Below are 56,868 nucleotides of genomic sequence, written 5' to 3' on the forward strand. Positions count from 1 at the left end.
CACACATCTGAACCATCTGATTGGCCAGTTTGCCGCAGAGCTTTTTGGTCGCCAGGAGGCGCAACAGTTATTGGATCGAGTTTCACAAGAAATGCCAAAACTGACAGAAGATCTGGTGCCGGGTGTGGTCACACTGACCACACTGCACAAAGTGCTGCAGAACCTGTTGGATGAAAAAGTCCCTATTCGTGATATGCGCACCATTCTTGAAACGTTGGCGGAACATGCCCCGTTACAGAATGATCCGCATGAACTTACCGCAGTGGTGCGTGTGGCGCTTGGACGGGCGATTACTCAGCAGTGGTTCCCGGGTAACGAGGAAGTTCAGGTTATCGGACTTGATACACCGCTTGAGCGTCTGTTGTTGCAGGCGTTACAGGGCGGTGGGGGCCTTGAACCTGGTCTGGCAGACCGGTTGCTGGCACAGACGCAGGAAGCACTGTCGCGTCAGGAAATGTTGGGTGCGCCGCCAGTATTGCTGGTGAATCATGCGCTGCGACCTCTCCTTGCGCGTTTTTTACGCCGCAGTATTCCGCAGTTGGTGGTGTTGTCGAATATGGAGCTTTCCGATAACCGCCATATCCGTATGACCGCGACCATTGGAGGTAAATAATGCGTACATTTCTTTGGCTGTTGCTTTTTCCACTGGCGGCACAGGCCGCCGGGGAAGGGACATGGCAGGCAAGTGGTATGGGGATTACCTTAAATTATCGTGGAGAGTCGGCTTCATCTTCGCCTTTGGTTCCCAGCCAGCCCGTTTCCGGTCTGATGACGCTGGTCGCCTGGCGCTATGAATTAAATGGTCCTACGCCTGCGGGGTTACGTGTGCGCTTATGCTCTCAATCCCGTTGTGTCGAACTGGATGGACAAAGCGGTACCACCAATGGCTTTAATAATGTCCCTGCAATTGAACCAATGTACTTCGTCTGGGAAGTGCCTGGTGGCGGTCGCCTGCTCCCTGCCTTGCAGGTTCAGAGCAATCAGGTGATTGTGAACTACCGTTAATTCCCTTCTTTACGTCGGCCAGCAGGCGAAACTGCTGGCCGCCTCGCAGTTCTGATCAACCATCCCGATTAAAAAGAAACGCTGTTTTATAAAATCAGTGACCTGAGTTATCGGACTCTTTGTGCTATTGCCATTTCGCAAAAACCCCTGGCAGAAACAAAAAGGTTTCCCCTGCGGTTAGCTTTTACTGTGGCCCGGTAATGATACCCAATGTTTACGAAGCACTTTAGGGTAACAACACACAGGGTTATCCGAATCGTAATAAACCTGCCGCGCCGAAACTGGAACAGGGTGCAGCATTGAATTCGACACTGACAGAGGTTAAGGAAATGATTGTTTACCCGGTTAAACACAGTCCATTGTTGCGTCAACCAGAACATTTTATTGCCAGGGATGAATTAAAAACGCTCATTAAAAAGGTGACGCATAACCTGGTCAATATTCATGATGAAACGGGCGAGTTCTTGCTGCGGCTGGATGACGGACGTGTTATTGATACCAAAGGCTGGGCCGGATGGGAGTGGACGCACGGCGTTGGCCTATACGGAATGTATCAGTATTATCAGCAAACTGGCGATGCAACGATGCGCGATATCATCGACGGCTGGTTTGCCGAACGCTTTGCGGAAGGCGCAACAACCAAAAACGTTAACACCATGGCTCCGTTTTTAACGCTGGCATATCGCTATGAAGAAACGCGTAATCCGGCGTACCTGCCGTGGCTCGACAGCTGGGCGGAGTGGGCAATGCATGATATGCCTCGCACCGAGTTTGGCGGTATGCAACACATCACGCTGGCAGAAGAAAATCATCAACAGATGTGGGATGACACGCTGATGATGACGGTGCTGCCGCTGGCGAAAATTGGCAAGTTGCTCAATCGTCCAGCGTATATCGAAGAGGCCACATATCAGTTTCTGCTGCATGTACAAAATCTGATGGATAAGAAAACGGGGCTGTGGTTCCACGGCTGGAGCTATGTGGGGCGGCATAACTTCGCAAACGCCCGTTGGGCGCGTGGTAATAGTTGGCTTACGATGGTGATCCCGGACTTCCTTGAGCTTATCGATTTGCCGGCAAACAGTGCCGTTCACCGTTATCTGGTGCAGGTTCTCAATGCGCAAATTGCAGCTCTGGCGGAATGTCAGGATGAGAGCGGGTTGTGGCACACCTTACTGGACGATCCTCAGTCATATCTGGAAGCCTCCGCAACGGCTGGATTCGCTTACGGTATTCTCAAAGCGGTGCGTAAACGCTATGTCGGGCAGGAATATGCGGGGGTGGCGGAGAAAGCTATCAGAGGTATTGTGCAACACATTTCCCCTGAAGGGGAGTTGCTACAAACCTCGTTTGGCACCGGCATGGGGCACGATCTCGATTTCTACCACAACATCCCACTCACCTCTATGCCTTACGGGCAGGCAATGGCAATGCTGTGCCTTACCGAATACTTGCGTAAGTACTATTAATCGTGTCGTTCGCTGACGCCGTGCTGACCGGGCCTGGTTGTTCTGCGGCATCGGGTTGCCCGCTGTTGTCCTGCGGCGCAAACAGATGGTCCATGATTTGACGCATGACTGGCGCGGCGGTAACCCCGTCGCTGCCGCCGTTTTCCAGAATCAATGCGATGGCGACTTTTGGATTCTTATACGGCGCAAATGCGGTATAGAACACATGGTCACGCAGTCGTATGGGGATCATCTTCGCATTGTAAGTCTGGTTTTCTTTCAGACTAAAGACCTGTGATGTCCCACTTTTGGCTGCGATGCCATAAGGTGCCGTATGGAAAAATTTATACCCGGTACCGTTTGGTGCATTCGCCATGCCGAACATCGCCTGACGCACCAGTCCCCAATAGGGTGATGAAGCAGAAGCAATTTGTGTGGGTGCCTCCGGTGCCTGATAGTGAGTGATTGATTTGCCGCTTTCTTCATCCTGTAGCAGGTGAGGGGCAATAACTTTCCCGTTGTTAATCAGTGCGACCATCGCTTTTACCATCTGAATTGGCGTGGCAATCCAGTAGCCCTGGCCGATGCCGACCGAAATGGTATCTCCCTGGTACCAGGCTTTTTTATGCACCCGTTGTTTCCAGTCGCGGCTTGGCAGCAGGCCGTTGTACTCTTCATCAAGATCGATGCCGGTCGGTTTGCCGTAGCCAAACTGGCTAAGCATGCTGCTAATGCGGTCAATTCCCATCATATACGCCACCTGATAAAAGAACGTGTCGGCAGACTCTTCAATCGCTTTGGTGACATCCAGCATACCGTGGCCGGTTTTCTTCCAGTCCCGGTAATGTCGCTCGGTGCCGGGGAGCGTCCAGGTGGGCGCGCCGAAGAAGCTGGTCTGCGGCGTGATCACGCCGTCCAGTAACGCTGACATCGCCATGTACGGTTTTACCGTTGAGGCAGGAGGATATAACCCCTGGGTGACGCGGTTAATTAATGGCAGGTCTTTATCCTGCAACAGCGTGTTGTAATCCTGGTAGCTGATGCCTTTGACAAACGGGTTCGGATCGTAGCTGGGGTTTGAGACCATTGCCAGCACGGAGCCATCATGGGGATCTTCCACCAACACCGCGGCGCGTTGGCCCACCAGCAGGCTTTCAATGTATTCCTGCAAGTGTAAATCCAGCGTCAGATGGATATCTTTGCCGGCGACAGGGGGAACGTCTTTAATCAAACGTACAATACGCCCGTGATTATCAACTTCCACTTCCTGATAACCCGTTTTGCCGTGCAGATCATTCTCGTAGTAGTGCTCAATGCCCTGTTTACCGATGTTGTGATCGGCGGCGTAGTTCTCTGCCAGTCCTTTTTTATCCAGTGCTTTCAGATCGCTATCGTTGATTTTTGATACGTAGCCAAGTACATGTGCCAGTGCCGCCCCATAAGGATACTGGCGATCTTCGTAGCTATTGATGGTCACGCCGCTGAAATGGAACTGGTTCACAGAAAAACGGGCAATTTCTACATCGGTCAGCGCATTTTTAAGTACTACCGGCCGATAGCGGCTACTGGCCTTCAGTTCATGGCGAAACTGGTCAATATCATCTGGCGTGAGGTCAACAATCGGCGTGAGTTGTTTCAGCAGGGCGTCCATATCGCTGATTTTATAAGGCGTAACAGAAATGTCGTACCAGGTGACATTTCGTACCAGCGGGATACCGTTGCGATCATAAATGATACCGCGCGTTGGGGCGACGGGCAGCATTTTGATGTCGTTTGCATCCGATCGGGTGGTGTAATACTGGTGTTGACGGATTTGTAAGTTGTAGAGGTTATAAATCAGGATGCCAAAACAGATGACGACCAGGCCAAAGGCCACCATTACACGCCGCTGGAAAAGTTTTTCTTCCGCCTCAAAATCTCTGAATGTCATTGACCCGTACCCGATTAATTCGCCGCCTAATGATACGGAGGCGTAAACGGGATGACAGGCAAAAAATGTTCCATCCCTCTACGGAAATGTGTCATTCCTTGTGAGTTGTTACAAATTACAGTGAACGTAGTCGTGCCGGATAAGGCGTTTATGCCGCCATCCGGCAAGGTGCGCCTGACCGCCTGATGGCGCTTCGCTTATCAGGCCTACGAGGGAGGTCATTCGGGAAAATAAAAAAGCCCGCGACATAGCGCAGGCTTTCACATCACTCGAGGTGATTACATGCGTTCTACGGTTTCGATACCCAGCGTATCCAGACCCAGCTTCAGGGTTTTCGCCGTCAGCTGTGCCAGTTTCAGGCGGCTGTTACGAATTTCTTCGTTTTCAGCGCTGAGGATCGGGCAGTGTTCGTAGAAGCCAGAGAACAGGCCGGCAACGTCGTACAGATAAGCGCACATCACGTGCGGTGTACCTTCACGTGCTACAACGGTCAGCGTTTCTTCAAACTGTAGCAGGCGGGCGGCCAACTGAGCTTCGCGATCTTCGTTAATAATCACCTGCGCATTTGCCAGCGCGCTTTCGTCGATATCCGCTTTACGGAATACGGACAGTACGCGGGTATAAGCATACTGCATGTACGGCGCGGTATTGCCTTCGAACGCCAGCATGTTGTCCCAGTCGAAGATATAGTCGGTGGTACGGTTTTTCGACAGATCCGCATATTTCACCGCGCCGATACCAACGGCATTCGCCAGTTTTTCCAGCTCATCAGCAGGCATGTCCGGGTTCTTCTCGGCCACCAGACGACGTGCGCGCTCCAGCGCTTCATCCAGCAGATCGGCCAGTTTTACCGTGCCGCCCGCACGCGTTTTGAACGGCTTACCGTCTTTACCCAGCATCATGCCGAACATATGGTGTTCCAGCGGTACGGAGTCCGGCACATAACCGGCTTTACGCACGATGGTCCAGGCCTGCATTAAATGCTGATGCTGACGGGAGTCGATGTAATAGAGGACGCGGTCGGCGTGCAGCGTTTCGTAACGATACTTCGCACAGGCGATATCGGTCGTGGTGTAGAGATAGCCGCCATCTTTCTTCTGAATGATAACGCCCATCGGTTCGCCTTCCTTGTTCTTATACTCATCAAGGAATACGACGGTAGCGCCTTCGCTTTCAACAGCCAGACCTTTCGCTTTGAGATCGGCCACAATGCCCGGCAGCATCGGGTTGTACAGGCTTTCGCCCATCACGTCGTCACGGGTCAGAGTCACGTTCAGACGGTCATAGGTTAACTGGTTCTGCGACATAGTGATGTCGACCAGTTTGCGCCACATCTCGCGGAAATATTCGTCGCCGCCCTGCAGTTTCACCACATAGCTACGGGCGCGCTCGGCGAAGGCTTCATCTTCGTCGTAATGTTTTTTCGCATCACGGTAGAAACCTTCCAGATCGGCCAGCGCCATCTCACCGGCATTTTCCTGCTGCTGTTTTTCCAGCCATGCGATGAGCATACCGAACTGAGTGCCCCAGTCGCCGACGTGGTTAGCGCGGATAACATTGTGACCAAGGAACTCCAGCGTACGTACCGCAGCGTCGCCGATGATGGTGGAGCGCAGGTGACCCACGTGCATTTCTTTCGCGACGTTAGGTGCGGAGTAGTCAACTACAACGGTTTGTTTAGCCGGTTGGGTAACGCCCAGACGATCGGAGGTCAGCGCCTGCTGAACATGCTGCGCCAGAAATGCCGGATCGAGAAAAATGTTAATAAAGCCCGGGCCCGCAATTTCAACTTTGCTGGCGATCCCGTTGAGATCCAGATGAGTCAGCACCTGCTCAGCCAGTTGTCGCGGCGCCATACCCAGTTTTTTCGCGACAGCCATCATGCCGTTAGCCTGATAGTCGCCGAACTGTACTTTTGCTGACTGACGAACCTGCGGTTCGCAATCTGCAGGCGCGCCTGCAGCAATCATGGCCTGACTGACTTTTTCTGAGAGAAGAGCCTGAATATTCACCGGAATACCTTACATTTATGAAGCGGCTTAAAATTGACCGCACCAGTTTAAGAATTAAGGGCGGGAGTATACTGCAAATGCCCGTTGCCGTCAGCATTGCGAGTACCGCCAGCAGCCTGAAATATAAACATTGTTATTACGTATAATTATTCATATCGCGCTTAAGAAAATCAGCAGTTGGTTGGGGCTGCGCAACAGGGTAAATTAGCCGCTTTGAACATGGATATGAGCTTTCATTATGGCGAACTGGCAAACAGTTGCAGAACTGCATGATATTTCCGCAGATTTACCGCATTTCATTCAGGCGTTAACGGATCTTTCCACTCGCCTTGGGCTGGATGTCTCATCGCTTGAAGCCGATCACATTTCTCTGCGCTGTCATCAAAATACCACCGCAGAGCGCTGGCGTCGGGGATTTGAACAGTGTGGCGAACTGTTGTCAGAAAATATCATTAATGGCCGACCGATTTGCCTGTTCAAGCTTGATGAACCCGTTTGTGTGCAACACTGGCAATTTACCATCGTAGAGCTGCCATGGCCGGGCGAAAAACGCTATCCACATGAAGGCTGGGAGCATGTTGAAATAGTTCTGCCGGGTGACGTGGAGACGTTGAATGCGCGAGCGCTGGCGCTGCTTTCTGATGAAGGATTGAGTCAGCCGGGGATTTTCGTGAAAACCAGCTCGCCAAAAGGAGAGCGTGAGCGTTTACCGAATCCGACACTGGCGGTCAGTGATGGCAGCGTCACCCTCAAATTTCATCCGTGGTCAATTGAAGCGATTGTCGCAAGCGAGCAACAGGAGTAAATATGACATTGCTGGAAATCTGCTGTTACAGCATGGAGTGCGCGCGCACGGCGCAGCAAAACGGCGCGGATCGTATTGAACTGTGCTCGGCGCCCAAAGAAGGAGGCTTAACGCCGTCGCTGGGGGTGTTGCGCTCTGTACGCCAGCATGTCTCTATTCCCGTTAATCCCATTATCCGTCCGCGTGGGGGCGATTTTTGTTACACCGACGGTGAATTTGCCGCGATGCTTGATGATATCGCGATGGTCAGAGATTTAGGTTTTTCAGGGCTGGTGACCGGCATTCTCGATGTGGACGGGAATGTCGATATACCACGTATGGAAAAAATAATGGTTGCTGCGGGCCCGCTAAATGTCACGTTTCATCGGGCCTTCGATATGTGCGCCAACCCATTAAATGCGCTGAATAAATTGTCCGATTTAGGCGTCGCCAGAGTACTAACTTCCGGGCAAAAATCAGATGCAGCGCAAGGTTTAACAAAAATAATGGAACTTATTGAGCAGGTGGATGCTCCAATCATTATGGCCGGAGCGGGGGTTCGCGCCGCGAATTTATCCCTGTTCCTCAACGCTGGAGTGCAGGAAGTCCACAGTTCTGCCGGAGTATGGCTGGCTTCACCCATGCGGTATCGCAATTCGGGGTTGTCGATGTCTTCGGATACGCAGGCGGATGAATATTCCCGCTATGCGGTTGACGGGGCGGCGGTTGCTGAAATGAAGGCAATCATTGCGCACCACCAGGCCAGCTGATTTTTACCGTTGCATCATGTCGCCCAATATGATGCTTGCTCGTACCAGGCCCCTGCCAATTCAACAGGGGCCTTTTTTTCTCCTTCATATTTCAAGCCGCAGCAGCGTTGGCCGCCTTGCTGCAACTTGAACTATTTTGGAGAAACGGTGCTCCGGCAATCCATTACGGTTTACGTGCAATCAATACCGCACGCAGTGGGGCGGGGTAGCCTTCCACCGTCTTGCTGTGGTCGTTCGGGTCAAGGAAGTCGGCCAGCGATTCGGTTATCATCCATTCGGTGCGACGTTGTTCTTCGGTAGTGGTCACACACACGTCGGCGATACGAACATCGACAAATCCGCATTTTTCCAGCCAGTTTTTAAGCGCCAGTACGGATGGAATAAAGTAGACGTTACGCATTTGCGCGTAGCGATCGCCTGGTACCAGAACGGTATTTTCATCACCTTCGACCACCAGCGTTTCCAGCACCAGCTCTCCGTCTTTTACCAGTTGATCTTTCAACTGCCAGAGATGTTCCAGCGGTGAGCGGCGGTGATAAAGCACGCCCATAGAGAATACGGTATCAAAGGCGTTGAGCGCCGGGAGCTGCTCAATACCCAGCGGCAGCAGATGCGCGCGCTGATCGTTACCCAGCAGTTTACGTACCGCTTCAAACTGACACAGGAACAGCTGCGTAGGATCAATGCCAACCGCCAGATGCGCCCCCGCGCCAATCATGCGCCACATGTGATATCCGCTGCCGCAGCCAACATCAAGAATGGTACGTCCGGTGAGGTCAGACAAATGCGGCAGAACGCGATCCCACTTCCAGTCGGAACGCCATTCGGTATCAATATTGACGCCGTACAGCGAATATGGACCTTTGCGCCACGGCATGAGATGACGCATCAGCGTATCAATCCGTTTGATCTGCCCTTCGCTGAGCGGCTCCTCGCTTTCGGCAGTCACGCTATGCAGTAAATCCAGACGATGTGGCGTCAGTTCCGGCAGAAACTCCACGGCATTCGACCACTGCTTAAACAAGCCGTGTTGATCGCGCTGCCAGGTCGCGATTTGCGCTGGCAGCGTTTCCAGCCAATGGGAAAGATGATTTTTGGCAATCAGCTGATAAAAGTTACCAAAGTCGATCATGCGCTAGCCTCAGCTTTCAATGCCACCAGAGAACCAAAGTTGAAGCACTGGAACCATAATTCGCTGTGCTCAAAACCTGCCTGGTGCAGACGTGCTTTGTGCGTTTCAACAGAGTCAGTTAGCATCACATTTTCCAGCATGCTGCGCTTCTGGCTGATTTCCAGTTCGCTGTAGCCATTGGCGCGTTTGAAGTCGTGGTGCATGTTGAACAGCAGCTCGCCAACTTTGGTATCTTCGAAGCTGAACTTCTCTGACAGCACCAACGCGCCGCCGGGGTTTAACCCCTGATAAATCTTATCCAACAACGCCTGGCGCTCAGGTGGCTCAAGGAATTGCAGGGTAAAATTCAGCACCACCATCGAGGCATTTTCGATAGTAATGTTGCGAATATCGCCTTCGACAACCTCAACCGGAGTCGGTGCTTTATAAGCGTCAATATGACGACGGCAGCGTTCAACCATAGCCGGAGAGTTATCGACGGCAATAATTTTGCAATTCTCATGATGGATATTGCGACGTACCGAGAGCGTCGCCGCGCCCAGAGAACAGCCCAGATCGTAGACCTGCGTGTTGGGTTGCACGAAACGTTCGGCCAGCATGCCAATCATCGAAATGATATTGGAATAACCAGGAACGGAACGCTGGATCATATCCGGGAAGACTTCAGCTACCCGTTCATCAAAGGTCCAGTCACCCAGACTGGCGATAGGCGCAGAAAAAAGCGTGTCGCGGTGAGACATAACGTAAAAATCCGGGAAAAATAAAGTGGCGTATTGTGCGCTAATGCAGGGAGAAAACCAACTCCCAGGGCATATACCAAAGATTCGCCAGCACCATTAGCAACAGTGAACACCAGGTGGCGCTCATGCCGGAACGGCGCCAGCGGAAAAGACGGTGGTGGAATCCGTAATAATGCATCAGTCGCCCGGCAATCAACATCAGCCCGCAAAGATGCACCATCCACGTTTCTGCGCCGTTCATTTCCATAAATAACAGCAGCACTAATGCAACGGGAATATATTCCACCGCATTACCGTGAATGCGGATAGCGCTTTGCAGCTCACTAAAGCCGCCATCACCATAGGCAACGCGATATTGCATGCGCAGGCGAACGACGTCAAAGGAGAACTTTATTAACAATAACGCACCCAGGACGGCATAAAGCGCGCTTACCATACAAACTCCCTTTTAAAATGGCTGCTGGCATTGACTATGATAGGTGGCATTTTCAGAAAAGAGAAGATTGCTGTGGAATCGACGGTGCTGATCCGATCTCTGGCAGGGTACTACGTAAATCTGCCCATAGCGTGTCTACCAGCTCAGGAGCCTGTGCGATATCCGGCGTGTGCAAAAACAGGTATGGCGTGCTGGTCTGTTGCCAGAGTGGTAACTTTGCCAGCCAGGCGGTGAAAAATGCCCGGTTCTGAGCCATATCATCGCTACCGATAAAACGGACCATCGGGTGGGTTGCTGTCACCACCGCATGCACCGGGACCTTAGGTTTCTTACGTTGAGCATCGCGTATCGCTTCCGTGTGTGGGATCGCGGCATGGACCGGACGGCTGTCTAAAATGACCCGATTAATTCCGCGTTCATGCAGACCCCGATTGAGCCGGATCTCTGATTCACCTTTCGCAAAGAAATCCGGATGACGAACCTCGACACCGTAGGTAAACGTTTTAGGGAGAGCATCGAGGAATTGCCACAGGGCAGGGAGGTCACGCGGGCCGAACGTGGCAGGTAGCTGCAACCAGTATTGTCCGATACGGGCATCCAGTGGCGACATGCGCGCGAAAAATTCCTGTACCAGGTCATCACAATTACGCAGCGCAGCCTGATGTGAAATGGTGGCCGGAAACTTAAAACAAAATCGAAACGCATCGGTGGTCTGTGCCTGCCAGCGCGCAACAATCTCGGCTTTTGGCAGGGCGTACAGCGTGGTGTTGCCTTCCACACAGTTAAAGTGGCGGGCATATTCTTCCAGACTGGTGATCCCCAGACGCACCCACTTTGGGTGCGACCACTGGGGTAAGCCGATATAGATCATAACGCTTGCAGGATCTCGTCCACGCGACGGACACGGGCAATACGTGGGAAAATATGCGTCATGCTGCCCTTATGCTGGTCGGTGCTGGCGGCACTGCAGGCGTCTTCAGCAACGATCAGGCTAAAACCCAACTCCCAGGCGTTACGCGCGGTGGATTCGACGCCGATATTGGTGGAGATCCCGCAAAGGACGATGGTGTCGATACCACGACGGCGCAATTGCAGTTCCAGGTCAGTACCGTAGAATGCTCCCCACTGGCGCTTGGTGACCTCCAGGTCTGTCGCACTCTTTCCCAGCGCTTGCGGGTATTCCCACCAGTTGTCGGGTAATGCTTTGGCTGGCGCTTGGGCATCAACCGGTTGTTTTAGCGCGTCGGCATAATCCGCAGACCAGCCGACGCGAACCATCACCACTGGTGAACCGTTAGTACGGAATTTTTCCGCCAGTTGTGCCGCGCGGGCGACGACGTCGTTTGCCGAATGAGGCCCACCCGCGAAAGGCAGGATCCCTTCCTGTAGATCGATGACGACAAGAGCGGTTGTTTTTGCGTTCAGTTCCAGCATGGTGACTCCAGTAAAAAAAGATTTCCGTTACACCTTAATCGCGAATCTGTGTGAAAGGGGTGACAATTTTTGTTATTTTTTGTGAGATTACGCAATACCCGCTTAGGAAACACGCGTACAGTCAGTACCGGACTGAGAGTCTATCCCAGTAGGCTCTTATCGTGCGGCAGAATTTCCAGTATAATAGCCGCCTTTTTTCATTCAGTTGTGACATTCAGCTAAAGCTGCGACTTCGTCATCTGCCGGGCAGATGACAATCCGCCTGCGGCAAAGTTAAGGGATATCTCATGCGTACAGAATATTGCGGACAGCTACGTCTGTCCCACGAGGGGCAGCAGGTGACTCTGTGTGGTTGGGTCAACCGTCGTCGTGATCTTGGTAGCCTGATCTTTATCGATATGCGCGACCGCGAAGGTATCGTGCAGGTATTTTTCGATCCGGACCGTGCGGACGCGTTAAAGCTGGCCTCCGAACTGCGTAATGAGTTCTGCATTCAGGTAACGGGCACCGTGCGTGCGCGTGACGCGAAAAACGTCAACGCTGATATGGCGACTGGCGAAATTGAAGTGCTGGCCTCCGATCTGGTCATTATCAACCGTTCAGATTCACTGCCGCTCGACTCTAACCACGTAAATACTGAAGAAGCTCGTCTGAAGTACCGCTACCTCGATCTGCGTCGCCCTGAAATGGCGCAGCGCCTGAAAACGCGTGCCAAAATTACCAGCCTGGTGCGTCGTTTCATGGACGACCATGGCTTCCTCGACATCGAAACGCCGATGCTGACGAAAGCGACGCCAGAAGGTGCGCGTGACTACCTGGTACCGTCTCGCGTACATAAAGGTAAATTCTACGCGCTGCCACAGTCTCCTCAGTTGTTCAAACAGCTGCTGATGATGTCTGGCTTCGACCGCTACTACCAGATTGTAAAATGCTTCCGTGACGAAGACTTACGTGCTGACCGCCAGCCTGAATTTACTCAGATCGATGTTGAGACCTCCTTCATGACCGCACCGCAAGTGCGTGAAGTGATGGAAGCGCTGGTGCGTAATCTGTGGCTGGAAGTAAAAGGTGTGGATCTGGGTGATTTCCCGATCATGACCTTTGCCGAAGCTGAGCGTCGTTACGGTTCCGATAAGCCGGATCTGCGTAACCCGATGGAGCTGGTGGACGTTGCTGATTTGCTGAAATCTGTTGAATTCGCCGTGTTCTCTGGTCCGGCTAACGATGCGAAAGGGCGTGTAGCGGCTCTGCGCGTACCTGGCGGCGCTGCACTTAGCCGTAAGCAGATCGACGATTACGGTAACTTCATTAAGATCTACGGCGCGAAAGGTTTGGCATACATTAAAGTCACCGAGCGTGCGAAAGGTCTGGAAGGGGTAACCAGCCCGGTGGCCAAGTTCCTGAATGCTGAAATCATTGAAGCCATTCTGGAACGTACTGGCGCGCAAGACGGTGATATGATCTTCTTCGGCGCCGACAACAAGAAAGTGGTTGCCGACGCGATGGGGGCTCTGCGCCTGAAACTGGGTAAAGACCTGAACCTGACCGACGAATCCAAATGGGCGCCGTTGTGGGTTATCGACTTCCCAATGTTTGAAGACGATGGTGAAGGCGGTCTGACCGCGATGCACCACCCGTTCACCTCGCCGAAAGACATGACGGCATCTGAGCTGAAAGCTGCGCCGGAAGATGCGGTTGCCAATGCGTACGATATGGTTATCAACGGCTACGAAGTAGGCGGCGGTTCTGTACGTATCCATAACGGTGATATGCAGCAGACCGTATTCGGTATTCTGGGTATCAACGAACAAGAGCAGCGCGAGAAATTCGGCTTCCTGTTGGATGCGTTAAAATACGGTACACCGCCGCACGCGGGCCTGGCGTTTGGTCTGGATCGTCTGACCATGCTGCTGACCGGTACTGATAACATCCGTGACGTTATTGCTTTCCCGAAAACGACGGCTGCCGCGTGTCTGATGACCGAAGCGCCGAGCCTGGCCAATGAAGCTGCGCTGGCGGAACTGAGCATTCAGGTTGTTAAGAAGGCCGAGAATAACTGATATGGCATATAAACAGCCTGTCTCGGTGTTAGTCGTGATTTATGCAAAGGACACCGGGAGAGTGCTGATGTTACAGCGACGCGACGATCCTGATTTTTGGCAGTCGGTCACCGGCAGCCTTGAAGAAGGTGAAACCGCGTCGCAAGCCGCCCTGCGCGAAGTAAAGGAAGAGGTCGCCATTGATGTTGCGCGTGAGCAACTGACCTTAATTGACTGCCAGCGCACGGTGGAGTTTGAGATTTTTAGTCATTTACGTCATCGCTATGCGCCAGGAATTGTACGTAATACGGAGTCCTGGTTTTGCCTGGCACTGCCCACTGAACGAGAGATCGTGTTCACCGAACATTTGACCTACCGTTGGGTTAATGCGCATGAGGCGGCACAGTTAACCAAGTCGTGGAGTAACCGGCAGGCGATTGAAGAGTTTGTAATTAACGTCGCCTGAGAAGGCGCGCTTTTTGGAGAGATTATTTATGGCAGGTCATAGTAAATGGGCCAACACCAGACATCGTAAAGCAGCGCAGGATGCTAAGCGCGGTAAGATCTTCACCAAAATCATTCGTGAGCTGGTGACGGCGGCTAAATTGGGTGGTGGCGATCCGGATGCTAACCCGCGTCTGCGCGCAGCGGTTGATAAAGCGCTGGCAAACAACATGACACGTGACACTCTGAACCGTGCAATCGCGCGCGGTGTGGGTGGTGATGAAGATTCCAACATGGAAACCATCATCTATGAAGGTTACGGTCCTGGCGGTACAGCCGTTATGATTGAATGTCTGTCTGACAACCGTAACCGTACCGTTGCGGAAGTGCGCCACGCATTCACTAAAACAGGCGGCAACCTCGGTACCGACGGTTCTGTCGCATACCTGTTCAGCAAGAAAGGCGTGATCTCCTTTGAACAAGGCGACGAAGACGCCATCATGGAAGCGGCACTGGAAGCCGGTGCTGAAGACGTTGTAACCTTCGACGACGGCGCGATTGACGTTTACACCGCGTGGGAAGAGATGGGTAAAGTTCGTGATGCACTGGAAGCGGCAGGTCTGAAAGCGGACGCGGCTGAAGTTTCTATGATCCCATCCACCAAAGCGGATATGGATGCAGAAACAGCGCCGAAACTGATGCGTCTGATCGATATGCTGGAAGATTGCGATGACGTGCAGGAAGTTTACCACAACGGCGAAATCTCCGATGAGGTTGCAGCTACGTTAGAATGATGTGGTTAAGCCATAAAATAACAGGAGATGCGTGATGTCTATCATTCTCGGCATTGATCCGGGGTCGCGCATTACCGGTTATGGCGTAATCCGTCAGGTCGGCAGACAGTTGACCTATCTCGGCAGTGGTTGTATTCGCACCAAAGTTGACGATCTCCCGTCACGCCTGAAATTGATATACGCGGGGGTGACGGAAATCATCACCCAGTTCCAGCCGGATTATTTTGCCATCGAGCAGGTCTTTATGGCGAAAAACGCCGATTCGGCGCTTAAGCTGGGGCAGGCGCGCGGCGTGGCGATTGTTGCTGCGACCAATCAGGATCTTCCGGTGTTTGAGTATGCTGCCCGACAGGTTAAACAAACTGTCGTCGGTATCGGCAGCGCGGAAAAAAGCCAGGTACAACACATGGTGCGTACGCTGCTCAAACTCCCGGCTAACCCTCAGGCGGATGCTGCGGATGCGCTGGCGATTGCCATTACCCACTGCCATGTCAGCCAGAACGCCATGCAAATGAGTGAGTCGAGGTTGAATCTAGCGCGCGGTAGGTTACGTTAGTGACAAATGAGGCTGGATATCTATCCAGCCTTTTTTTATGATAGCGCATTACCTTTTAGCCCTTAACGCAGGAGCGTCATGTGATAGGCAGACTCAGAGGCATCATTCTTGAAAAACAACCCCCACTGGTCCTTCTGGAAACGGGCGGGGTAGGCTATGAAGTGCATATGCCGATGACCTGTTTCTACGAGCTGCCGGAAGCCGGGCAGGAAGCGATCATCTTCACGCATTTTGTGGTGCGCGAAGACGCACAGCTGCTGTATGGCTTTAACAATAAGCAAGAGCGCACGCTGTTTAAAGAGCTAATTAAAACCAACGGTGTGGGGCCGAAGCTGGCGCTGGCGATCCTCTCCGGTATGTCTGCGCAGCAGTTTGTCAATGCCGTTGAGCGCGAAGAGCTTGGCGCACTGGTGAAATTACCGGGCATCGGTAAGAAAACGGCAGAGCGATTGATCGTCGAAATGAAAGACCGTTTTAAAGGACTGCATGGCGATCTCTTTACCCCGGCGGCAGATCTGGTCCTGACCTCGCCGGCAAGTCCGGCAACGGACGATGCCGAGCAGGAAGCGGTTGCTGCGCTGGTGGCGTTGGGCTATAAACCACAGGAAGCCAGCCGCATGGTGAGCAAAATTGCCCGCCCTGATGCCAGCAGTGAAACCCTGATTCGTGAAGCGCTTCGCGCGGCGCTGTGAGGTAGAGGATGATTGAAGCAGACCGTCTGATTTCGGCTGTCAGCACGACCCCTGAAGATCTGGTGGATCGTGCGATCCGCCCTAAATTGCTGGAAGAGTACATTGGTCAGCCGCAGGTGCGTTCGCAAATGGAGATTTTTATCCAGGCGGCGAAGCTGCGCGGTGACGCGCTCGACCATCTGCTGATTTTCGGTCCTCCGGGTCTCGGTAAAACCACGCTTGCCAATATTGTTGCCAATGAAATGGGCGTTAATCTGCGTACTACGTCCGGTCCGGTACTGGAAAAAGCAGGCGACCTGGCGGCAATGCTCACCAACCTTGAACCACACGATGTGTTGTTTATCGATGAAATCCATCGTCTGTCACCGGTGGTGGAAGAAGTGTTGTATCCGGCAATGGAAGACTATCAGCTGGATATCATGATTGGCGAAGGCCCGGCTGCGCGTTCAATTAAAATCGATCTGCCGCCGTTTACGCTAATCGGCGCAACAACCCGCGCGGGGTCGTTAACGTCTCCACTGCGTGATCGCTTTGGGATTGTGCAGCGCCTGGAGTTCTATCAGGTGGCTGACCTGCAGCATATTGTTGGACGCAGTGCCCGCTTTATGGGGCTGGAGATGAGTGATGAAGGCGCGCTGGAAGTGGCGCGGCGGGCACGTGGTACGCCGCGTATTGCCAACCGTTTATTGCGTCGGGTACGCGATTTTGCTGAAGTGAAGCATGACGGCACCATCTCGGCGGATATCGCCGCCCAGGCACTGGATATGCTCAATGTGGATGCGGAAGGCTTCGATTATATGGACCGTAAGCTGCTGCTGGCGGTTATCGATAAATTCTTCGGTGGTCCGGTAGGACTGGATAACCTGGCGGCGGCAATCGGCGAAGAACGTGAAACCATTGAGGACGTGCTGGAACCGTATCTGATTCAGCAAGGTTTTCTGCAGCGTACGCCGCGCGGAAGAATGGCAACGGTACGGGCCTGGAACCATTTCGGGATCACGCCGCCGGCAATGCCTTAAGCCCCAATAATGCCGGATGGCGCTACGCTAATCAGGCCTACGGTATGATGTAGGCAGGATTAGGTGAAACCGCCATCCGGCGAAATACCACTCAGCTCGCTTGCTTCTTCATCATACTGAAGATAAACAGCAGTGCAGCACAAAGCACCACGGATGGTCCTGCTGGCGTATCATAGAACGCTGAGAAGGTCAGCCCGCCTGTAACCGCTATCATCCCAACGCCCACGGCAACACCGGCCATCTGTTCGGGTGTACGGGCGAAACGACGTGCGGTAGCCGCAGGAATTATCAGCAGTGAGGTGATAATCAGTGCCCCGACGAATTTCATCGCCACACCAATAGTGAGTGCAGTGACCAGCATCAGCAATAGCTTGACACGTTGCAGCTTCACGCCATCGACAAATGCCAGATCCGGGCTGATAGTCATCGACAACAGGTTACGCCACTGCCAGAACAATATCGCCAGAACGATAACCACGCCAATGGCAATGGCCACCAGATCTTCTGGGGTGACGGCGAGCAGATCGCCAAACAGATAGGCCATCAGATCCACACGGATGTTGGACATCAGGCTAACAACAACCAGCCCTAATGACAGCGCACTGTGCGCCATAATACCGAGCAGGGTATCAATCGCGAGATGCGGGCGTTTCTCCAGCCATACCAGGCCTGCGGCCAGCAACAAGGTGACGGCGATAACCGCATAGAAAGGGTTTACATCCAGCAGCAGGCCAAAGGCGACCCCCAGCAGCGACGCATGAGCCAGCGTATCGCCGAAATAAGACATTCGACGCCAGACTACAAACGAGCCAAGCGGGCCAGCAGCACAGGCCAGCATGATCCCGGCTAACCAACCGGGTAATAATAATTCAATCATGAGTGACCATTTCCCCGGCGTAAAACAATGCGACCCTGTAAATCGTGGCGATGATTATGGTTGTGACGGTAAATTCCGAGTTGTTCAGCGCCGCGTTGCCCGAACATAGAAATGAATTCAGGGTGCATAGAAACCACCTCTGGCGTGCCGGAGCAGCAAATGTGGTGGTTCAGACACAGGACTTCGTCGGTTTTTGCCATGACCAGATGCAGGTCATGGGATACCATCAGCACGGCGCAATCCAGCTCACGTCGCAACTGATCGATAAGATCGTACAGTGCAACCTGACCATTCACATCCACGCCCTGAGTCGGTTCATCGAGCACCAGGAGCTGCGGTTTATTTAGCAACGCACGGGCCAGCAAGACACGCTGTGTTTCCCCGCCGGACAGTTTTTGCATCGGCGCATCCATCAGATGCCCGGCCTGAACACGCTTCAGCGCAGGGAGAATGTCGGTTTTCTTTGTGCCAGGACGTAAGCGCAAAAAGCGACTCACCGTCAGCGGAAGTGTTGTATCGAGGTAGAGTTTTTGCGGTACATAGCCAATCCGCAAATGCCCGTTGCGCTTGATAACCCCTTCATCAGCCGCTACCAGCCCCAATACAACGCGCACCAGCGTAGACTTTCCGGCCCCATTCGGGCCAAGAAGCGTTAAAATTTTGCCGGGTCGAAGTTCAAGCGATACGTCAGAAAGGACGCGGCGTTGACCATAAGAGACCGAGACATTTTCCAGTGAAACCAAAGTCGTCATATCAATTTTAGTCTTGCAGAAGTTATAGAATGTTATAATATCACATTTCTCACATTCGTTACGATGATTGGTCGCATTATGTTACATAAAAATACGCTTCTTTTCGCAGCATTATCCGCTGCTCTTTGGGGTAGTGCAACTCAGGCAGCAAATGCTGCTGTAGTGGCGTCACTTAAGCCGTTGGGCTTTATTGCTTCAGCGATTGCAGATGGGGTTACAGACACCCAGGTTCTGTTGCCTGACGGGGCTTCCGAACACGATTATTCGCTGCGTCCTTCAGACGTAAAACGCTTACAGAACGCGGACTTAGTTGTTTGGATAGGTCCGGAAATGGAGGCGTTTATGGAAAAGTCAGTCAAGAATATTCCTAACGCAAAACAGGTAACGATTGCGCAGCTCAATGACGTGAAACCGTTACTCATGAAAGGCGCTGACGATGATGATGACGATCATGGGCATAACGACGCTCACGGCGAAAAAAGTGACGAGCATCACCATCATGGTGATTACAACATGCATCTTTGGCTTTCCCCAGAGATAGCGCGGGCCTCAGCGGTTGCAATCCATGATAAATTAGTGGAACTTATGCCGCAAAGTCGAGCCAAACTTGACGCCAACCTGAAGGATTTTGAGGCACAATTAGCCGCAACCGATAAGCAGGTAGGTAACGAGCTCGCACCGCTCAAGGGTAAAGGGTATTTCGTTTTTCATGACGCCTATGGCTACTACGAAAAACACTACGGGCTAACACCGCTTGGTCACTTTACCGTGAACCCTGAGATTCAACCTGGTGCGCAGCGTTTACATGAAATAAGAACACAGTTGGTTGAGCAAAAAGCAACCTGCGTTTTTGCTGAGCCACAGTTCAGGCCAGCGGTCGTTGAAGCCGTAGCGAGAGGGACATCCGTTCGAATGGGAACGTTGGATCCCCTCGGAACGAATATCAAACTGGGTAAAACAAGCTATTCAGCGTTTCTGAACCAATTAGCCAACCAGTATGCGAGCTGCCTGAAAGGAGATTAATGAGGAAGTGAATACGTGCAACAGATAGCCCGCTCTGTCGCTCTGGCGTTTAATAATTTGCCGCGACCCCATCGTGTTATGTTGGGGTCGCTTACTGTTCTGACATTGGCCGTCGCAGTCTGGCGGCCTTATGTATACCATCCCGACTCTGCACCCATCGTTAAAACCATTGAGCTGGAAAAAAGCGAGATACGTTCACTGTTGCCAGAGGCCAGCGAACCTATCGATCAAGCCGCTCAGGAAGATGAAGCTATCCCTCAGGACGAACTTGATGACAAGACCTCTGGCGAGGCCGGGGTTCACGAGTATGTTGTCTCTACCGGCGATACGCTGAGCAGTATTCTGAACCAGTACGGCATTGATATGGGCGATATCAGCCAGCTTGCCGCATCTGATAAAGATCTACGTAATCTGAAAATTGGCCAGCAACTTTCCTGGACACTGTCTTCGGAAGGTGATTTGCAGCGCCTGACCTGGGAAGTCTCCCGCCGTGAAACTCGTACTTATGATCGTACAGCAACGGGTTTCAAAATGAGCAGCGAAATGCAGCAGGGCGACTGGGTCAACAGCCGAATCAACGGTACGGTGGGCGGTAGTTTCGTCGCCAGTGCAAGAGATGCCGGCCTCACCAGCTCTGAAATCAGCGCAGTGATTAAAGCAATGCAATGGCAGATGGACTTTCGCAAGCTGAAGAAAGGCGATGAGTTCTCCGTTTTGATGTCTCGCGAGATGCTGGACGGTAAACGCGAACAAAGCCAACTGCTGGGCGTTCGTTTGCGCTCTGAAGGCAAGGATTATTACGCGATCCGTGCTGAAGACGGTAAATTCTATGACCGTAACGGGACCGGGCTTGCTAAAGGGTTTATGCGTTTCCCTACGGCGAAGCAGTTCCGTATTTCGTCAAACTTCAATCCGCGTCGCCTGAATCCGGTAACCGGGCGCGTTGCACCGCACAAAGGTGTCGACTTTGCGATGCCGCAAGGTACGCCAGTGCTGTCAGTCGGTGATGGTGAGGTGGTTGTCGCGAAACGGAGTGGCGCGGCCGGATACTATGTTGCTGTTCGTCACGGTCGTACTTACACCACCCGTTACATGCACCTGCGTAAGCTGCTGGTTAAACCGGGGCAAAAAGTGAAACGTGGCGATCGCATTGCGCTGTCAGGTAACACCGGGCGTTCTACGGGCCCGCACCTGCACTACGAAGTATGGGTCAACCAGCAGGCTGTGAACCCGTTGACGGCAAAACTGCCGCGTACGGAAGGGCTGAGCGGTTCGGATCGTACCGAGTACCTGGCTCAGGTGAAAGAGGTTCTGCCTCAGTTACGCTTCGATTAATAAATACACTGACAGAGCCGGTACGCTAAGCGTGCCGGCTTTTTTTATTTTGTACGGGACACGGTGCGCCGCTACACTATCAGCAGATTTACTTTTTCGCGGCCCCCGATACTGGAAGAGCATGGAAACGAAAAAAAAGAGTATTGAGTATATCCCTGAGTTTCAAAAATCATTCCGTCACCCGCGCTACTGGGGCGCCTGGCTTGGCGTGGCAGCGATTGCAGGGATTGCATTAACGCCCGCGTCATTTCGCGATCCCGTTCTGGCGAAACTGGGGCGGCTTGCCGGACGGCTGGGGAAAAGTTCGCGTCGTAGAGCGCTTATTAATTTATCCCTCTGTTTTCCAGAGCGCAGCGAAACCGAGCGTGAGGCCATCGTTGATGAGATGTTTGCGACTGCGCCTCAGGCGATGGTTATGATGGCAGAATTAGCCATGCGCGGTCCGGAGAAAATCCAGCACCGCGTTGACTGGCAGGGCCTGGAAATTATCGATGAGATGCGACGTAATGAGGAAAAGGTGATTTTTCTCGTCCCTCACGGCTGGGGTGTTGATATTCCGGCAATGCTGATGGCAGCTCAAGGCCAGAAAATGGCAGCGATGTTCCATAACCAGGGCAATCCGGTATTTGACTATGTCTGGAATACGGTACGTCGACGTTTCGGCGGTCGTTTACATGCACGTAACGACGGTATTAAACCTTTTATTCAGTCGGTACGGCAGGGATACTGGGGATATTACTTACCGGATCAGGACCACGGCCCGGAGCACAGCGAGTTTGTCGATTTCTTCGCGACCTATAAGGCAACGTTACCGGCGATTGGCCGCCTGATGAAGGTTTGTCATGCACGCGTAATACCGCTATTCCCGGTGTATGATGGTAAAACGCATCGCCTGACGATTCAGGTACGCCCCCCCATGGATGACATTCTGACGGCCGATGACCATACAATTGCCAGACGGATGAATGAAGAAGTGGAGATTTTTGTCACCCCACATCTTGAACAATACACCTGGATTCTGAAACTGCTAAAGACCCGCAAACCCGGCGAGATTGAGCCCTATAAGCGCAAAGATCTCTATCCGAAGAAATAAAAAAAGCCTCTCGTTCGAGAGGCTTTTTTGTATCAGGCGACCTGTGCGCCTGATAAGCGAGTAATATCAGGCAGTCAGCAGAGTCGTTATTCTACAGTCAGAATACGTGTGGTGTTGGTGGAGCCGATGGTGCTCATGACATCACCCTGGGTCACAATCACCAGATCGCCTGACACCAGGTAGCCTTTGTCGCGCAGCAGATTGACCGCTTCGTTGGCAGCCATTACACCGTCAGTTTCGCTGTCAAAGTGGACCGGCGTAACGCCACGATACAGAGAGGTCAGATTCAGCGTACGCTCATGACGAGACATCGCGAAAATTGGCAGGCCAGAACTGATGCGTGATGTCATCAGCGCAGTACGACCGGACTCGGTCATGGCGATGATAGCGGTAACGCCTTTCAGATGGTTCGCGGCATACATCGCTGACATGGCGATAGCTTCTTCGACATTATCAAACTGTACGTCGAGACGGTGTTTAGAAACGTTGATGCTCGGGATTTTCTCTGCACCCAGACATACGCGAGCCATAGCTGCGACGGTTTCCGCCGGGTACTGGCCTGCCGCAGTTTCGGCAGACAGCATGACGGCATCAGTCCCATCCAGCACGGCGTTTGCCACGTCCATGACTTCCGCACGCGTCGGCATTGGGTTAGTGATCATTGATTCCATCATCTGCGTTGCGGTAATAACCGCACGGTTCAGCTGACGTGCGCGACGGATCAACGCTTTCTGAATACCAACCAGCTCCGGGTCACCGATTTCCACGCCCAGGTCACCACGCGCAACCATTACCACGTCAGAGGCAAGGATGATGTCATCCATCGCATTCTGGTCGCAGACGGCTTCAGCACGCTCTACCTTGGCAACAATTTTCGCATCGCAGCCAGCGTCGCGCGCCAGGCGGCGGGCATAATTCAGATCTTCGCCACAGCGAGGGAAAGAAACCGCCAGATAGTCAACGCTGATTTGCGCTGCAGTAATGATGTCTGCTTTGTCTTTTTCCGTCAGAGCTTCAGCAGAAAGGCCACCGCCAAGTTTGTTGATGCCTTTGTTGTTGGAGAGCGGGCCACCGACAGTGACTTCGGTGAAGACTTTCATACCCTGAACTTCCAGCACTTTGAGCTGTACGCGACCATCATCCAGCAGCAGGATATCGCCCGGCACAACGTCAGCAGGCAGGCCTTTGTAATCGATGCCGACTTTTTCTTTGTCGCCTTCACCTTTACCGAGGTTGGCGTCTAACAGGAATTTGTCGCCAACATTGAGAAATACTTTACCTTCTTTAAAGGTCGATACGCGGATTTTAGGTCCCTGCAGGTCACCCAAAATAGCTACATGACGTCCCAGTTTGGCGGCAATCTCACGGACTTTATCCGCCCGCAATTTGTGATCTTCTGGAGAGCCGTGCGAAAAGTTCATACGTACAACGTTCGCCCCAGCGGCGATAATTTTTTCAAGGTTGTTATCGCGGTCAGTTGCCGGGCCTAAGGTGGTAACGATTTTGGTTCTGCGAAGCCTTCTGGACATGTAATACTCCGTTGACTGAAACAACTTGGTGTTGCGTGAACATTAATCCGGCCGTTCTCGAACATAAACGGTAAAATGAACGACCCGGATGATAAAAGGGTAGAACATTGTTATTGCTTTTAGCGGTCATCACTCTTGATGAGTAATTCTTTATCAAAACGCGATTCCTTGAGCGCTTCCTTGACACGCTTCAAGTTATCTCTAAATTTTGCCCCACGGCGCAAAGTAAATCCCGTAGCCAGCACATCTATCACGGTAAGTTGAGCAAGTCGAGAGACCATAGGCATATAAATGTCAGTATCTTCCGGTACATCGAGGGTAATTGCCAGCGTTGCTTCACGTGCCAGCGGAGTACCAGGAGATGTCAGGGCAATCACCATGGCATCGTTTTCTCTTGCCAGTTGTGCCAGTTCCACCAGACTTTTGGTTCTTCCGGTGTGTGAAATGAGCACAATGACATCGTCATCACTACAATTCATACAGCTCATGCGTTGCAGTACGATGTCGTCGGAATAGATAACCGGAACGTTAAAGCGGAAAAATTTATTCATCGCGTCATGTGCTACCGCGGCGGAAGAACCTAAACCAAAGAAGGCAATTTTCTTCGCCTGGGTTAATAAATCTACTGCCCGGTTTACCGCCGCGTTATCCAGCGACTGGCGAACGTGGTCGAGGCTTGCCATCGCTGACTCGAAGATTTTCCCCGTGTAAGATTCAACGCTGTCATCCTCATCTACATTGCGATTAACATAAGGGGTACCATTTGCCAGACTTTGCGCCAGATGCAGTTTAAAATCAGGAAAGCCGCGGGTGTCCATGCTGCGACAGAAACGGTTCACCGTTGGCTCGCTGACATTCGCTTCTACAGCAAGTGCGGCGATACTTGAATGGATTGCCCGCTCGGGAGAGGCAAGAATAATGTCGGCGACTTTACGCTCTGACTTGCTCAAATGTTCCAGTTTTAACTGGATTTTTTCCAGCATATTCATGATGTAGGTAGACTCATGGGTCATGGGCAAAAACGATTTCAGCGATACGGGGAAACCGATACACAATTTAGTGTATAGATATTACCCCTGCTAATGCAGCAACGGGGCAAAATGGACAGAATAGTTGTTGTTTTTTTTCATTACATGATCGGAGTCGGATTTTCATACTTCGTCATGGGTACGAAAAATACGACTTTTTTATCCATTTTGATGGGTTATACGCCAATAAAGCGGCTGTTCGCGGTAACAGCACGGCTGGATAAGCGTTTACGGTTTCCGGATTCACGTAAAAGCAGTACAGTGCACTGTAATAAAATTACAACCAGTGTCTGGCAAAAGCACCAGGCACTTAATTGAGGAGAATGACATGGCGGTAACGCAAACAGCCCAGGCATGTGACCTGGTCATTTTCGGTGCGAAGGGTGACCTGGCGCGACGGAAATTGCTGCCTTCCCTGTATCAACTGGAAAAGGCCGGTCAGATTAACCCGGAAACCCGTATCATTGGGGTTGGGCGTGCTGATTGGGACAAAGCTGCCTATACCAAGGTTGTACGCGAAGCGCTCGAAACTTTCATGAAAGAAAAAATTGATGAAAGTTTATGGGAAACTCTCAGTGGCCGTCTGGAGTTTTGTAACCTGGACGTCAATGACACCGCCGCATTTAGCCGTCTGGGCGAGATGCTGGATCAAAAATCACGTACCACGATTAACTATTTCGCTATGCCGCCAAGCACCTTTGGCGCGATCTGCAAAGGCTTGGGTGAAGCAAAGCTGAATGCTAAACCCGCTCGCGTGGTGATGGAAAAACCGCTGGGCACGTCTCTGGCGACATCCCGTGAAATCAACGATCAGGTTGGCGAGTACTTCGAAGAGTGTCAGGTTTATCGTATTGACCACTATCTCGGGAAAGAGACGGTCCTGAACCTGTTGGCACTGCGTTTTGCCAACTCCCTGTTTGTGAACAACTGGGATAACCGCACTATCGATCACGTAGAAATTACCGTGGCTGAAGAGGTCGGTATTGAAGGCCGCTGGGGCTATTTTGACCAGGCCGGTCAAATGCGCGATATGATCCAGAACCACTTGCTGCAAATCCTCTGCATGATCGCAATGTCCCCTCCGGCTGATCTGAGCGCCGACAGCATTCGCGATGAGAAAGTGAAGGTCCTGAAATCGCTGCGTCGCATCGATCGCTCGAACGTGCGTGAAAAAACGGTTCGCGGCCAGTACACCACTGGTTTTGCCCAGGGTAAAAAGGTACCGGGTTACCTGGAAGAAGAGGGCGCGAATAAGAGCAGCAATACGGAAACGTTTGTGGCGATCCGCGTCGATATCGATAACTGGCGTTGGACGGGTGTACCGTTCTACCTGCGTACCGGTAAACGTTTACCAACCAAGTGCTCTGAAGTGGTGGTTTACTTCAAAACACCTGAGCTGAATCTGTTTAAAGAATCCTGGCAGGATCTGCCGCAGAACAAGTTGACTATTCGTTTGCAGCCTGATGAAGGGGTTGATATCCAGGTACTGAACAAAGTGCCGGGTCTGGACCACAAACATAATCTGCAGATCACTAAGCTGGATCTGAGCTACTCAGAAACCTTCAACCAAACGCACCTGGCCGACGCCTATGAGCGCCTGCTGTTGGAAACCATGCGCGGTATTCAGGCTCTGTTTGTGCGTCGCGATGAAGTCGAAGAGGCCTGGAAGTGGGTGGATTCAATTACTGAAGCCTGGGCGATGGATAACGAGTCGCCGAAGCCTTATCAGGCAGGAACCTGGGGACCGGTTGCGTCTGTGGCCATGATTACCCGTGACGGTCGTTCCTGGAACGAATTCGAGTAAAAGATCATCTAGCCATTAGGTGTTATTTTACCGGTAACATGATCTAACACAGATTGTAGAATAATTTTTGCACTTTTAAACCTCGCGTGGATTCACCCGCGAGGTTTTTTTTATTACACTGCCTGAAACGATTTTGCCCCTGAGCTACGGCTAACAAGCGATTCAGCTATATTTAGTAATGCTGAATACATTGTTTACCCAACCGCTCTGACAGATAAATTTTAGGAGCCTCTATGAATCCGAATTTGTTACGCGTAACACAACGTATCGTCGAACGTTCCCGGGACACGCGTTCCGCCTACCTCGCTCGAATCGAACAGGCTAAAACGACTACCGTCCATCGCTCACAGCTGGCATGCGGCAATCTGGCGCATGGTTTTGCCGCCTGTCAGCCGGAGGATAAAGCCTCGCTCAAAAGCATGTTGCGTAACAATATCGCGATCATTACCTCCTATAACGACATGCTTTCCGCACACCAGCCGTATGAACACTATCCGGCCATCATTCGCAAAGCACTACATGAAGCCAATGCGGTGGGCCAGGTTGCTGGTGGCGTACCTGCGATGTGCGACGGTGTGACCCAGGGCCAGGACGGTATGGAGCTTTCTCTGCTAAGTCGTGAAGTCATTGCGATGTCAGCGGCTGTGGGGCTCTCACACAATATGTTCGACGGTGCGTTGTTCCTCGGTGTATGTGACAAGATTGTCCCGGGCCTGGTCATGGCGGCGCTTTCCTTCGGTCATCTGCCTTCAATCTTCATCCCTTCAGGCCCGATGACGAGTGGTCTGGCGAACAAAGAGAAAGTGCGTATTCGTCAACTGTATGCCGAAGGCAAAGTGGATCGTATGGCACTGCTCGAATCCGAGGCTGCGTCTTATCATTCGCCGGGTACCTGTACGTTCTACGGCACCGCTAACACCAACCAGATGGTAGTGGAGTTCATGGGCATGCAGTTGCCAGGCTCCTCTTTTGTTCACCCGGATGCACCACTGCGTGAAGCATTGACCGCAGCGGCGGCTCGTCAGGTAACACGTCTGACCGGTAACGGTAATGAGTGGATGCCGATCGGGAAAATGATCGATGAAAAAGTGGTTGTGAACGGTATTGTGGCACTGCTGGCGACCGGCGGTTCAACCAACCATACGATGCACCTGGTAGCCATGGCGCGTGCAGCCGGTATTCTGATTAACTGGGACGACTTCTCCGATCTATCCGATATCGTGCCGCTGATGGCGCGTCTGTACCCGAATGGCCCGGCAGACATTAACCATTTCCAGGCTGCTGGCGGTGTGCCTGTATTAATGCGTGAACTGCTGAATGCGGGTCTGTTACATGAAGATGTGAACACTGTCGCTGGATTCGGTTTATCGCGCTACACCCTGGAGCCGTGGCTCAACAATGGTGAACTGGACTGGCGCGAAGGTGCGGAAAAATCACTGGACAGCAATGTGATTGCCGCCTTTGATCAGCCATTCTCCCATCACGGCGGCACTAAAGTACTGAGTGGTAACCTGGGGCGTGCGGTGATGAAAACCTCAGCTGTTCCAGTTGAAAATCAGGCGATTGAAGCGCCTGCCGTGGTCTTCGAAAGTCAACATGATGTGTTACCGGCGTTTGATGCGGGTCTGCTTGACCGGGATTGTGTGGTCGTTGTGCGCCATCAGGGACCAAAAGCGAACGGAATGCCAGAATTACATAAACTCATGCCGCCACTTGGTGTATTATTGGACCGTTGTTTCAAAATTGCGTTAGTTACCGATGGACGACTTTCAGGTGCTTCAGGTAAAGTGCCTTCAGCAATCCATGTAACTCCAGAAGCTTACGATGGCGGGCTGCTGGCGAAAGTGCGCGATGGCGACATCATTCGTGTGAATGGACAGACAGGTGAATTAACGCTGCTGGTTGATGAAGAGGAACTTGCTTCCCGTCAGCCTCACATCCCTGACCTTAGCGCTTCGCGCGTGGGTACCGGGCGTGAAATGTTCAGCGCGTTGCGTGAAAAGCTGTCCGGTGCGGAGCAGGGCGCAACCTGTATCACTTTTTAAGACTTAATTTGTAATCAGGCGAGAGAAAACTCTGATGAAAAACTGGAAGACAAGTGCAGAAGCAATCCTGACCACTGGCCCGGTTGTACCGGTTATTGTGGTTAACAAACTGGAACACGCTGTGCCGATGGCAAAAGCGTTAGTTGCAGGGGGCGTGCGCGTTCTGGAAGTGACGTTACGTACCGCGTGTGCGATGGATGCCATTCGCGCGATCGCCAAAGAAGTTCCGGATGCTATCGTTGGTGCGGGTACCGTACTGAATCCACAACAGCTGGCTGAAGTCACCGAAGCGGGTGCACAGTTCGCCATCAGCCCGGGTCTGACCGAGCCGCTGCTGAAAGCCGCAACTGAAGGCACTATTCCGTTGATCCCGGGTATCAGCACCGTTTCTGAACTGATGCTGGGTATGGACTACGGTTTGAAAGAGTTCAAATTCTTCCCGGCTGAAGCGAACGGCGGTACGAAAGCGCTGCAGGCGATTGCGGGTCCGTTCTCACAGGTCCGTTTCTGCCCAACCGGTGGTATCTCTCCAGCGAATTACCGCGACTACCTGGCACTGAAAAGCGTGCTGTGCATCGGCGGTTCCTGGCTGGTTCCGGCGGATGCGCTGGAAGCGGGTGATTACGATCGTATCACCAAACTGGCTCGCGAAGCGGTTGAAGGCGCGAAGCAGTAAGCTATCAACGTGTAAACCGAAGGCCCGATAAGAGGCGTTAGCGCCGATATCGGGCTTTGCCGGATGGGGTTTTACTGCCTCATCCGGTCTACGGCTCCGGTTTTAACCTGTCACTTTTACCTGTGAAGCCGCGTTTTTTGCGCGATCAACAGCTTCTTCAACACTTTCTGCAGTTGCCAGTACGACACCTAAACGACGCGTACCGTCGATTTCGGGTTTACCAAACAGACGTATCTGCAAACCCGCGCCAACGGCAGCATCCACATTATCAAAGGTAACGTTTTGGCTGCTTAGCTTCGGCAGGATCACCGCTGATGCTGACGGCCCATACTGGCGGATTGCGCCAACGGGAAGACCAAGGAATGCACGCACGTGCAGGGCAAACTCGGACAGATCCTGAGAAATCAGCGTCACCATACCTGTGTCGTGAGGGCGAGGGGAGACTTCGCTGAAAATCACTTCATCACCGCAGATAAACAGTTCGACCCCAAACAGTCCGTGGCCTCCCAGCGCCAGCACCACCTTACGGGCAATCTCCTGCGCGCGCGCCAGTGCCAGTTCACTCATCTGCTGCGGCTGCCAGGATTCACGATAGTCGCCGTCTTCCTGGCGATGTCCAACCGGTGCGCAAAAATGTACGCCGTCAATGGCGCTGACGGTAAGCAGTGTGATTTCAAAATCGAAATTCACCACGCCTTCGACGATAACACGCCCGGCGCCAGCTCGCCCGCCCTGTTGGGCATAGTTCCAGGCTTCGGTTAGCTGTTCGGCGGAGCGGATAAAGCTCTGGCCTTTACCGGAAGAACTCATTACCGGTTTTACGATGCAGGGATAGCCGATTTCAGCGACGGCCTCGCGAAAGCGGACTTCACTGTCAGCAAAGCGGTAAGAAGAGGTCGGTAGAGACAATTCTTCGGCGGCGAGGCGACGGATTCCTTCCCGGTTCATGGTCAGTTGCGTTGCTCTTGCACATGGCACAACACGCTGGCCTTCCTGCTCCAGTTTTACCAGCATATCCGTGGCGATCGCCTCAATTTCCGGCACGATATAATGTGGTTTTTCACGCTCGACGAGCTGGCGTAATGCTTCGCCATCCAGCATGTTGATAACGTATGAGCGATGGGCAACGTGCATGGCTGGCGCGTCGGGGTAACGATCCACGGCAATGACTTCCACACCCAGGCGTTGACATTCAATTGCCACTTCTTTACCCAGTTCTCCCGAACCTAATAACATCACTCGCGTTGCTGCTGGACGCAGCGCTGTGCCTAATAACGTCATAAATTAATCCCCTGTTTTATCTGGGCGCAGTATATACGAAAACGTTTGCGTCTGTCTTTATTACCAGGTTGATTTCAGGGCTTAAAAAGAATATACTGTACATAAATACAGGTAATTTAAGAGGCTGCAAAATGGCGGTTGAAGTTAAATACGTAGTCATTCGGGAAGGTGAGGAAAAAATGTCGTTTACCAGCAAAAAGGAAGCCGATGCGTATGACAAAATGCTGGATACAGCGGATTTGCTCGATACATGGCTGGAGCAATCGCCGGTAGCGCTTGAAGACGAGCAGCGCGAAGCGCTTTCCCTGTGGCTGGCTGAGCAAAAAGATGTGCTAAGCGCCATCCTCAAAAACGGCAAGCTGCCTTCTCCACAGGTGGTCGACAACGACGCGCACGCTGAGGATGATACCCAGGCGGTCTGAAGCGACTTGCGCTCCTGATATTTTGTACCATGCTTTTCCCTGAATCATTGTGCAATCCCTGACGTTATTTCCCGTTGCTACAGGCAATCTGAATGACGAAGGGGAGATTAAGGAGAAAAGAATGTATAAAAAAAGAACGTTATTGAGCCTGCTGCTGCTGTCTGCCAGCGTATCTGTATTTGCGGCAAATATGGAAAGCAAAAACGTCCAGTTCCCCAAGTGTGAGGGACTGGACGCTAACGGTATTGCGGCGAGCGTGAAACGTGATTATCAACAAAATCGCATCGCGCGCTGGGCTGACGATCAAAAGCGCGTCGGGCAAGCCGATCCTGTCGCCTGGGTAAACACGCCCGATATTACGGGCAAAGACGGGAAATGGTCAGTACCCCTGACTGTTCGCGGTAAAAGTGCGGATATTCACTATCAGGTAAAAGTCGACTGCAAAGCCGGAACAGCGGAGTATCAGCCGCAGTAACGGAGGTATTTGCACATCTTTTGATGACCTGAACACTTCCTGACATCCCCTCGGGTACGCTTTGATGATTATTCGTCTGTACTTGAGGGGCAAAATGGCTAACTGGCTAAATCAACTACAATCTCTTCTTGGGCAAAAGGGTTCCTCCGCGTCATCTTCTGGCGAGCAAGGGCTGAGTAAACTTCTCGTTCCAGGCGCGTTAGGCGGTCTGGCAGGATTACTGGTTGCCAACAAATCTTCTCGTAAATTACTGAGTAAATACGGCACCAGCGCGCTTCTGGTGGGCGGCGGTGCGGTTGCCGGGACTGTGTTATGGAACAAGTACAAGGATAAAGTTCGCGCAGCGCATCAGGATGAGCCGCAGTTTGGCGCGCAGAGCTCGCCGCTGGATGAGCGAACCGAACGCCTGATTCTGGCGCTGGTTTTTGCGGCGAAAAGCGATGGCCATATTGATGCCAAAGAACGTAGCGCTATTGAGCAGCAGCTCCGTGAAGCGGGCGTGGAAGAGCAGGGCCGCATTCTGATTGAACGTGCGATTGAACAACCACTCGATCCTCAGCGTCTGGCTCAGGGGATCCGTAACGAAGAAGAAGCGCTAGAAATTTACTTCCTGAGCTGTGCGGCGATTGATATCGACCACTTTATGGAACGCAGTTATCTCAATGCGCTGGGTGATGCGTTGAAGATCCCGCAGGATGTTCGTGAAGGGATTGAGCAGGATCTTAAGGAACAAAAACAGGCCCTGCCGGGTTAAATAGTTACCGCCAAGGCGCATGTTTCGCTTGCATCATTGCTGACTTTTGCCACCCTTATAGGATGATTAAGCAAAAGAACAATGACATGCTACCTAAAGCTCCTCGTATTCCCCACGCCATGACGCAGCATGGCGACACCCGCGTTGATAATTATTACTGGTTGCGAGATGACACCCGCTCGCAACCAGAAGTACTGAATTACCTGCAACAAGAAAATGCATATGGCCGCCAGGTGATGGCTTCGCAGCAAGCTTTGCAGGATCGTGTTCTGAAAGAGATTATCGACCGTATTCCCCCTCAGGATGTGTCTGCACCGTATGTGAAAAATGGGTACCGCTATCGCCATCTCTATGAACCGGGGTGCGAATATGCCATTTATCAACGTCAGTCTGCCTTCAGTGAAGAGTGGGATGAATGGGACACCTTGTTGGATGGTAACCAGCGCGCGGCCCACAGTGAGTTTTATACGCTGGGAGGACTGGCGATATCCCCGGATAACACCATTATGGCGCTGGCTGAGGATTATCTGTCCCGCCGGCAATATGGCGTGCGTTTTCGCAACTTACAAACGGGTAACTGGTACCCGGAGGTACTTGAAAACGTCGAGCCGGAATTAGTCTGGGCCAACGACTCGCAGACTTTCTATTATGTCCGCAAGCATGAAACCACATTGCTGCCGTATCAGGTCTGGCGGCATACCGTAGGCTCGCCATCATCACTGGATGAGCTGGTATATGAAGAAGCCGATGATATGTTTTATGTCAGTCTGCATAAAACCACCTCACAGCACTATGTTGTTATTCATATTGCGAGTGCAACCACCAGTGAGGTTCTGCTCATTGATGCAGAACTGGCTGATGCAGAGCCACTGGTCTTTTTAGCGCGACGCAAAGACCACGAATACAGTCTCGATCACTATCAGCACAATTTTTATCTGCGCTCCAACCGTCAGGGGAAAAATTTCGGCCTGTACCGTACCCGTGTTCGTGATGAGCAAGTCTGGGAGACGCTGATCCCTCCGCGTGACAACGTGATGCTGGAGGGGTTTACGCTGTTCACAGACTGGCTGGTGGTGGAAGAGCGCCAGCGGGGCTTAACCAGTCTGCGTCAGATCAATCGTAAAACGCGCGAAGTGGTCGGTATCGCCTTTGACGATCCGGCGTATGTGACATGGCTTGCCTATAACCCTGAGCCGGAGACCTCGCGCCTGCGTTATGGCTATTCCTCCATGACCACCCCGGATACGCTGTTTGAACTGGATATGGACACCGGAGAGCGTCGCGTGCTCAAGCAGACGGAGGTTCCCGGATTTGATGCGGCGAACTACCGCAGCGAACACGTATGGATCACCGCGCGGGATGGTACCGAGGTTCCGGTTTCGCTGGTTTACCATCAAAAGTACTTCCTGAAAGGAAAAAATCCGTTACTGGTTTACGGCTATGGCTCGTATGGCGCCAGCATGGACGCCGATTTCAGCAGCAGCCGCTTGAGCCTGCTGGATCGCGGCTTTGTTTATGCCATTGCCCATGTCCGTGGCGGCGGTGAGTTAGGGCAACAGTGGTACGAAGACGGTAAGTTTCTGCATAAGAAAAATACCTTCAATGATTATCTCGACGTCTGCGATGCACTGCTAAAAATGGGCTATGGCGCGCCTTCGCTATGTTATGGCATGGGAGGAAGCGCCGGAGGAATGTTAATGGGTGTTGCCATCAATGAGCGCCCCGAACTGTTTCATGGCGTCATTGCACAGGTGCCATTTGTCGATGTGCTGACCACAATGCTGGATGAGTCAATTCCACTGACGACTGGTGAGTTTGAAGAGTGGGGTAATCCGCAGGAGGAAGAGTATTACACCTACATGAAAAGCTACAGTCCGTATGACAATGTTACCGCGCAGGCTTATCCGCATCTGCTGGTGACAACGGGCTTGCACGACTCCCAGGTGCAATACTGGGAACCGGCAAAGTGGGTGGCAAAACTGCGTGAGCTGAAAACGGACGACCATCTGCTGTTACTCTGCACGGATATGGATTCCGGGCACGGCGGTAAATCCGGACGTTATAAATCTTACGAAGGTGTGGCCCTGGAATACGCGTTTTTGATTGGGCTGGCGCAGGGAACACTGCCTGGACAAGCGTAAACTCAGGCGTTATCCAGATAGTGTTTCAGCGTTAGGCGCAATTCCGGGCTCATATTGTCAAGGTTGTTAAACAGCCAGCGCAAATAGCCCGGATCGCGTTCAGCGACTTCAGATACCGGTTTCCCGCGGTATTTTCCGAAGGTAAATGTGGTTAGCAACGCAGGACGACCGGTGACATCGGCCATTTGCTCCGGGGTCCAGCCGGACGTCTTCATAATGTCGATCAGCAGTGCCGCTGTGATGTAGCAGTCATAAAGCGCGCGGTGGTGGTGCAGACCAGACGGCGTCTGGACGCTCAGCTTGCGGGATTTATAGAGCGCCATATTGCTGTATTTGATCCCCGGCCACAGGCGGCGGGAAAGCTTCATGGTGCAAATCCATTCTCCTGGCATTTCGGGCAGCACACGCCGATCAAAACTGGCGTTATGCGCCACGTACCACTCGCTGCCGTAATACTGCGGGATGATGTCTTCAATCCACGGTTTATCCGCTACCATCGCTTCAGTGATGTGATGGATAGCCATGGCTTGTGGACTGATGGGACGGTCAGGACGCACCAGATGGCTCATGGGATTGACGATCGTTCCGTCAACGACATCGACAGACGCAATCTCAACAATGCCTCCCTGCAGACCACAGGTTTCTGTATCTATTATGCGCAACATGCCGGGCTCCAGACCAAAACGACTAGCGTAATGGAATGATATCACCTTGCCAACCCCGTGGCGTGCGTTGTCCGGTTAACAGTAACGAACCGCTGTCTGCGCGTACAATTAACCGACCCCCTTCATCCCACAACGCGCTGCTGCCACGTGCATTGGCCATCAGCACCGCAATGGCGAATTTATGTGAAAAACTTTGCAGGCGCGAAGCGGAAGAGAGCAGTTCTGGTTCGCTGACGGACTGACAGGTTGTGAATAGCGAAAATGTCGGGTCGATATCAATACCTTCCGGCTGACTGTCGACAACGCTGATGGCATTTTGTTGCCTGGCGATACAGGCGCCATGGCTTTGATGAAACATTAACGGCGAGGTCATCCAGGGAGAGAAAAGCGCTATTCCCTTCACAAAGCGATCGTGATGCTCTACCGACAACCCGGCAATGATGGTCATACGATACGTGGCCGCAGCGTGGGCGAGGGGTTGCAATAACTCTTCATCAGGTGGGGCTGGGAGAGCGTCGTCTTCGTCCACACATCCCAACAGGGACAATGATGGAAAAACCAACAATTCGCATTGGCATTTAGCCGCTGCCTGAATGAACTGCAAATGATGGGCGACGTGTTCGCTTAATGATCGTTGAAGTGGTTCGTACTGCGCTGCAGCAATTTTCCAGTGTGACATAATGATTTCCTTTTCATAGTGTCTACAACCATCCTTAAATAGTAGATTAAGAATGTACTTATACTGTAGCAGGCATCATGTAAGGAATTGTAACTTAATATAAGGTTTATTTAACTTTAGGCTCGTAAGGTAAACGTGACAGGGAAACAGAAGCTAAACGGTGCGCGATCAGGCGTTCACGGAACCAGTCGCGTAAATGTGCAGGCTGTTCACGCTCGACTACTTCAGCAACGACAGGCATGTTGTAGCGCTCTTTAAATGCGACACCTGCCGCAGCGAGATCGACGTTAACCTTATCCATTTCTGCTTGCTCAAGTTTGGCCAGATTAATATTCATACGTTTTTCCTCATCTCTCCATTAGCGCGCAAAAGTTACTAAGAGTGCGCATTAATGGCAAGCCTGAAATGATGATTCTCGACTCGATCATTGTAGAAGGTTATTCTCTATAGATTAGACATAACAAAAAGGAATAGTTGAAATGGCTTCATCTGCATCTATGCTTCACAGCGCTCTCATCGTACTCGCCAGCGTGCTGGCAACGCCCGCCGCCCTGGCGCATGCCCACCTCACAAAACAAAGCCCGGCGGCTAATGCCGAGGTTGCGGCATCTCCTCAGGCGTTGACGCTGAATTTTTCTGAAGGCGTAGAACCAGGATTTAGCGGTGCAACGCTGACAGGTCCAAACAAAGAACAGATCAAAACGGGCAAGGCGTCACGCAGTGAGCAGGACAAAACACAGCTGATTGTTCCGCTTGATCAAACACTTGAAGCAGGAAAATATACGGTCGACTGGCACGTTGTTTCCGTGGATGGTCACAAGACGAAGGGGCAATATACCTTTAGCGTGAAATAACCGATGCTGGCATTTACCTGGGTTGCATTACGGTTTATCCATTTTACCACTTTGATGCTGGTGTTTGGTTGTGCGCTTTACGGCGCATGGCTGGCTCCCGTTTCGGTTCGTCGTTTAATGATGCGTCGTTTTTTGCGTCTGCAACGGCATGCCGCAACGTGGAGCTTTATCAGCGCGACGCTGATGCTGGCGATCCTGGGTGGGTTAATGGGCTCAGGCTGGCGGGATGTTATCTCTACAGATGTATGGGGCGCGGTGTTGCAAACGCAGTTTGGCGGCGTCTGGTTATGGCAGATTATCCTCGCGCTGGTCACTCTGGCGGTGGTTATTATCGTACCGCGTAGCATGCCGCGACGGCTGTTAATGCTGACGATTGCGCAGTTTATTTTGCTGGCTGGCGTCGGGCATGCGACGCTGCATACTGGTATTACTGGGGCAATCCAGCAGGTTAACCATGCCTTGCATCTGATATGCGCCGCCGCCTGGTTCGGTGGCCTGCTACCCGTACTTTACTGTATGCGAATGGCGCATGGCCGCTGGCGAGAACAGGCCATCAGCACCATGATGCGTTTCTCCCGCTATGGGCATCTTTTTGTGATTGGCGTGTTGCTTACCGGCATCATGAATGCGCTGTTTATTGTCGGTTTTTCTGTTCCCTGGCATGCGGCTTATGGGAGACTGCTGTTGTTAAAATGTGCCCTGGTCATGCTAATGGTGGCGATTGCGCTGGTGAATCGGTATGTTCTTGTTCCACGTATGCAGCAGGATAACCGCTGCATGACCCTCTATTTTATTTGGATGACGAAGCTGGAATGGGGTATAGGCGCTGTTGTGCTGGCAATTGTCAGCCTGTTTGCAACCCTCGAACCGTTCTGATGGACTGGCAAAACGTATGAAAAAAATCATTATCTCTTTATTGCTACTGGCAAGTTCGGGAGCGGCACTGGCTGCGCCGCAGGTTATTACCGTCAGTCGTTTTGAGGTTGGCAAAGATAAATGGGCGTTTAATCGTGAAGAGGTGATGCTGACCTGCCGTCCGGGCAACGCGCTGTATGTCATCAATCCCAGCACGCTGGTGCAATACCCGCTGAATGATGTTGCCAGACAGCAGGTTGAGAGCGGTAAAACCACGGCAAAACCGATCGACGTTATCCAGATTGACGATCCGACTAAACCTGGCGAAAAAATGAGCCTTGCTCCGTTTATCGAGCGCGCAGAAAAACTCTGTTAATTGTCAGATGTAGTGCTCTGATTTCCAATAAAAAACCGCAAGGATCTCACAGGAGAACTTGCGGTTTTTACATTGTAGCGAGTGACAATCTCCCTTTTTTTCAGACCACTTTAGTCGCGGACTGGAAAACCTGGCGCTGTCATCTATTCTTAAATGGCAGGGTAACTTAGCCTGCATTAATGCCAACTTTTAGCGCACGGCTCTCTCCCAAGAGCCATTTCCCTGGACCGAATACAGGAATCGTATTCGGTCTCTTTTTATGTGCTTGTTTTCGTTGGGTTTTTTCTGTGCTTTCACGAAATCCCACGAAAATTACTCGAAATTTCCATATCCTGTCTAAACCATAACATATTCTGCACCGCGTGCGTCCAGGTATTTTTGGGTCATTGTTAAATTTTTATGCCCCAGCAACCTCTGAGCAAAAACCTCTGTGTTCTCTTTTCTGGCGCGAAGACTTGAGACCATGCTTTCCTGCAGACAGAGTACGTAACCTTCCAGAACAGTCGATATGTCCCTGGTGTTGACGGCCACCAGCAGCAGTCCACAGTACCGCATTTATACGTTAAGTTTTATCGTGGGATTGTCGATATTACTCTTTATTGGCATTTCAAAAGGAATAAAAGATGAAATATTTCTATGCTTACCATGGACCCAAAAATACAAAAGATTTTGACTACAGTAATGGGTATGGGGTTGGGCAGGAATGGAAAACCCGTCAAGTGACCCCTGGTGACCGCCTTTTTGTTATTCAAAAACTCTCTGGAAAGCGAGACTTCCAGTTGTGTGGCTTATTCGAAATTATTGATACTTTTGTGGACCCAAACAACGCTTATCCATATCGAGTTCAACTGAAAGACCTATCCACTCTTGATACTTTCCTTCCGGTGGATGAATTGCTCGTTGGTGAACAACTCCCTCCCAGCAAGCGAAAAGAGGAATGGACTAATTTTAAACGACATTTTTGTCATCAGGGAGCTTCATTTGAAGCGCCTTTGTGCGAAGAAATTGTGTCGGTTCTCAGTTTATTGATTGCAATACCTGATTATCAAATGGGGACATATGCTCGCAGGGAAGACGGTCTACGCATGGTTAAAATTCGCCGGGAGCAGGCAAAATTTCGTAAAGTGGTGATGTCGAATTGGGGCAATAAATGCGCAATTACCGGCAGTACTTTGGCAGTTGAAGCTTGCCACATAATTAGCCATGCCAATAAAGGCTTACCGAGTGTAGAAAATGGCATTGCACTTGCTGCTGATTTTCATAAGTTATTTGATAGTGACCATCTGAGCTTTCGGGATAATCGAGTTATTCTTTCAGAATCTGCCCGTCTCGAACCACGATATAAAGATTTTCATGATACTGAACTGCGGAAGCCACTGAAACCAGTTGATCTATCAGTGAAATAACGGATCAACCAGGCAGAATAATAGTAACACTATTAAAACGTGAAGAAGCCCTATCGCAAAGGCGAATTGTGGGTAGCATCCACAGCATAGTTATTCTGGGCTGCATGACATCGACAGCAGAGAGTTTGTAGTGATGTCAAATCGTACCCTGCGCAAATCATCGCGTGTCGTATGCGGTTTACTCCTCGTTTCATGCCGCTATTGCTAAAGTTATAGGCAGGTAATATCCGAGAGTAGAAGGTCATATGGGGCTGTCTGATAACGTCTACCAGAGGGTCGAAGGAACAAACTGGCGTCACATCTGGGTCGTGGGAGATCTTTCCTATGCTGATGGATAAATTGCGCCAGTGTCGGTTTGATCCGTGGCGCGATCTATTGGTTTCTGTCGGCGATGTTACCGATCGTGGGCCTGATAGTCTGCGCTGTCTACAGTTGCTTCGCCGAAACTGGATGATAGCGGTCAGGGGGAATCACGAGCAGATGGCGTTGGATGCGCTGGTAACGGGGGATCTGCAGCTGTGGTTTATGAATGGGGGCTCGTGGTTTGCGCAGGCAGCACAACCCGCGGCAAGATTTGCTCTTGAAGCCTGTCAGCAATTACCGTGGATTCTGGAACTGCATTGTCAGAATGGCGTACACGTGATTGCCCATGCCGATTACCCGGATGATATTTATCTGTGGCGAAAAGAGGTCGATTTGCAACGGGTGTTGTGGGATCGTGCGCGATTAATGAATAAAGGCAGTGGAATTCATGGCGCAGATCACTTTTGGTTTGGCCATACTCCCCTGCGCCATCGGCTTGATCGCGATAATCTGCACTATATTGATACTGGCGCGGTATTTGGCGGTGAGCTAACGTTGGTGCAGTTACAATAATTAGAAATCACTATATTCCTGAGCAGGACGCCAGAAGCTGTCGATATAGTCTTCGGCCGGCAAGCATCCGCCGTTGCGAATGCGCTGATCGTCCATCGAAATTAAGCACTGCCGTTCTGTATTGTAGACATCAACCACGATATCTTCACAACCGCCATCCAGGTAGCAAACAAAAAGAATCAGCGTGAACATTCCATCCTCAAATTGTATTGCCGTATCAATAGTGTAGAAGAAATTGCAGTTAATGGGGCGGGGAGAAATAAGTTAACGCGTCACTGTGTACTCATTCGTGAAGGGCAGGTACGTTTCACCGGGCAGTTCGAAAGATTGCAACCAGTGGGTAAATTTTCTTACGGCCCCATCTTGCCTGTCATTCCACAGCAGAGAATAGGTTCCGGTATCGATAGTCAAATCGCCAAATGGCGCAACCAGCCTTCCTGTTTTCAGGTGTTTTTCACAGAATAAATAGGGCATTACGGCCAAACCCAAGCCATCTTCAGCCGCCTGTATTGCCGCAAATGTATGATCCAGCGTGATAATCTGGTTACTTTCATTATGATCATTTGGGAAATGGCTATGCCAGCGTTTCCAGAGATCGTTACGCGCACGAATTTGAATTTTTATATGATCGTCCAGTTGATCTGGCGAGACCAGAGGTCGGCTGTGCAGGTACTGCTGGCTACAAACCAGCAGGCTTGATTCCCGAAGAAATGGAACAGGTTTAAGCCCGGAAAAATGTGCCGGATCCCGGCGAATCGCGACATCAAAGGGAGAAGCGAAGCTAACGGGACCAATGCTGGTGGTGACATCGACGGTGAGTTCAGGGTGGATTTCATTCAGCTCAGCCAGTCTTGGCATTAGCCAGTGCATGGCGAATGTGGGCAGGCACTGGATGGTTAACCTTCCCGAAAAGGTGTTAGCGCTGACCTCTTTTTCTGCCTGCGCAAGTTCATCGAGTAACCGTGTTGCAACGCGGGAAAAGGTCTCGCCGGCACTCGTCAGCCTGACAGATTTGTGTGCACGATAAAACAGTTGTACGCCCAGTTGTGCTTCCAGTGCGCGGATATGTCGGCTGACTGCTCCTGTGGTGATAAACAGTTCATCAGCTGCCGCACTGAAGCTGCTTCTACGCGCAGCAGCTTCGAATGCCGGCAAATGGGGGAGCGAGAGTAATCGTGTCATTGGTTGAGTTTAACTCAACCAATTGACGCAATAAAGATCGTTTGTCAGCGTCTTCCCCTTGCTCATAACATGGCCCGTAACGCTCTGGTTCATTATCGATATTCACTTTTTCTGAAGGCAATTTTAGTGAAAGCATTCAATTTGTTTTGCCTTGGACGGGCGGGAACATGCCTGGGGACAATGGCTTTTGCTGGTGCACTTCCGGTAATACGCGAAGAGTGGCATATAGACGCCGCCGCTGCGGGAACAATACAGACGGTATTTAGTATTTCAAACGCCTGCGCCTTATTTGCTGCCTCCTGGCTGTGCGACTATCTGGGGGCTCGCAAGGTGTATCTCATTTTCTCGTGGTTCGGTGTGCTCGCTTTATTGCTTTTTGCCTGTTTTGCCCGCTCTTATTCCTCCGCTCTGGTCATGATGGCCTTTGTCGGATTGACCCAGGGTGGGGCCTACACGCCAGCGATGATGTTGGCTATGGGCATGAACAGCGTGCCCAAACGTGGACTTGCCGTTGGGATGATCCTGGCCGCAGGTTCGTTTGGCTACCTGCTGTCTGTATTTATCTCCGCCTGGGGAGCATTGCGCTGGGGAGCTTCCTTTGCGTTCTCTTTATGTGCCGCTGGCGCATTGGTTGGCGCGGTATCCGGTTCAGTGACGTTATCCGGCTATCAGGAAGACATGTACAGGACGCAGAAGCAGGGGGGATCGGCAAAGAGCCATGTTCTGTCGGTCGGCGCAATACTGCTGATGGTAGGTTATATTGCGCATTGCTGGGAGTTACTGGGGAGCTGGGCATGGACCCCCAGCCTGGTGACGAATGCGCTGCAAGCCTGGCAGATGGAGCCGATGGCCACCGGGTTGATCGTCGCCTGTGCTGTACATTTATCGGGGATGTTCTCGACGCTGATTGTAGGGGCAATCTCCGATTATTTTAATCGCGCATCGGTGTTGATTTTTATGGGCGCTGCTGGCGCGTTGAGTTCACTCCTGATGGGATTATCGGTTTCCTGGGGGGCGGGGTGGACATTATTGTTCGCGTTTATGGGGAGTTTCTTCATTCTTGGTGATTCAGGCGTCTTATCTGCCGCGATTGCCGATAATGTGCCTCAGGCAAAGCTGGGGAGTGTGATGGGATTGCGGTCGCTGCTTGGATTTGGCGTGGGGTCTCTTGCGCCTTTAACATTTGGTGTGGTGATGGATTCAACGCAAAGCTGGGAACTCGCTTATAGCGTGCTGGCTGCGGGGGGAACCATCGCTTTCTTCTCCGCCTGCGTACTTAGATTCAATTGTTTTAACGCTAATAAATAACCCGTCTGGCGACGGGTTCTTTTTGAATCAGGCAAAGCGCATGACCCAGGCATCTGACTTACGATCGTAGTGCTCGCGGAATAGAACGGAATGTTCTCCATTGAGAAGGGCCGGGACGCTGGTGTCGGCATCCCAGGCGTCCAGTTGCATACATAAATCCGGATCGGATTTACAAGGAATGGTTAACGTTCGGTCCCCCGGCGATTCGCCATGTAACTCGGCGTCGTCGATTTCAAAAGCGCCAATGCGCACACTGGTTTTCATCATCGTGCTCTCCGTTGATTTGCGGGTTGTGGTACGACCAGTTAAGCCGCCCATTTTTCAGCGTAGTCAACGTGGGCAAAAGCGCCAGTAAAAACGTGCGTTATCCTGTAAAGAGTTTTCCATCCCGGACAAGATCGCGTGGATAACTGTTCTTTAACCGTGATCCAATACGTTTTGCCAGTCCAATCGGCTGACGCTGGAACGTGACCAGTACATCGTCGGTTGTTGGTGAGGTTTGTGGGTAGACATCTCTGCCACGATACCACTCTTCCGCTTCTTCAAGCGTCAGTTCAAACGCATTGTGATGTTCCGGGTTAGCAAGGGCGATAACTGCCTCATGCTGCCAGCGGTAACCCTTATTGTGGGTTTCAGCGAGTTTAATCCCGAGGCGGGAAAAACGGACTTTACCAATCAGCGGTTCAATGTCTGTCGGGAATAACCAAATTTCTTTATCACGCTGCCAAAGGCGCAGATTGTCTTGCCATTGCAATCCACAGGCGGTAGCAGCCTGGGTGATTTGTGCGGCTTCCCGGCTTTTCAGCGGGCTGAAGGGGAAATTTCCCACCTTATATTTCGGCGCAGGCAGTGCAGGGATAGGGGCTGTTTTTCGCAAACGCGCGACAAAGAATCCTTCACAGTCATAAATTTGTGGGAACACGTGCAGGAATCCCTCAGGTGTCAGGGCGCGTCCGGCCTCCGGAAATAAATCACCCAGAGGAAGAAACTCGACGGCGTCCGGGTAAGTCTCAATCAACCACTGCATGACGTTTTCATTTTCGTCACGGTTAAGCGTACAGGTCGAGTAAACCAACGTGCCGCCGGGGCGCAGAGCGTGAAAGGCGCTGTCGAGCAGTTCGCGCTGAGTTGCGGCTATTTCCAGATTACTTTCTGGCGACCAGTTTTTTAGCGCATCGGGGTCTTTACGCATCACGCCTTCGCCGGAACATGGGGCGTCCAGCAAAATGGCATCGAAGGATTCAGGCAACGCTGCGCCAAATACCCGGCCGTCAAAATGGGTGAGCGCGACATTGGCTATCCCGCAACGGCTGATATTGGCATGCAGAACTTTGACGCGACTGGCGGAAAACTCATTCGCCAGAATCGCGCCCTGATTATTCATTTTTGCGGCAATTTGCGTGGTTTTAGAACCGGGGGCAGCCGCAACATCCATGACACGTTGCGGGGTATTACCTTCGGCAAACAACGCGGCGACTGGCAGCATTGAGCTGGCTTCCTGAATATAAAACAGACCGCTTAAATGCTCAGCAGTACTGCCGAGCGGTACAGACTCTTCATCGTTGCGCTCAATCCAAAAGCCTTCAGCACACCAGGGAACCGGAGTGAGTGACCAGCCATAAGGCGCGGTTAAGTCGAGAAAATCAGCAACGGAGATTTTCAGCGTATTGATGCGGATACTGCGGCGTAATGGACGCTGGCAGGCTGCGAGAAAATCTTCAAAAGAGAGCGTGGAAGGCATTGCTTCACGCATTTGTGTCAGAAAGGCGTCAGGAAAATAAGCCACTTGGTACCACCGGCAAAAAAACAGGTGCGCAGTGTAGCATATACCCTCAATAATTCGAGTTGCAGGACAACTACGCGCCTACTTGAAGTATGACGAGGCTAACCGCTCCGGCGCGAGTACGCCGGAGCAGGGAAAAGATTAGCGTGGCAGGGCGGTTCCCCACTGACGCCATTCTTTCGGCTCACTCTCCAGTAGCAGGAAGTGTTTACCCGCCTGCGCTTTCGGCGCCAGTGGCGTACCTGGTGGGGTGGCAAACGCGATACCACCGCGAATGAACTGATTGAAGGTACCGGTCTTCACGACGCCGCCAGTGAGGCCGAAATCGAGATTGTAGCCGGATGCCAGCCAGAACACGGAGTTATTGCGCACCAGGTGCTGGTAGCGCTGACTGATGCGCATGGCTACCATCACGCGATCGGACAGTGAACCCAGCGTCAGACCCGTGACGGTCCCCACTTCAATACCTCTGAACAGAACCGGAGTACCGATATTGAGTGATCCTGCTTCTGGCGCTTCTACCACAATACTCAGACCATCAAGGTAGCGTGAATCAGTAATCGTCGCTTCCTGCAGTTCAAAATCACGGCGCGGGTTACCGCGCCCTGGTTCCACGTTAATGTATGGCTGTAAGATAGTATCCAGATGCTCTACACCTGCCGCCGAAATTTGCGGGGTAATTACCGAGAATCGTGTACCGCTTCGCGCGAAGGTCTGTACGTATTCCGGGTACAACACCGCTTTGGCTTGCACTTCGTTACGGCTGGTGAGCAGTTCAAGGGTCTGGATCTGACCAATATCAATCCCCAGGTAGCGAATTGGCATCCCTGCGGCGAGTTTCCCGGCGTCGAATGCGTGCAGAGTAATCTGTCCACCTACCGCACGTGCAGCGGTCTCTGACGCGTACAAAATACGCTTGTCGCCTTTGCGCTGGCTGGCGCTGGCACCGCTCAGGTTATCGAAGCTAATCGCCCCTTTTAGCGCCCGCGACAGGGGAGATGCCTGTACGGTCAGGCCGCTGCCGTTAAGCTGAACTTTTGCGCCACCTTCAGCCCAGAACACGCTGTTGCTGGTTAACAGATTGCGGTATTCCGGTTTGATATGCAGATCGATATCAAACGCGTCGGCACGAGGGCGTACGCTAATGACTTCACCGACGTCGAATTTACGGTATAGCACCACTGACCCGGCCTGCACATCCGGTAGTGTCTCGGCGCTCAGGCTGACGGTGGTGGTGGGCAGATCGCTCAGGCTGTTCTCAATTGCTTTTTCGAGGTTTGCATACAGCGGATAGCTTTTTTTCATTTCACCTTTGGTACCAGGCAAAATGCGAATACCGCCGCTTATCCATTCGCTGGCGCTGGCACCAAGGAACTCAACGCCATCAATGCCCACTTTGACATCCACTCGACTATTAACCACGAATTTGCTGTCACCTTGCACCAGTGCACGATGCTGCGGCTCGATAGCCACGATAAATGAAACGCCATCGCTTGATAGCTTACGCTCGATAACCTGACCGACCTGCACGCCATGAAGGATCAGCGGCTGGCCAGCATCGATGCCGTAACTTTCCGGGGCGGTCAGCGTAAGTGTCATAACGCCGGGATCATGAAGCAGGGACTGTTCACCAGGGATCACCACAAACTGGCTACGTGGCTCGCCTTCGCCGGGCACCAGTTCAAACGTTTTCCCTGTTAACAGCGAGCTCAGGCTCATATCGTTTAATGATAATTTGGGGCTTTGTAACTCAATGCGCGTGCCGTCGCGCAGCAGCGTTACAACGCTTGGGTCGACGGTCATTTCACCAGTGACTTTACCGCCTGGATTCAAATCCATCCTGGTCAGTTGACCGACTTCCAGGCCCTGATACATCAGCGGGGTTGATCCAGCCTTCAGGCCATCGCCGCTGGGTAGTTCCAGTTTGACGATCACGCCACGTTGGCTGTGGGCGAGATCCTGATATAACCCAAACGTGTCGTCGGCGGCGGCAGGTTGTGAATCTTCTGGGGAGTCAAAGGCTATGGCGCCATTGACCAGCGCGGCCAGACTTTCCAGTTTTACCTTTGCGCCGCTCAGGCTGACATCCGCATTCACGCCAGACACATTCCAGAAACGACTGCCTTTTTTCACCAGATTGGTAAAGCGGCGCTCAATCAGTACATCGATGGTTACACCCTGATGATTGGGGTTGATGGTGTAGTCATAGACCCGGCCTACCGGGATCTTGCGGAAATAAACCAACGAACCGCTGTTGAGAGAACCGAGGTCGGATGCTTGCAGGTGCAACATCAAATCGCCATTATTCAGCCGATATTTTGGCTGCGTGTCGAGCGCGACGAAATGATCTTCCGGCTCGCCGGTGCCCGGCATCATCCCGATATAGTTCCCGCCAACCAGTGCATCGAGACCAGAAACGCCCGCCAGTGATGCCTTCGGCGTGACCAGCCAGAATTGTGTGTCTTTGCGCAGGGCATCTTTCATGGTGGACTTAATGCTGACTCGAACTTCAATTTTGCGCAGATCTTTACTCAGGCTGATATCCTGCACCGTGCCAACTTCGACACCCTGATAGCGCACGGGCGTGCGTCCTGGGACAATACCGTCCGCGGACATAAAGTCGATGGTCACGGTATTGCCGCGATCTTCATAGCTTCCCCAGATAAGCCATCCTGCAATCATCAGTGCGATGAACGGCAGCAGCCAGAACGGAGAGATACGGCGTTTTGTTTTAATCTGCGCTTCAATCTGCGAAGCGGGCGTTTCCTGACTCATGTGCATCCCAAAGTAAGCGGCTGTCCAGCCATTCCACTGCAAGAATAGTCAATATTACCGCTGCACCGAAATAAAACGCAGCCGGTCCCATAGTAAAAGCAAGTATCTGATCGCGATTTATCAGCGACATGGTTAAGGCGATAACAAACAAGTCCAGCATCGACCAGCGACCAATCCAGGTCACCATACGGAGTAGCAGGATGCGGGTGCGCAACCCTTGTTCACATTTAAACTGGATACTGAACAACAACGTAAACATCACAATCACTTTGGTGAAGGGCACCAGGATACTGGCGATAAAAACAATGGCTGCTACACCAACGTTGCTGTTCGCCAGGGACATGATGCCTGTCAGGATAGTGTCTTCCTGGCGGGCACCGTTAACATAAATTACCGAGATGGGCAGCAGATTAGCAGGCAGCAACAGGACAATCGAGGCCAGCAGAGCTGCCCAGCACTTTTGGATGCTCTGATTTCTGCGCCAGCGTAATGGAATATGGCAACGGGGACAGCGGCCTCGGGCATCAGGATAACCTGTAAAGTGACAACCGAGGCAAACACGAAGCTGTCCGTCGGGGCGGCGTGCGGGCCTTTGTGGATAAAAGCGTTCCCATAATTGCTCAACATTGAGGTGCGACAGCGTCAAAATGCTCAGGATCACCAGCGCAATAAAAGCATAGAGTCCCACTCCAGGCAGCAGAAAAGCGTAGTCCTGCACTTTGATCGAGGCGACGCCGATACCGACAAGATAGATATCAAGCATGACCCACTCTTTAAGCCTTTCCAGCATCAATAATACTGGGCGCAGGTTCATACCGAGAATATTGCCAAACCATAAATAAGCGATTGATGAAACGAGTATTACGGGAGCGCCAATGACGCAAAACATCACGAAGGATGCCGTCAGCGGATCGCCTTGCCGGGTCATCTGCCAGATGCCCTGTACCACATTCGCGTCAATGCGTATGCCTAATAGATAGATGTGCAGCAGCGGCTCTCCCCACGCAAAGGGCATCAGTAACAGCATGGTGAAAGCCATTGCTGCCAGTCGCGTTAACGACCAGTCACGGCCGTCACGAATTTTGGCCTCACAGCGTGGGCAGAATGCACTTTGGTGCGAACGCATTTTCGGCAAGCTAAACAGCAGGTCACATTCAGGGCATCGTTGGTAATGCGCACGGGGTAGCGCTTCACCAATGGATCTGATCGCTATTTTTTTAGTCGGCGTGATGCGTGGATGAGTAAGGGCCATGTATCGCGAATCAAGTGTTGAAGTAATGTTATCTTAACCCATGATGGGAATGATCTTGAGCATTTACGCATTTAATGTTTATTTTAGTAGGCTGCAGTTTTAAGTAAGACAACTAAGTGATTACATAATGAACAAAATAGAGCTATACACGGATCTGAACCGTGATTTTCAGGCATTAATGGCAGGTGAAACCAGTTTTCTGGCAACGTTGGCGAATACCAGCGCGTTATTGTACGAACGTCTTGCAGAAGTGAACTGGGCAGGTTTTTACCTGCTTGAGAACACTACGCTGGTGCTCGGTCCCTTCCAGGGGAAAATCGCCTGCGTACGCATCCCGGTAGGGCGCGGCGTGTGCGGTACTGCGGTGGCGCAGAACCAGGTTCAGCGTATAGAGGACGTGCATGCCTTTGATGGCCATATCGCTTGCGATGCCGCCAGCAATGCGGAAATCGTTCTGCCGATTACGGTTGAGAATCAAATTATCGGCGTGCTGGACATTGATAGCACAGCGTTTGGTCGCTTTACAGAAGAAGATGAACAGGGTCTGCGGACGCTTGTGGCACAGCTTGAAACCGTGCTTGCAACGACGGATTACAAAAAATTCTTTGCGACCGTCGCAGGATAATCAACGGATAACGTAGCAATTACTGATGACGTCATTATAATGACGCCTGTTCATGCCTGCGCTTGTTGGCTACGTCCGTTGTAATCAGGAAATTTCATGGAAAATCAACCTAAGTTGAATAGCAGTAAAGAAGTCATCGCGTTTCTGGCCGAACGCTTCCCGCAGTGTTTTAGTGCGGAAGGCGAAGCGCGCCCACTGAAAATTGGCATTTTTCAGGATCTGGTAGAGCGTGTTGAGGGCGAAATGAACCTCAGCAAGACACAGCTCCGCTCTGCCTTACGTCTCTATACTTCAAGCTGGCGCTATCTGTATGGCGTTAAATTGGGCGCAACGCGTGTCGATCTTGACGGCAACCCTTGTGGTGAGCTGGATGAGCAGCACGTTGAACATGCACGCAAACAGCTGGAAGAAGCTAAAGCCCGCGTTCAGGCGCAACGTGCAGAGCAACAGGCGAAAAAACGCGAAGCGGCCGCTGCTGCCGGTGAAAAAGAAGACGCACCGCGTCGCGAGCGCAAGCCGCGTCCTGCTCCGCGTCGTAAGGAAGGCGCAGAGCGTAAACCTCGCGCTGAAAAACCAGCAGCAAAAGCACCGCGTGCTCCTCGTGAAGAACAGCATACCCCGGTATCTGATATTTCAGTGCTGACGGTAGGGCAGTCTCTGAAGGTGAAAGCAGGTAATAATGCGATGGATGCCACCGTATTAGAAATCACCAAAGATGGCGTCCGTGTACAGCTGAATTCGGGTATGTCTTTGATTGTACGCGCAGAACACCTGGTGTTCTGAAACGGAGGCCAGGCCTGGCATGAACACTTTTTTTAGGCTTACTGCGTTAGCTGGTCTGCTTGCATTTGCAGGCCAGGCACTCGCTGTGGAAGACATCACGCGTGCCGATCAAATCCCCGTTTTAAAGGAAGAAACCCAGCATGCGACGGTAAGCGAACGTGTGACATCGCGTTTTACGCGTTCACACTATCGCCAGTTCGATCTGGATCAGGCGTTTTCGGCGAAAATTTTTGACCGCTATTTGAATCTGCTCGACTACAGCCACAACGTGCTGTTGGCGAGCGATATCGAACAGTTTGCAAAAAAGAAAACGGTCCTCGGTGATGAACTGCGTAGCGGTAAGCTGGATGTCTTTTACGATCTCTATAATCTGGCGCAAAAGCGCCGGTTTGAACGTTATCAGTACGCATTAGGCGTACTGGCACGTCCAATGGATTTCACCGGTAACGACAACTTTAACCTCGACCGGAGTAAAGCTCCGTGGCCGAAAAGCGAAGCAGAGCTAAATGCGCTGTGGGACGGCAAGGTTAAATTTGACGAACTCAGCCTGAAGCTGACCGGTAAAACCGACGCTGAAATTCGCGAAACGCTGACGCGCCGCTACAAGTTTGCGATTCGCCGTCTGGCGCAGACCAATAGCGAAGATGTGTTTTCTCTGGCGATGACGGCTTTTGCCCGTGAAATCGACCCGCATACTAACTATCTTTCTCCACGCAATACCGAACAGTTCAATACGGAAATGAGCTTGTCTCTTGAAGGTATTGGCGCAGTGCTGCAAATGGATGATGACTACACCGTCATTAACTCCATGGTTGCGGGCGGCCCGGCAGCCAAGAGCAAAGCGATAAGTGTTGGCGACCGTATTGTCGGCGTAGGCCAGACCGGAAAAGGTATGGTCGACGTGATTGGCTGGCGTCTGGATGATGTTGTCGCGCTGATCAAAGGACCAAAAGGCAGTAAAGTTCGCCTCGAAATCCTGCCTGCCGGTAAAGGAACCAAGACGCGCATCGTCACGTTAACGCGTGAACGCATTCGTCTCGAAGACCGCGCTGTTAAAATGTCGGTGAAAACCGTTGGTAAAGAAAAAGTCGGCGTACTGGATATTCCTGGTTTCTATGTTGGCCTGACGGATGACGTCAAAGTTCAGCTGCAGAAACTGGAAAAACAGAATGTCAGCAGCGTGATTATCGACCTGCGTACCAATGGTGGTGGCGCACTGACCGAAGCGGTCTCGCTTTCCGGTCTGTTTATCCCTTCTGGTCCGGTGGTTCAGGTTCGTGATAACAACGGCAAGGTGCGTGAAGACAGCGATACCGACGGCGTTGTGTACTACAAAGGCCCGCTGGTGGTACTGGTTGACCGCTTCAGTGCTTCGGCATCAGAGATTTTCGCTGCGGCAATGCAGGATTACGGCCGTGCACTGATTGTCGGTGAACCGACGTTTGGTAAGGGTACCGTACAGCAGTATCGTTCTCTGAACCGTATTTACGATCAGATGCTGCGTCCGGAATGGCCGGCGCTGGGTTCTGTTCAGTACACGATCCAGAAATTCTACCGCGTAAACGGTGGCAGCACGCAGCGTAAGGGCGTTACGCCGGATATCATCATGCCGACAGGTAATGAAGAAACTGAAACTGGCGAGAAGTTTGAAGATAACGCACTGCCGTGGGACAGCATTGATGCTGCGACCTACACTAAGTCAGATAATCTGACGCCGTTCGGACCTGAATTGCTGAAAGAGCACAATGCACGTATTGCGAACGATCCTGAGTTCCAGTACATCATGAAGGACATTGCGCGATTCAATGCGCTGAAGGATAAGCGCAACATCGCTTCTCTGAATTACGCTCAGCGTGAAAAAGAGAATAACGAAGATGACGCAATGCGTCTGGCGCGTATCAACGATCGGTTTAAACGTGAAGGCAAACCACCATTGAAGAAACTGGACGATCTGCCGAAGGATTACCAGGAGCCGGATCCGTACCTGGATGAAACGGTAAAAATCGCGCTCGACCTGGCGCATCTTGAGAAAGAGAAGCCAGCGGAACAGCCCGCAACCAGTCAATAACCTCGAACAGGCACAAGAAATTGTGCCTGTTTTTTTAACAAGTGCATGAAGACGTCAGTCTGATACGATAAAATGTAAAGTTGTGTCTTTCTGGTGACTTAGCACCTATGGATGCTTGAAAATAGCCGTAAGACCCATACGATATGGGTAATCGCATAGTGCGTTTTGTTAAATTGAGGTTAAAAGAAAATTATGATGCGAATCGCGCTCTTCCTGCTGACGAACCTGGCTGTGATGGTCGTTTTCGGGCTGGTATTGAGCCTGACAGGGATCCAGTCAAGCAGCGTTCAAGGCTTGTTGATCATGGCACTGCTGTTTGGTTTTGGTGGTTCCTTCATTTCGCTGCTGATGTCCAAATGGATGGCGTTAAAGTCCGTTGGCGGGGAAGTTATTGAGCAGCCGCGTAATGAAAGAGAACGCTGGCTGATGAATACAGTCGCGAATCAGGCCCGCCAGGCCGGGATCGCTATGCCGCAGGTTGCAATCTACCACGCGCCAGATATTAACGCGTTTGCGACCGGTGCCCGCCGGGATGCCTCGCTGGTGGCTGTAAGTACTGGCCTGTTGCAAAATATGAGCCCGGATGAAGCCGAAGCCGTTATCGCGCATGAGATCAGCCACATTGCTAATGGCGATATGGTGACCATGACGTTAATTCAGGGTGTGGTGAACACCTTTGTTATCTTTATCTCGCGTATTCTGGCGCAGATTGCCGCTGGGTTTATGGGCGGTAACCGCGATGAAGGAGAGGGTAGCAACGGTAACCCGTTAATCTACTTTGCGGTAGCGACGGTACTGGAGCTGGTATTTGGTATTCTGGCGAGCATTATTACGATGTGGTTCTCTCGTCATCGTGAATTCCATGCGGATGCCGGTTCTGCAAAACTGGTAGGGCGTGAAAAAATGATCGCCGCGCTGCAGCGCCTGAAAACCAGCTATGAGCCGCAGGAAGCGACCAGTATGATGGCGTTCTGCATCAACGGTAAATCCAAATCGTTGAGTGAGCTGTTTATGACTCACCCCCCGTTGGACAAACGTATTGAAGCGCTGCGCAGTGGGGAATACCTGAAGTAAGTTACCTGTATTGATAAAAGGGTCACATCGTGACCCTTTATTTATTAGCCCCAAACTACCGCCGATAGTGGGAGTATGGTCATATCCCGAGGAAAATGCTATGCAGGTGGATTAATTTCAGGGAAGGTGGTTTTAACGTATGTAATAAATTTTTCATATGTGGAATTAATAGCCACTCTAACTGAATTATCGCGGCCCTCCCCCTTAAAACTGCCCGTCTCAGTATGACAGGATTTTACAAAATCATTTGCAACTATAATAGCCTGTCCGAAAAAAGTAGAAGTAAAATCCTTATCAAACAAAATATTCTTATTTAAGTTTGTAGTGAAAGCCTTATATAAGGATAATGTCAGCTCGCGGTCACTTACTGGTAACTCCTGAAGCCGTTGATTCATATATTCATTAAAAGTAGGTTGCTCAAGCCTGGCGATGCTAGCGTCACTGATATGCACTGATCGAGAGGACGACAGAAATCTTTTGATAATTTGGCCTGCTGCATTACCTTGCTCACTAATTGCCATATTAATGTCAGATGTACTATATTCGGTGTTCAATATGTTAGCTAAAGAGGTCCTGATAGTATCAACATCAAGATTTGTAGTCTGTCTGACCGGTGACTCATTCAATTTAGTATATTTATTAAGCATTGCATTGAAAACAGGATTTATTGTATCAGCATCGACCATTTCTGCACAGGTTTCTACGCTGTTAATAACTGCTTTACCATTTTCGACCTGAGCAACAAAATTGGTTTTAAATTCCTTTATTTTGTCTTTTAGAACATTATAAGCCTCTAAATTTTTCCCGCTAAGGGAATCAGTTTTGTATCGATTTTCAAAGGTTATTATGGCTCTATTCATATTTGAGGCTGTGTTTACCTCAAATTTTACACGATTTTCATTTAGAGTCATGATACCTCTATTATTGAACGAATGTATCGGAATATCTACACGATTAGCATTACTACGCGCCAAATCTGCTGTTGTTTTTTGAAGGGTTTTGCTAATGCTAATATTTTTAGGGACATTAGCGATAGCTGATAAACATGCGGACAGTAAATTATGGTTCTTAACTTCTCTTTGCCTGTTAAAATCACTTTTATAATGGCTATAAACATTGTGTGAGTATGTTTTAACTGCACTTGGCATATACATCTCCATATGATTTTGTTAATCATCAAGTTTCACGTGTATGATGGTATCACTGTTGACGGATTTCTTTCAAAAAGTGCCTCAATTTTTTATTTGGCAACCTGAGTGCTAATCTTCTAAATTTTTATTTATTTATTTCAACAATAAATGCGGTGATAATTATAGGAAAACAATTATCTATTATTTGTATGGATCTGAATTTATTATGGACAATGAAAATGATGTGTTGATGGAGGATCTTCTCAGCAAGATCTCTGAAGAAAATCGCGAACAGTTTATTGAAGATTTATTTGAGTCTGGCGCTACCCGCAAACAGCTGTATGGCATTCCAGATAGCCTGATGAACGGTTTCTACGCCTGTGCATACGAGTATTACCAAAAAGGAGAAATTGATAAAGCGGAGCACTTTTTTAAATTTTTAATGATGTATGACTTCTATAATCCTGATTACGCATTTGGCCTGGCCGCCGTTTATCAGCTAAAGCAGGACTACAAACATGCACTGGATATCTATGCAATTGCCTATGCGCTTGATGATGACAATCTGCGCGCCATTTTTGAAGCAGGGCAATGCTATATGCACTTGCATAACTATTCGAAAGCACGCGATTCATTTGAAGAGGTCGTGGCTCACGAAAAGGATCCTGAGCTGGTCAAGCGTGCCGAAGTGTATCTTAAAGCGCTAACAAAGATTAACGACAGTGATGAGGATCATAACCATGTACGGAATAACAAATAAGCCTGTCACGCTGGTTACCCAGCAGGTAACCAGTGAAGGTGATGTCGAAAGAGCAACTACCGCGAAAAAGGACATTAGTTCTACAAGCAGCAGCGATGGAAATGCGGCGCAGAAAATAGTCCAGGAAAAATTGGTTACGCGCGCAGAGAAATCGGTTATGACCAGTGAATCATGGAAACCAACGTTGCGTTCCCCTGAAAGTGTGACGCTGCGATCATCCCTGCAAGCTGAATCGCAGTCAGGTGAGACCAATAGTGCCATGCCTGGAGGGAGCGCACAATCATCGACCTATTCCCTCGCCGTTGTTTTGGCCACGTTAGCGGTAAAACTGGGTGATTCAGCTGTGGTAGGGCAGTTGTTTCGCGCTACGGCGACACAGTTGATGGGAAAAGGATCCTCCGCAGCACTTAATCAGGCTTCACAAGATGTTGAGAATGCACAGCAGGCAGTTACACAGGCAAACTCAGATTACACTGAGGCCGCAAGGGAGAAAGAAAAGGCTGACAGTAAGTTGACTGCAGCTGAAAAGGCGCTGGAAAGTGCCGATCAGACCCTGAAGTCTGCAAATAGCGAGCTTGCTGACGCGAAAGAAGATGCTGAGAGGATTTATCAGGTGGCGGTCAAGGGCTTTACCATTGATCCCAATGAATTGAGCGAGGCCCAGGACCGCGTGAAGAAAGCGCAACAGGCTGTGGATAAGGCTTCGGAGGGGTACCAAACGGCGCTGAATACCAGAGACAATGCGCGAGAGGCGGTAAAATCTGCCACCGCAAATATGGAGCAAAAGCAGCAAGTGCTGGTGGCGGCAAATCAGACGTCAGCTGCGGCGGAGGATCGCTTAAACACCCTGACGGCTAAAATTCAGAACATGAACAACACCAGTAAAGTTAACAACGCCAGTGATACCGGCGGGATTAATTCAGTTGACCTTATGATGGCACAGTTAGTGACTATTTTAGGTAAATGTAACGAAGAAACCTTAAAGACGAATATGGAGCTGGCAAAAAGTCAGCAGTCAGCCAAACAGGCTGAACTGGCAAAGGAAACTGAGAAATCAGATAAAATCGCGGAAAAACAAAAAAGGATGCATAAGATTTTTGGTGCTATCAGTAAAGTAATTATGTGTGTGACGATGATAGCCGGTGCCATTTCAGCACTATTTACCGGTGGTGTTATGGCAATTTTGTTTGTTGCCAGCACGGCCCTCATGATATCGGATCAAATTACGAAAGCGGCAACGGGTGAGTCCTTTATGGCGAAAGCGATGAATGCCGTTGTGAGCGAATTTGCTAAAATGTTTGAAGCTATGGGAGCGGATGAGCTTGTTGCCTCTATTCTTGCATCAATAACGATGTTATTAACAACAATTGTCGCTATGGTAGTGCTGGGGGGCGGGGCAAAATTCTTGGGTAATAAATTCGCAAGCAATATGACAAACTCGGTGTTGCGAGGCTTGTCAAATCACGGAGAATCAGGTGCTGGACGCATTGTAAAAATAGTGTCTAAACATACATTCAGAACTTCGCTAGCAGCCAGCGGCATTAATAATGGCGCTTATTCAATTACCAGCGGTGTTTATGAACAACAACGCGATGATATTTCAGCAAAGCTGATCGAAATTATGAAAGATAATGACTTTGTCAAAAAATTTATGGATATGGTCGTGGAAAACTACAGCAATACAATGAAAACCATGAATGCGATTATCAAAAATGAAACGGAAGCAACGGGTATGTCTATGCAGGCGGGTAAGCAAATTCTGGCACATACCCGTGCGTAATTATCATAGAAACGGAGATAAATAGCATGGTTGGATCGATTAATTCAGTAGTAACGGGCAATGTATATCTTAATGCGGGTGATGATGCGGATATTGTTCTGACGGAAACTACGCAGAACGTTAAAGATATGCAGGTCTACCAGACGTTAGTGAAATTGGTTAGCGAT

55 protein-coding genes and 1 pseudogene (2 of these 56 running past the window's edge) are annotated in these 56,868 nt (G+C 51.2%); 34 read left to right on the plus strand and 22 right to left on the minus strand.

All coding sequences use genetic code 11. The features are described 5' to 3' along the window. The 3 genes from flhA to G8S19_RS08990 form a co-directional block, all read left to right on the plus strand. Window positions 1-613: the final stretch of a flagellar biosynthesis protein FlhA gene (gene flhA / locus G8S19_RS08980; RefSeq protein WP_048211356.1), read on the plus strand. Its footprint begins 1,466 nt before the window's first position; the window shows 613 of its 2,079 coding nt (coding positions 1,467-2,079); its start codon lies beyond the left edge, outside the window; its stop codon occupies window positions 611-613. Then, a complete protein-coding gene (gene flhe, locus G8S19_RS08985) occupies window positions 613-1,005 on the plus strand; it encodes a flagellar protein FlhE (protein ID WP_253686454.1) in 393 nt (130 codons plus the stop codon). Before flhA ends, flhe begins: the two co-directional genes overlap by 1 nt. 329 nt (window positions 1,006-1,334) lie before the next feature. Beyond that, window positions 1,335-2,474 carry a glycoside hydrolase family 105 protein gene (locus G8S19_RS08990; RefSeq protein ID WP_061068084.1) on the plus strand — a complete coding sequence of 380 codons (1,140 nt, stop codon included), beginning with the start codon at window positions 1,335-1,337 and terminating at the stop codon, window positions 2,472-2,474. Here the strand turns inward: G8S19_RS08990 and mrdA are convergent. Further along, on the minus strand, window positions 2,446-4,383 hold the full coding sequence (gene mrdA, locus G8S19_RS08995; protein WP_253686456.1) for a penicillin-binding protein 2: 1,938 nt from the start codon (window positions 4,381-4,383) through the stop codon (window positions 2,446-2,448). The genes G8S19_RS08990 and mrdA overlap by 29 nt on opposite strands. A gap of 278 nt (window positions 4,384-4,661) precedes the next feature. Next, on the minus strand, window positions 4,662-6,395 hold the full coding sequence (gene argS / locus G8S19_RS09000; RefSeq protein ID WP_101742217.1) for an arginine--tRNA ligase: 1,734 nt from the start codon (window positions 6,393-6,395) through the stop codon (window positions 4,662-4,664). 238 nt (window positions 6,396-6,633) lie between these two features. Between argS and G8S19_RS09005 the strand changes: the two genes are divergently transcribed. Continuing rightward, on the plus strand, window positions 6,634-7,200 hold the full coding sequence (locus G8S19_RS09005) for a VOC family protein (protein ID WP_048211361.1): 567 nt from the start codon (window positions 6,634-6,636) through the stop codon (window positions 7,198-7,200). A 2-nt stretch (window positions 7,201-7,202) separates the two neighbouring features. Continuing rightward, window positions 7,203-7,949, plus strand: a complete 747-nt coding sequence (cutC, locus tag G8S19_RS09010) for a copper homeostasis protein CutC (RefSeq protein ID WP_101742218.1) — start codon at window positions 7,203-7,205, stop codon at window positions 7,947-7,949. Between the two features lie 163 nt (window positions 7,950-8,112). Here the strand turns inward: cutC and cmoB are convergent, their stop codons facing one another. Genes cmoB through G8S19_RS09035 form a run of 5 tightly spaced genes read right to left on the minus strand, consistent with a single transcriptional unit; the run spans window position 8,113 to window position 11,691 of the window. Beyond that, entirely contained in the window at window positions 8,113-9,081 is a 969-nt protein-coding gene (gene cmoB, locus G8S19_RS09015) for a tRNA 5-methoxyuridine(34)/uridine 5-oxyacetic acid(34) synthase CmoB (protein ID WP_253686458.1), read from the minus strand. Continuing rightward, window positions 9,078-9,821, minus strand: a complete 744-nt coding sequence (gene cmoA / locus G8S19_RS09020) for a carboxy-S-adenosyl-L-methionine synthase CmoA (protein ID WP_137376476.1) — start codon at window positions 9,819-9,821, stop codon at window positions 9,078-9,080. The genes cmoB and cmoA overlap by 4 nt, the downstream gene beginning before the upstream one ends. A gap of 40 nt (window positions 9,822-9,861) precedes the next feature. After that, window positions 9,862-10,257, minus strand: a complete 396-nt coding sequence (locus tag G8S19_RS09025) for an MAPEG family protein (RefSeq protein ID WP_003034689.1) — start codon at window positions 10,255-10,257, stop codon at window positions 9,862-9,864. A gap of 52 nt (window positions 10,258-10,309) precedes the next feature. Continuing rightward, complete coding sequence (locus G8S19_RS09030) at window positions 10,310-11,128, minus strand: DUF72 domain-containing protein (protein ID WP_253686460.1); 819 nt, start codon at window positions 11,126-11,128, stop codon at window positions 10,310-10,312. Then, entirely contained in the window at window positions 11,125-11,691 is a 567-nt protein-coding gene (locus G8S19_RS09035; RefSeq protein WP_253686462.1) for a hydrolase, read from the minus strand. The genes G8S19_RS09030 and G8S19_RS09035 overlap by 4 nt, the downstream gene beginning before the upstream one ends. Window positions 11,692-11,978: 287 nt before the next feature. Between G8S19_RS09035 and aspS the strand changes: the two genes are divergently transcribed. The 6 genes from aspS to ruvB all read left to right on the plus strand — a co-directional run bounded on the left by aspS (window position 11,979) and on the right by ruvB (window position 17,235). Next, a complete protein-coding gene (aspS, locus tag G8S19_RS09040; RefSeq protein ID WP_253686464.1) occupies window positions 11,979-13,751 on the plus strand; it encodes an aspartate--tRNA ligase in 1,773 nt (590 codons plus the stop codon). A gap of 1 nt (window position 13,752) precedes the next feature. After that, window positions 13,753-14,196: a dihydroneopterin triphosphate diphosphatase gene (nudB, locus tag G8S19_RS09045; RefSeq protein WP_040232398.1), complete on the plus strand. Its 444-nt coding sequence runs from the start codon at window positions 13,753-13,755 to the stop codon at window positions 14,194-14,196. 28 nt (window positions 14,197-14,224) lie between these two features. Continuing rightward, window positions 14,225-14,968: a YebC/PmpR family DNA-binding transcriptional regulator gene (locus tag G8S19_RS09050; RefSeq protein WP_003833836.1), complete on the plus strand. Its 744-nt coding sequence runs from the start codon at window positions 14,225-14,227 to the stop codon at window positions 14,966-14,968. Window positions 14,969-15,002: 34 nt separating this feature from the next. Continuing rightward, the gene (ruvC, locus tag G8S19_RS09055; RefSeq protein WP_003034867.1) at window positions 15,003-15,524 is read left to right on the plus strand and encodes a crossover junction endodeoxyribonuclease RuvC; all 522 of its coding nucleotides are present in this window, start codon (window positions 15,003-15,005) and stop codon (window positions 15,522-15,524) included. Window positions 15,525-15,604: 80 nt separating this feature from the next. After that, window positions 15,605-16,216, plus strand: coding sequence for a Holliday junction branch migration protein RuvA (ruvA, locus tag G8S19_RS09060; protein ID WP_016153412.1), 612 nt, complete (start codon window positions 15,605-15,607; stop codon window positions 16,214-16,216). Between the two features lie 8 nt (window positions 16,217-16,224). Further along, window positions 16,225-17,235: a Holliday junction branch migration DNA helicase RuvB gene (gene ruvB / locus G8S19_RS09065; RefSeq protein ID WP_048211369.1), complete on the plus strand. Its 1,011-nt coding sequence runs from the start codon at window positions 16,225-16,227 to the stop codon at window positions 17,233-17,235. Window positions 17,236-17,326: 91 nt separating this feature from the next. On the opposite strand, the gene znuB is transcribed toward ruvB, so the two are convergent. Both znuB and znuC read right to left on the minus strand, forming a co-directional pair. Then, complete coding sequence (znuB, locus tag G8S19_RS09070; protein WP_048211370.1) at window positions 17,327-18,112, minus strand: zinc ABC transporter permease subunit ZnuB; 786 nt, start codon at window positions 18,110-18,112, stop codon at window positions 17,327-17,329. Next, window positions 18,109-18,864, minus strand: a complete 756-nt coding sequence (znuC, locus tag G8S19_RS09075) for a zinc ABC transporter ATP-binding protein ZnuC (protein WP_048211371.1) — start codon at window positions 18,862-18,864, stop codon at window positions 18,109-18,111. The genes znuB and znuC overlap by 4 nt, the downstream gene beginning before the upstream one ends. A 78-nt stretch (window positions 18,865-18,942) precedes the next feature. On the opposite strand from znuC, the gene znuA reads away from it, so the two are divergent. From znuA to lpxM, 3 genes are all read left to right on the plus strand, one after another. After that, window positions 18,943-19,887: a zinc ABC transporter substrate-binding protein ZnuA gene (gene znuA / locus G8S19_RS09080; protein ID WP_005120703.1), complete on the plus strand. Its 945-nt coding sequence runs from the start codon at window positions 18,943-18,945 to the stop codon at window positions 19,885-19,887. Between the two features lie 15 nt (window positions 19,888-19,902). Next, entirely contained in the window at window positions 19,903-21,222 is a 1,320-nt protein-coding gene (gene mepM, locus G8S19_RS09085) for a murein DD-endopeptidase MepM (protein WP_071887356.1), read from the plus strand. Window positions 21,223-21,343: 121 nt separating this feature from the next. Continuing rightward, the gene (lpxM, locus tag G8S19_RS09090; protein WP_121584749.1) at window positions 21,344-22,315 is read left to right on the plus strand and encodes a lauroyl-Kdo(2)-lipid IV(A) myristoyltransferase; all 972 of its coding nucleotides are present in this window, start codon (window positions 21,344-21,346) and stop codon (window positions 22,313-22,315) included. An 86-nt stretch (window positions 22,316-22,401) separates the two neighbouring features. Here the strand turns inward: lpxM and pyk are convergent, their stop codons facing one another. Together pyk and G8S19_RS09100 are read right to left on the minus strand one after the other, a co-directional pair. Next, window positions 22,402-23,844, minus strand: coding sequence for a pyruvate kinase (gene pyk / locus G8S19_RS09095; protein WP_048211374.1), 1,443 nt, complete (start codon window positions 23,842-23,844; stop codon window positions 22,402-22,404). 119 nt (window positions 23,845-23,963) lie between these two features. Beyond that, the gene (locus G8S19_RS09100) at window positions 23,964-24,833 is read right to left on the minus strand and encodes a MurR/RpiR family transcriptional regulator (protein WP_003034893.1); all 870 of its coding nucleotides are present in this window, start codon (window positions 24,831-24,833) and stop codon (window positions 23,964-23,966) included. A 367-nt stretch (window positions 24,834-25,200) separates the two neighbouring features. Here G8S19_RS09100 and zwf point away from each other — a divergent pair, with 367 nt between their 5' ends. The 3 genes from zwf to kdgA all read left to right on the plus strand — a co-directional run bounded on the left by zwf (window position 25,201) and on the right by kdgA (window position 29,397). Continuing rightward, window positions 25,201-26,676, plus strand: coding sequence for a glucose-6-phosphate dehydrogenase (zwf, locus tag G8S19_RS09105; RefSeq protein WP_061068076.1), 1,476 nt, complete (start codon window positions 25,201-25,203; stop codon window positions 26,674-26,676). Between the two features lie 233 nt (window positions 26,677-26,909). Beyond that, window positions 26,910-28,721 carry a phosphogluconate dehydratase gene (gene edd, locus G8S19_RS09110; protein WP_253686466.1) on the plus strand — a complete coding sequence of 604 codons (1,812 nt, stop codon included), beginning with the start codon at window positions 26,910-26,912 and terminating at the stop codon, window positions 28,719-28,721. A 34-nt stretch (window positions 28,722-28,755) separates the two neighbouring features. Continuing rightward, window positions 28,756-29,397, plus strand: coding sequence for a bifunctional 4-hydroxy-2-oxoglutarate aldolase/2-dehydro-3-deoxy-phosphogluconate aldolase (gene kdgA, locus G8S19_RS09115; RefSeq protein WP_003034901.1), 642 nt, complete (start codon window positions 28,756-28,758; stop codon window positions 29,395-29,397). A 102-nt stretch (window positions 29,398-29,499) separates the two neighbouring features. Here kdgA and purT read toward each other — a convergent pair whose 3' ends face one another. Beyond that, entirely contained in the window at window positions 29,500-30,678 is a 1,179-nt protein-coding gene (gene purT / locus G8S19_RS09120) for a formate-dependent phosphoribosylglycinamide formyltransferase (protein WP_219351624.1), read from the minus strand. Between the two features lie 131 nt (window positions 30,679-30,809). Between purT and yebG the strand changes: the two genes are divergently transcribed. The 4 genes from yebG (at window position 30,810) to ptrB (ending at window position 34,470) form a co-directional block, all read left to right on the plus strand. After that, window positions 30,810-31,100 (plus strand): DNA damage-inducible protein YebG, encoded by a 291-nt coding sequence (yebG, locus tag G8S19_RS09125; RefSeq protein WP_253686468.1) that lies wholly within the window; start codon window positions 30,810-30,812, stop codon window positions 31,098-31,100. 121 nt (window positions 31,101-31,221) lie between these two features. Next, a complete protein-coding gene (yebF, locus tag G8S19_RS09130; RefSeq protein ID WP_003034909.1) occupies window positions 31,222-31,575 on the plus strand; it encodes a protein YebF in 354 nt (117 codons plus the stop codon). A gap of 94 nt (window positions 31,576-31,669) precedes the next feature. Beyond that, entirely contained in the window at window positions 31,670-32,329 is a 660-nt protein-coding gene (locus G8S19_RS09135; RefSeq protein WP_199963286.1) for a tellurite resistance TerB family protein, read from the plus strand. Between the two features lie 86 nt (window positions 32,330-32,415). Then, window positions 32,416-34,470 carry an oligopeptidase B gene (gene ptrB, locus G8S19_RS09140; RefSeq protein WP_197724093.1) on the plus strand — a complete coding sequence of 685 codons (2,055 nt, stop codon included), beginning with the start codon at window positions 32,416-32,418 and terminating at the stop codon, window positions 34,468-34,470. 2 nt (window positions 34,471-34,472) lie between these two features. On the opposite strand, the gene exoX is transcribed toward ptrB, so the two are convergent. The 3 genes from exoX to G8S19_RS09155 form a co-directional block, all read right to left on the minus strand. Beyond that, window positions 34,473-35,135, minus strand: a complete 663-nt coding sequence (gene exoX / locus G8S19_RS09145) for an exodeoxyribonuclease X (protein ID WP_061068071.1) — start codon at window positions 35,133-35,135, stop codon at window positions 34,473-34,475. A gap of 22 nt (window positions 35,136-35,157) precedes the next feature. Continuing rightward, on the minus strand, window positions 35,158-35,814 hold the full coding sequence (locus tag G8S19_RS09150; RefSeq protein WP_061068070.1) for a carbon-nitrogen hydrolase family protein: 657 nt from the start codon (window positions 35,812-35,814) through the stop codon (window positions 35,158-35,160). Between the two features lie 106 nt (window positions 35,815-35,920). Beyond that, window positions 35,921-36,151 carry a DNA polymerase III subunit theta gene (locus G8S19_RS09155; RefSeq protein ID WP_005120732.1) on the minus strand — a complete coding sequence of 77 codons (231 nt, stop codon included), beginning with the start codon at window positions 36,149-36,151 and terminating at the stop codon, window positions 35,921-35,923. A 142-nt stretch (window positions 36,152-36,293) separates the two neighbouring features. On the opposite strand from G8S19_RS09155, the gene yobA reads away from it, so the two are divergent. From yobA to pphA, 5 genes and pseudogenes are all read left to right on the plus strand, one after another. Then, window positions 36,294-36,668 carry a CopC domain-containing protein YobA gene (gene yobA, locus G8S19_RS09160; RefSeq protein ID WP_253686470.1) on the plus strand — a complete coding sequence of 125 codons (375 nt, stop codon included), beginning with the start codon at window positions 36,294-36,296 and terminating at the stop codon, window positions 36,666-36,668. Between the two features lie 3 nt (window positions 36,669-36,671). Beyond that, window positions 36,672-37,544 (plus strand): copper homeostasis membrane protein CopD, encoded by an 873-nt coding sequence (gene copD, locus G8S19_RS09165; protein WP_253686472.1) that lies wholly within the window; start codon window positions 36,672-36,674, stop codon window positions 37,542-37,544. A gap of 16 nt (window positions 37,545-37,560) precedes the next feature. After that, on the plus strand, window positions 37,561-37,899 hold the full coding sequence (locus G8S19_RS09170; RefSeq protein ID WP_061068068.1) for a YebY family protein: 339 nt from the start codon (window positions 37,561-37,563) through the stop codon (window positions 37,897-37,899). Between the two features lie 623 nt (window positions 37,900-38,522). Then, entirely contained in the window at window positions 38,523-39,305 is a 783-nt protein-coding gene (locus G8S19_RS09175; protein ID WP_124020966.1) for an HNH endonuclease, read from the plus strand. A gap of 245 nt (window positions 39,306-39,550) precedes the next feature. Beyond that, window positions 39,551-40,181, plus strand: a pseudogene (pphA, locus tag G8S19_RS09180) (protein-serine/threonine phosphatase). Here the strand turns inward: pphA and G8S19_RS09185 are convergent. Next, complete coding sequence (locus G8S19_RS09185) at window positions 40,182-40,373, minus strand: YebW family protein (RefSeq protein ID WP_048211387.1); 192 nt, start codon at window positions 40,371-40,373, stop codon at window positions 40,182-40,184. 72 nt (window positions 40,374-40,445) lie between these two features. Beyond that, window positions 40,446-41,363 carry a LysR substrate-binding domain-containing protein gene (locus G8S19_RS09190; protein WP_124020965.1) on the minus strand — a complete coding sequence of 306 codons (918 nt, stop codon included), beginning with the start codon at window positions 41,361-41,363 and terminating at the stop codon, window positions 40,446-40,448. 180 nt (window positions 41,364-41,543) lie between these two features. On the opposite strand from G8S19_RS09190, the gene G8S19_RS09195 reads away from it, so the two are divergent. Further along, window positions 41,544-42,671: a nitrate/nitrite transporter gene (locus G8S19_RS09195; RefSeq protein ID WP_232034689.1), complete on the plus strand. Its 1,128-nt coding sequence runs from the start codon at window positions 41,544-41,546 to the stop codon at window positions 42,669-42,671. 27 nt (window positions 42,672-42,698) lie between these two features. Here G8S19_RS09195 and G8S19_RS09200 read toward each other — a convergent pair whose 3' ends face one another. The 4 genes from G8S19_RS09200 to yebS form a co-directional block, all read right to left on the minus strand. Beyond that, on the minus strand, window positions 42,699-42,935 hold the full coding sequence (locus G8S19_RS09200; RefSeq protein WP_101742234.1) for a YebV family protein: 237 nt from the start codon (window positions 42,933-42,935) through the stop codon (window positions 42,699-42,701). A 100-nt stretch (window positions 42,936-43,035) separates the two neighbouring features. Next, window positions 43,036-44,424 carry a 16S rRNA (cytosine(1407)-C(5))-methyltransferase RsmF gene (gene rsmF, locus G8S19_RS09205; RefSeq protein ID WP_197724103.1) on the minus strand — a complete coding sequence of 463 codons (1,389 nt, stop codon included), beginning with the start codon at window positions 44,422-44,424 and terminating at the stop codon, window positions 43,036-43,038. A 171-nt stretch (window positions 44,425-44,595) separates the two neighbouring features. Beyond that, window positions 44,596-47,229 (minus strand): PqiB family protein, encoded by a 2,634-nt coding sequence (locus G8S19_RS09210; RefSeq protein WP_253686474.1) that lies wholly within the window; start codon window positions 47,227-47,229, stop codon window positions 44,596-44,598. Then, the gene (yebS, locus tag G8S19_RS09215; protein ID WP_115601880.1) at window positions 47,198-48,481 is read right to left on the minus strand and encodes a membrane integrity lipid transport subunit YebS; all 1,284 of its coding nucleotides are present in this window, start codon (window positions 48,479-48,481) and stop codon (window positions 47,198-47,200) included. The genes G8S19_RS09210 and yebS overlap by 32 nt, the downstream gene beginning before the upstream one ends. 127 nt (window positions 48,482-48,608) lie before the next feature. Here yebS and G8S19_RS09220 point away from each other — a divergent pair, with 127 nt between their 5' ends. From G8S19_RS09220 to htpX, 4 genes are all read left to right on the plus strand, one after another. After that, complete coding sequence (locus tag G8S19_RS09220) at window positions 48,609-49,106, plus strand: GAF domain-containing protein (protein WP_048211393.1); 498 nt, start codon at window positions 48,609-48,611, stop codon at window positions 49,104-49,106. 96 nt (window positions 49,107-49,202) lie between these two features. Beyond that, window positions 49,203-49,889 (plus strand): RNA chaperone ProQ, encoded by a 687-nt coding sequence (gene proQ / locus G8S19_RS09225; RefSeq protein ID WP_003833781.1) that lies wholly within the window; start codon window positions 49,203-49,205, stop codon window positions 49,887-49,889. A 19-nt stretch (window positions 49,890-49,908) separates the two neighbouring features. After that, window positions 49,909-51,957: a carboxy terminal-processing peptidase gene (gene prc, locus G8S19_RS09230; RefSeq protein WP_172743197.1), complete on the plus strand. Its 2,049-nt coding sequence runs from the start codon at window positions 49,909-49,911 to the stop codon at window positions 51,955-51,957. 192 nt (window positions 51,958-52,149) lie between these two features. Continuing rightward, window positions 52,150-53,031 carry a protease HtpX gene (htpX, locus tag G8S19_RS09235; RefSeq protein WP_003034964.1) on the plus strand — a complete coding sequence of 294 codons (882 nt, stop codon included), beginning with the start codon at window positions 52,150-52,152 and terminating at the stop codon, window positions 53,029-53,031. 98 nt (window positions 53,032-53,129) lie between these two features. On the opposite strand, the gene G8S19_RS09240 is transcribed toward htpX, so the two are convergent. Then, on the minus strand, window positions 53,130-54,179 hold the full coding sequence (locus tag G8S19_RS09240) for a hypothetical protein (protein WP_253686476.1): 1,050 nt from the start codon (window positions 54,177-54,179) through the stop codon (window positions 53,130-53,132). 208 nt (window positions 54,180-54,387) lie between these two features. On the opposite strand from G8S19_RS09240, the gene G8S19_RS09245 reads away from it, so the two are divergent. The 3 genes in view from G8S19_RS09245 to G8S19_RS09255 are tightly spaced (at most 26 nt apart) and all read left to right on the plus strand, a layout consistent with a single transcriptional unit that may run on beyond the window. After that, on the plus strand, window positions 54,388-54,921 hold the full coding sequence (locus tag G8S19_RS09245) for a SycD/LcrH family type III secretion system chaperone (protein WP_101742239.1): 534 nt from the start codon (window positions 54,388-54,390) through the stop codon (window positions 54,919-54,921). Beyond that, the gene (gene sctE / locus G8S19_RS09250) at window positions 54,902-56,701 is read left to right on the plus strand and encodes a type III secretion system translocon subunit SctE (protein WP_137376366.1); all 1,800 of its coding nucleotides are present in this window, start codon (window positions 54,902-54,904) and stop codon (window positions 56,699-56,701) included. Before G8S19_RS09245 ends, sctE begins: the two co-directional genes overlap by 20 nt. Window positions 56,702-56,727: 26 nt before the next feature. After that, window positions 56,728-56,868, plus strand: the start of a protein-coding gene (locus G8S19_RS09255; protein WP_199969530.1) for an IpaC/SipC family type III secretion system effector. Its footprint extends 651 nt past the window's final position; the window shows 141 of its 792 coding nt (coding positions 1-141); its start codon is at window positions 56,728-56,730; its stop codon lies beyond the right edge, outside the window.

Source organism: Citrobacter sp. SX206 (assembly GCF_024181025.1).
In the GTDB taxonomy this organism is placed as follows: Bacteria; Pseudomonadota; Gammaproteobacteria; order Enterobacterales; family Enterobacteriaceae; genus Citrobacter; species Citrobacter youngae.

Bases quoted from the DNA above. Each gene is read 5' to 3' on its own strand.
- G8S19_RS09050 (WP_003833836.1), top strand. From the start codon at position 14,225: ATGGCAGGTCATAGTAAATGGGCCAACACCAGACATCGTAAAGCAGCG.
- G8S19_RS09220 (WP_048211393.1), top strand. From the start codon at position 48,609: ATGAACAAAATAGAGCTATACACGGATCTGAACCGTGATTTTCAGGCA.
- aspS (WP_253686464.1), top strand. From the start codon at position 11,979: ATGCGTACAGAATATTGCGGACAGCTACGTCTGTCCCACGAGGGGCAG.
- cmoA (WP_137376476.1), bottom strand. From the start codon at position 9,821: ATGTCTCACCGCGACACGCTTTTTTCTGCGCCTATCGCCAGTCTGGGT.
- lpxM (WP_121584749.1), top strand. From the start codon at position 21,344: ATGGAAACGAAAAAAAAGAGTATTGAGTATATCCCTGAGTTTCAAAAA.
- G8S19_RS09135 (WP_199963286.1), top strand. From the start codon at position 31,670: ATGGCTAACTGGCTAAATCAACTACAATCTCTTCTTGGGCAAAAGGGT.
- yebG (WP_253686468.1), top strand. From the start codon at position 30,810: ATGGCGGTTGAAGTTAAATACGTAGTCATTCGGGAAGGTGAGGAAAAA.
- G8S19_RS09170 (WP_061068068.1), top strand. From the start codon at position 37,561: ATGAAAAAAATCATTATCTCTTTATTGCTACTGGCAAGTTCGGGAGCG.
- htpX (WP_003034964.1), top strand. From the start codon at position 52,150: ATGATGCGAATCGCGCTCTTCCTGCTGACGAACCTGGCTGTGATGGTC.
- G8S19_RS09185 (WP_048211387.1), bottom strand. From the start codon at position 40,373: ATGTTCACGCTGATTCTTTTTGTTTGCTACCTGGATGGCGGTTGTGAA.
- kdgA (WP_003034901.1), top strand. From the start codon at position 28,756: ATGAAAAACTGGAAGACAAGTGCAGAAGCAATCCTGACCACTGGCCCG.
- G8S19_RS09175 (WP_124020966.1), top strand. From the start codon at position 38,523: ATGAAATATTTCTATGCTTACCATGGACCCAAAAATACAAAAGATTTT.
- ruvC (WP_003034867.1), top strand. From the start codon at position 15,003: ATGTCTATCATTCTCGGCATTGATCCGGGGTCGCGCATTACCGGTTAT.
- prc (WP_172743197.1), top strand. From the start codon at position 49,909: ATGAACACTTTTTTTAGGCTTACTGCGTTAGCTGGTCTGCTTGCATTT.
- G8S19_RS09195 (WP_232034689.1), top strand. From the start codon at position 41,544: ATGGCTTTTGCTGGTGCACTTCCGGTAATACGCGAAGAGTGGCATATA.
- exoX (WP_061068071.1), bottom strand. From the start codon at position 35,135: ATGTTGCGCATAATAGATACAGAAACCTGTGGTCTGCAGGGAGGCATT.
- G8S19_RS08990 (WP_061068084.1), top strand. From the start codon at position 1,335: ATGATTGTTTACCCGGTTAAACACAGTCCATTGTTGCGTCAACCAGAA.
- G8S19_RS09030 (WP_253686460.1), bottom strand. From the start codon at position 11,128: ATGATCTATATCGGCTTACCCCAGTGGTCGCACCCAAAGTGGGTGCGT.
- G8S19_RS09025 (WP_003034689.1), bottom strand. From the start codon at position 10,257: ATGGTAAGCGCGCTTTATGCCGTCCTGGGTGCGTTATTGTTAATAAAG.
- yebF (WP_003034909.1), top strand. From the start codon at position 31,222: ATGTATAAAAAAAGAACGTTATTGAGCCTGCTGCTGCTGTCTGCCAGC.
- G8S19_RS09155 (WP_005120732.1), bottom strand. From the start codon at position 36,151: ATGAATATTAATCTGGCCAAACTTGAGCAAGCAGAAATGGATAAGGTT.
- copD (WP_253686472.1), top strand. From the start codon at position 36,672: ATGCTGGCATTTACCTGGGTTGCATTACGGTTTATCCATTTTACCACT.
- G8S19_RS09100 (WP_003034893.1), bottom strand. From the start codon at position 24,833: ATGAATATGCTGGAAAAAATCCAGTTAAAACTGGAACATTTGAGCAAG.
- znuA (WP_005120703.1), top strand. From the start codon at position 18,943: ATGTTACATAAAAATACGCTTCTTTTCGCAGCATTATCCGCTGCTCTT.
- nudB (WP_040232398.1), top strand. From the start codon at position 13,753: ATGGCATATAAACAGCCTGTCTCGGTGTTAGTCGTGATTTATGCAAAG.
- G8S19_RS09005 (WP_048211361.1), top strand. From the start codon at position 6,634: ATGGCGAACTGGCAAACAGTTGCAGAACTGCATGATATTTCCGCAGAT.
- rsmF (WP_197724103.1), bottom strand. From the start codon at position 44,424: ATGCGTGAAGCAATGCCTTCCACGCTCTCTTTTGAAGATTTTCTCGCA.
- edd (WP_253686466.1), top strand. From the start codon at position 26,910: ATGAATCCGAATTTGTTACGCGTAACACAACGTATCGTCGAACGTTCC.
- mrdA (WP_253686456.1), bottom strand. From the start codon at position 4,383: ATGACATTCAGAGATTTTGAGGCGGAAGAAAAACTTTTCCAGCGGCGT.
- pyk (WP_048211374.1), bottom strand. From the start codon at position 23,844: ATGTCCAGAAGGCTTCGCAGAACCAAAATCGTTACCACCTTAGGCCCG.
- yebS (WP_115601880.1), bottom strand. From the start codon at position 48,481: ATGGCCCTTACTCATCCACGCATCACGCCGACTAAAAAAATAGCGATC.
- G8S19_RS09245 (WP_101742239.1), top strand. From the start codon at position 54,388: ATGGACAATGAAAATGATGTGTTGATGGAGGATCTTCTCAGCAAGATC.
- flhe (WP_253686454.1), top strand. From the start codon at position 613: ATGCGTACATTTCTTTGGCTGTTGCTTTTTCCACTGGCGGCACAGGCC.
- G8S19_RS09240 (WP_253686476.1), bottom strand. From the start codon at position 54,179: ATGCCAAGTGCAGTTAAAACATACTCACACAATGTTTATAGCCATTAT.
- cmoB (WP_253686458.1), bottom strand. From the start codon at position 9,081: ATGATCGACTTTGGTAACTTTTATCAGCTGATTGCCAAAAATCATCTT.
- G8S19_RS09035 (WP_253686462.1), bottom strand. From the start codon at position 11,691: ATGCTGGAACTGAACGCAAAAACAACCGCTCTTGTCGTCATCGATCTA.
- G8S19_RS09190 (WP_124020965.1), bottom strand. From the start codon at position 41,363: ATGACACGATTACTCTCGCTCCCCCATTTGCCGGCATTCGAAGCTGCT.
- ruvB (WP_048211369.1), top strand. From the start codon at position 16,225: ATGATTGAAGCAGACCGTCTGATTTCGGCTGTCAGCACGACCCCTGAA.
- ptrB (WP_197724093.1), top strand. From the start codon at position 32,416: ATGCTACCTAAAGCTCCTCGTATTCCCCACGCCATGACGCAGCATGGC.
- cutC (WP_101742218.1), top strand. From the start codon at position 7,203: ATGACATTGCTGGAAATCTGCTGTTACAGCATGGAGTGCGCGCGCACG.
- sctE (WP_137376366.1), top strand. From the start codon at position 54,902: ATGTACGGAATAACAAATAAGCCTGTCACGCTGGTTACCCAGCAGGTA.
- purT (WP_219351624.1), bottom strand. From the start codon at position 30,678: ATGACGTTATTAGGCACAGCGCTGCGTCCAGCAGCAACGCGAGTGATG.
- proQ (WP_003833781.1), top strand. From the start codon at position 49,203: ATGGAAAATCAACCTAAGTTGAATAGCAGTAAAGAAGTCATCGCGTTT.
- znuB (WP_048211370.1), bottom strand. From the start codon at position 18,112: ATGATTGAATTATTATTACCCGGTTGGTTAGCCGGGATCATGCTGGCC.
- znuC (WP_048211371.1), bottom strand. From the start codon at position 18,864: ATGACGACTTTGGTTTCACTGGAAAATGTCTCGGTCTCTTATGGTCAA.
- yobA (WP_253686470.1), top strand. From the start codon at position 36,294: ATGGCTTCATCTGCATCTATGCTTCACAGCGCTCTCATCGTACTCGCC.
- G8S19_RS09200 (WP_101742234.1), bottom strand. From the start codon at position 42,935: ATGAAAACCAGTGTGCGCATTGGCGCTTTTGAAATCGACGACGCCGAG.
- G8S19_RS09210 (WP_253686474.1), bottom strand. From the start codon at position 47,229: ATGAGTCAGGAAACGCCCGCTTCGCAGATTGAAGCGCAGATTAAAACA.
- zwf (WP_061068076.1), top strand. From the start codon at position 25,201: ATGGCGGTAACGCAAACAGCCCAGGCATGTGACCTGGTCATTTTCGGT.
- G8S19_RS09150 (WP_061068070.1), bottom strand. From the start codon at position 35,814: ATGTCACACTGGAAAATTGCTGCAGCGCAGTACGAACCACTTCAACGA.